This window comes from Cellulomonas algicola (assembly GCF_003851725.1).
Classification (GTDB): Bacteria; Actinomycetota; Actinomycetes; order Actinomycetales; family Cellulomonadaceae; genus Cellulomonas; species Cellulomonas algicola.
The window spans coordinates 1-57,671 of sequence record NZ_BHYL01000034.1 but is presented as its reverse complement, the minus strand read 5'-3'; the positions used below and the strand labels follow the sequence as shown (position 1 = coordinate 57,671).

The 57,671-nt window shown below is 74.0% G+C and carries 45 protein-coding genes (1 of these 45 running past the window's edge); 24 read left to right on the top strand and 21 right to left on the bottom strand.

All coding sequences use genetic code 11. The features are described from left to right. The 6 genes from CTKZ_RS02380 to CTKZ_RS02355 form a co-directional block, all read right to left on the bottom strand. Window positions 1–411, bottom strand: the 5' portion of a protein-coding gene (locus CTKZ_RS02380; RefSeq protein WP_124341434.1) for an N-acetyltransferase. 252 nt of this gene lie to the left of the window's left edge; 411 of the gene's 663 nt are visible here — the first part of the coding sequence; its start codon is at window positions 409–411; its stop codon lies off the left edge, out of view. Between the two features lie 102 nt (window positions 412–513). Further along, window positions 514–927 carry a hypothetical protein gene (locus CTKZ_RS02375; protein ID WP_124341433.1) on the bottom strand — a complete coding sequence of 138 codons (414 nt, stop codon included), beginning with the start codon at window positions 925–927 and terminating at the stop codon, window positions 514–516. Window positions 928–1,110: 183 nt separating this feature from the next. Further along, window positions 1,111–3,108, bottom strand: coding sequence for a beta-galactosidase (locus CTKZ_RS02370; RefSeq protein WP_124341432.1), 1,998 nt, complete (start codon window positions 3,106–3,108; stop codon window positions 1,111–1,113). A 68-nt stretch (window positions 3,109–3,176) separates the two neighbouring features. Beyond that, on the bottom strand, window positions 3,177–4,325 hold the full coding sequence (locus CTKZ_RS02365; RefSeq protein ID WP_124341431.1) for a glycoside hydrolase family protein: 1,149 nt from the start codon (window positions 4,323–4,325) through the stop codon (window positions 3,177–3,179). Next, complete coding sequence (locus CTKZ_RS02360; RefSeq protein WP_124341430.1) at window positions 4,322–5,464, bottom strand: Gfo/Idh/MocA family protein; 1,143 nt, start codon at window positions 5,462–5,464, stop codon at window positions 4,322–4,324. Before CTKZ_RS02360 ends, CTKZ_RS02365 begins: the two co-directional genes overlap by 4 nt. A 73-nt stretch (window positions 5,465–5,537) precedes the next feature. Next, entirely contained in the window at window positions 5,538–6,581 is a 1,044-nt protein-coding gene (locus CTKZ_RS02355) for a LacI family DNA-binding transcriptional regulator (RefSeq protein WP_124341429.1), read from the bottom strand. Between the two features lie 237 nt (window positions 6,582–6,818). Between CTKZ_RS02355 and CTKZ_RS02350 the strand changes: the two genes are divergently transcribed. From CTKZ_RS02350 to CTKZ_RS02330, 5 genes are all read left to right on the top strand, one after another. Further along, window positions 6,819–7,268, top strand: a complete 450-nt coding sequence (locus CTKZ_RS02350) for an L-rhamnose mutarotase (RefSeq protein WP_124341428.1) — start codon at window positions 6,819–6,821, stop codon at window positions 7,266–7,268. Continuing rightward, window positions 7,265–8,443: an L-rhamnose isomerase gene (rhaI, locus tag CTKZ_RS02345; protein ID WP_124341427.1), complete on the top strand. Its 1,179-nt coding sequence runs from the start codon at window positions 7,265–7,267 to the stop codon at window positions 8,441–8,443. The genes CTKZ_RS02350 and rhaI overlap by 4 nt, the downstream gene beginning before the upstream one ends. A 3-nt stretch (window positions 8,444–8,446) precedes the next feature. Continuing rightward, on the top strand, window positions 8,447–10,504 hold the full coding sequence (locus tag CTKZ_RS02340; protein ID WP_124341426.1) for a bifunctional aldolase/short-chain dehydrogenase: 2,058 nt from the start codon (window positions 8,447–8,449) through the stop codon (window positions 10,502–10,504). After that, window positions 10,501–12,060: a rhamnulokinase gene (locus CTKZ_RS02335; RefSeq protein ID WP_124341425.1), complete on the top strand. Its 1,560-nt coding sequence runs from the start codon at window positions 10,501–10,503 to the stop codon at window positions 12,058–12,060. Before CTKZ_RS02340 ends, CTKZ_RS02335 begins: the two co-directional genes overlap by 4 nt. A gap of 113 nt (window positions 12,061–12,173) precedes the next feature. Continuing rightward, window positions 12,174–12,560 carry a YciI family protein gene (locus CTKZ_RS02330; RefSeq protein WP_124341424.1) on the top strand — a complete coding sequence of 129 codons (387 nt, stop codon included), beginning with the start codon at window positions 12,174–12,176 and terminating at the stop codon, window positions 12,558–12,560. A gap of 83 nt (window positions 12,561–12,643) precedes the next feature. Here the strand turns inward: CTKZ_RS02330 and CTKZ_RS02325 are convergent, their stop codons facing one another. Next, window positions 12,644–13,687, bottom strand: a complete 1,044-nt coding sequence (locus tag CTKZ_RS02325) for an AEC family transporter (protein ID WP_124341423.1) — start codon at window positions 13,685–13,687, stop codon at window positions 12,644–12,646. 214 nt (window positions 13,688–13,901) lie between these two features. On the opposite strand from CTKZ_RS02325, the gene CTKZ_RS02320 reads away from it, so the two are divergent. The 3 genes from CTKZ_RS02320 to CTKZ_RS22320 all read left to right on the top strand — a co-directional run bounded on the left by CTKZ_RS02320 (window position 13,902) and on the right by CTKZ_RS22320 (window position 18,564). Further along, window positions 13,902–14,696: a 3-ketoacyl-ACP reductase gene (locus tag CTKZ_RS02320; RefSeq protein ID WP_124341422.1), complete on the top strand. Its 795-nt coding sequence runs from the start codon at window positions 13,902–13,904 to the stop codon at window positions 14,694–14,696. 212 nt (window positions 14,697–14,908) lie between these two features. Then, window positions 14,909–17,122, top strand: a complete 2,214-nt coding sequence (locus tag CTKZ_RS02310) for an FAD-binding protein (RefSeq protein ID WP_124341421.1) — start codon at window positions 14,909–14,911, stop codon at window positions 17,120–17,122. Beyond that, a complete protein-coding gene (locus tag CTKZ_RS22320; protein WP_235843143.1) occupies window positions 17,122–18,564 on the top strand; it encodes an SGNH/GDSL hydrolase family protein in 1,443 nt (480 codons plus the stop codon). Before CTKZ_RS02310 ends, CTKZ_RS22320 begins: the two co-directional genes overlap by 1 nt. Before the next feature lie 483 nt (window positions 18,565–19,047). On the opposite strand, the gene CTKZ_RS02295 is transcribed toward CTKZ_RS22320, so the two are convergent. The 4 genes from CTKZ_RS02295 to CTKZ_RS02280 all read right to left on the bottom strand — a co-directional run bounded on the left by CTKZ_RS02295 (window position 19,048) and on the right by CTKZ_RS02280 (window position 24,445). Continuing rightward, window positions 19,048–19,944 (bottom strand): sugar phosphate isomerase/epimerase family protein, encoded by an 897-nt coding sequence (locus CTKZ_RS02295; protein ID WP_124341442.1) that lies wholly within the window; start codon window positions 19,942–19,944, stop codon window positions 19,048–19,050. Between the two features lie 65 nt (window positions 19,945–20,009). Continuing rightward, window positions 20,010–21,173 carry a Gfo/Idh/MocA family protein gene (locus CTKZ_RS02290; protein WP_124341420.1) on the bottom strand — a complete coding sequence of 388 codons (1,164 nt, stop codon included), beginning with the start codon at window positions 21,171–21,173 and terminating at the stop codon, window positions 20,010–20,012. 552 nt (window positions 21,174–21,725) lie between these two features. Continuing rightward, window positions 21,726–23,255: a mannitol dehydrogenase family protein gene (locus CTKZ_RS02285; protein WP_124341419.1), complete on the bottom strand. Its 1,530-nt coding sequence runs from the start codon at window positions 23,253–23,255 to the stop codon at window positions 21,726–21,728. Further along, the gene (locus CTKZ_RS02280; RefSeq protein WP_124341418.1) at window positions 23,252–24,445 is read right to left on the bottom strand and encodes a LacI family DNA-binding transcriptional regulator; all 1,194 of its coding nucleotides are present in this window, start codon (window positions 24,443–24,445) and stop codon (window positions 23,252–23,254) included. The genes CTKZ_RS02285 and CTKZ_RS02280 overlap by 4 nt, the downstream gene beginning before the upstream one ends. Before the next feature lie 205 nt (window positions 24,446–24,650). Between CTKZ_RS02280 and uxaC the strand changes: the two genes are divergently transcribed. From uxaC to CTKZ_RS02265, 3 genes are all read left to right on the top strand, one after another. Further along, window positions 24,651–26,165 carry a glucuronate isomerase gene (uxaC, locus tag CTKZ_RS02275; protein WP_235843142.1) on the top strand — a complete coding sequence of 505 codons (1,515 nt, stop codon included), beginning with the start codon at window positions 24,651–24,653 and terminating at the stop codon, window positions 26,163–26,165. Beyond that, window positions 26,162–26,800: a bifunctional 4-hydroxy-2-oxoglutarate aldolase/2-dehydro-3-deoxy-phosphogluconate aldolase gene (gene eda, locus CTKZ_RS02270; protein ID WP_124341417.1), complete on the top strand. Its 639-nt coding sequence runs from the start codon at window positions 26,162–26,164 to the stop codon at window positions 26,798–26,800. Before uxaC ends, eda begins: the two co-directional genes overlap by 4 nt. A 139-nt stretch (window positions 26,801–26,939) precedes the next feature. Then, the gene (locus CTKZ_RS02265; RefSeq protein ID WP_124341416.1) at window positions 26,940–28,043 is read left to right on the top strand and encodes a sugar kinase; all 1,104 of its coding nucleotides are present in this window, start codon (window positions 26,940–26,942) and stop codon (window positions 28,041–28,043) included. A gap of 280 nt (window positions 28,044–28,323) precedes the next feature. Here the strand turns inward: CTKZ_RS02265 and CTKZ_RS02260 are convergent, their stop codons facing one another. After that, the gene (locus CTKZ_RS02260) at window positions 28,324–30,000 is read right to left on the bottom strand and encodes a UxaA family hydrolase (protein WP_235843141.1); all 1,677 of its coding nucleotides are present in this window, start codon (window positions 29,998–30,000) and stop codon (window positions 28,324–28,326) included. A gap of 139 nt (window positions 30,001–30,139) precedes the next feature. Between CTKZ_RS02260 and CTKZ_RS02255 the strand changes: the two genes are divergently transcribed. Next, window positions 30,140–31,162, top strand: coding sequence for a LacI family DNA-binding transcriptional regulator (locus tag CTKZ_RS02255; protein ID WP_124341415.1), 1,023 nt, complete (start codon window positions 30,140–30,142; stop codon window positions 31,160–31,162). A gap of 98 nt (window positions 31,163–31,260) precedes the next feature. Here the strand turns inward: CTKZ_RS02255 and CTKZ_RS02250 are convergent, their stop codons facing one another. The 3 genes from CTKZ_RS02250 to CTKZ_RS02240 form a co-directional block, all read right to left on the bottom strand. Further along, window positions 31,261–31,974: a FadR/GntR family transcriptional regulator gene (locus tag CTKZ_RS02250; protein ID WP_124341414.1), complete on the bottom strand. Its 714-nt coding sequence runs from the start codon at window positions 31,972–31,974 to the stop codon at window positions 31,261–31,263. A 43-nt stretch (window positions 31,975–32,017) separates the two neighbouring features. Continuing rightward, a complete protein-coding gene (locus tag CTKZ_RS02245) occupies window positions 32,018–32,887 on the bottom strand; it encodes an amidohydrolase family protein (protein ID WP_124341413.1) in 870 nt (289 codons plus the stop codon). A 188-nt stretch (window positions 32,888–33,075) separates the two neighbouring features. Beyond that, entirely contained in the window at window positions 33,076–34,881 is a 1,806-nt protein-coding gene (locus CTKZ_RS02240; protein ID WP_124341412.1) for a gamma-glutamyltransferase family protein, read from the bottom strand. 186 nt (window positions 34,882–35,067) lie between these two features. Between CTKZ_RS02240 and CTKZ_RS02235 the strand changes: the two genes are divergently transcribed. Beyond that, window positions 35,068–36,102, top strand: a complete 1,035-nt coding sequence (locus CTKZ_RS02235) for a diguanylate cyclase domain-containing protein (protein ID WP_124341411.1) — start codon at window positions 35,068–35,070, stop codon at window positions 36,100–36,102. 123 nt (window positions 36,103–36,225) lie between these two features. Here CTKZ_RS02235 and CTKZ_RS02230 read toward each other — a convergent pair whose 3' ends face one another. Continuing rightward, window positions 36,226–36,690: a tRNA (cytidine(34)-2'-O)-methyltransferase gene (locus CTKZ_RS02230; RefSeq protein ID WP_124341410.1), complete on the bottom strand. Its 465-nt coding sequence runs from the start codon at window positions 36,688–36,690 to the stop codon at window positions 36,226–36,228. Between the two features lie 103 nt (window positions 36,691–36,793). On the opposite strand from CTKZ_RS02230, the gene mgrA reads away from it, so the two are divergent. Together mgrA and CTKZ_RS02220 are read left to right on the top strand one after the other, a co-directional pair. Continuing rightward, complete coding sequence (gene mgrA / locus CTKZ_RS02225) at window positions 36,794–37,831, top strand: L-glyceraldehyde 3-phosphate reductase (protein ID WP_124341409.1); 1,038 nt, start codon at window positions 36,794–36,796, stop codon at window positions 37,829–37,831. Continuing rightward, window positions 37,828–38,571: an alpha/beta fold hydrolase gene (locus tag CTKZ_RS02220; RefSeq protein ID WP_124341408.1), complete on the top strand. Its 744-nt coding sequence runs from the start codon at window positions 37,828–37,830 to the stop codon at window positions 38,569–38,571. Before mgrA ends, CTKZ_RS02220 begins: the two co-directional genes overlap by 4 nt. 253 nt (window positions 38,572–38,824) lie before the next feature. Here CTKZ_RS02220 and CTKZ_RS02215 read toward each other — a convergent pair whose 3' ends face one another. Both CTKZ_RS02215 and CTKZ_RS02210 read right to left on the bottom strand, forming a co-directional pair. Next, entirely contained in the window at window positions 38,825–39,805 is a 981-nt protein-coding gene (locus CTKZ_RS02215) for an acetylxylan esterase (protein ID WP_124341407.1), read from the bottom strand. Window positions 39,806–39,936: 131 nt separating this feature from the next. Next, window positions 39,937–41,007 carry a LacI family DNA-binding transcriptional regulator gene (locus CTKZ_RS02210; protein WP_124341406.1) on the bottom strand — a complete coding sequence of 357 codons (1,071 nt, stop codon included), beginning with the start codon at window positions 41,005–41,007 and terminating at the stop codon, window positions 39,937–39,939. A gap of 236 nt (window positions 41,008–41,243) precedes the next feature. Here CTKZ_RS02210 and CTKZ_RS02205 point away from each other — a divergent pair, with 236 nt between their 5' ends. The 8 genes from CTKZ_RS02205 to CTKZ_RS22565 all read left to right on the top strand — a co-directional run bounded on the left by CTKZ_RS02205 (window position 41,244) and on the right by CTKZ_RS22565 (window position 52,177). After that, entirely contained in the window at window positions 41,244–43,583 is a 2,340-nt protein-coding gene (locus CTKZ_RS02205; protein ID WP_124341405.1) for a beta-xylosidase/alpha-l-arabinosidase, read from the top strand. Then, complete coding sequence (locus tag CTKZ_RS02200; protein WP_200829619.1) at window positions 43,580–44,662, top strand: ABC transporter permease; 1,083 nt, start codon at window positions 43,580–43,582, stop codon at window positions 44,660–44,662. The genes CTKZ_RS02205 and CTKZ_RS02200 overlap by 4 nt, the downstream gene beginning before the upstream one ends. Next, the gene (locus tag CTKZ_RS02195; RefSeq protein ID WP_124341404.1) at window positions 44,656–45,582 is read left to right on the top strand and encodes a carbohydrate ABC transporter permease; all 927 of its coding nucleotides are present in this window, start codon (window positions 44,656–44,658) and stop codon (window positions 45,580–45,582) included. The genes CTKZ_RS02200 and CTKZ_RS02195 overlap by 7 nt, the downstream gene beginning before the upstream one ends. Window positions 45,583–45,656: 74 nt before the next feature. Continuing rightward, entirely contained in the window at window positions 45,657–47,324 is a 1,668-nt protein-coding gene (locus tag CTKZ_RS02190; protein ID WP_124341403.1) for an ABC transporter substrate-binding protein, read from the top strand. 91 nt (window positions 47,325–47,415) lie between these two features. Further along, a complete protein-coding gene (locus CTKZ_RS02185) occupies window positions 47,416–49,473 on the top strand; it encodes a beta-galactosidase (RefSeq protein ID WP_124341402.1) in 2,058 nt (685 codons plus the stop codon). Further along, on the top strand, window positions 49,470–51,149 hold the full coding sequence (locus CTKZ_RS02180) for a GH39 family glycosyl hydrolase (RefSeq protein WP_124341401.1): 1,680 nt from the start codon (window positions 49,470–49,472) through the stop codon (window positions 51,147–51,149). The genes CTKZ_RS02185 and CTKZ_RS02180 overlap by 4 nt, the downstream gene beginning before the upstream one ends. Before the next feature lie 5 nt (window positions 51,150–51,154). After that, window positions 51,155–51,856, top strand: coding sequence for a DUF624 domain-containing protein (locus tag CTKZ_RS02175; RefSeq protein WP_124341400.1), 702 nt, complete (start codon window positions 51,155–51,157; stop codon window positions 51,854–51,856). 51 nt (window positions 51,857–51,907) lie between these two features. Continuing rightward, window positions 51,908–52,177 carry a type II toxin-antitoxin system Phd/YefM family antitoxin gene (locus tag CTKZ_RS22565; protein WP_124341399.1) on the top strand — a complete coding sequence of 90 codons (270 nt, stop codon included), beginning with the start codon at window positions 51,908–51,910 and terminating at the stop codon, window positions 52,175–52,177. Window positions 52,178–52,233: 56 nt separating this feature from the next. Here the strand turns inward: CTKZ_RS22565 and CTKZ_RS02165 are convergent, their stop codons facing one another. The 3 genes from CTKZ_RS02165 to manD form a co-directional block, all read right to left on the bottom strand. Beyond that, entirely contained in the window at window positions 52,234–52,815 is a 582-nt protein-coding gene (locus tag CTKZ_RS02165; protein WP_124341398.1) for a hypothetical protein, read from the bottom strand. 48 nt (window positions 52,816–52,863) lie between these two features. Further along, window positions 52,864–54,933 (bottom strand): alpha-glucuronidase, encoded by a 2,070-nt coding sequence (locus CTKZ_RS02160; RefSeq protein WP_124341438.1) that lies wholly within the window; start codon window positions 54,931–54,933, stop codon window positions 52,864–52,866. A gap of 64 nt (window positions 54,934–54,997) precedes the next feature. Further along, window positions 54,998–56,359, bottom strand: coding sequence for a D-mannonate dehydratase ManD (gene manD / locus CTKZ_RS02155; protein WP_235843139.1), 1,362 nt, complete (start codon window positions 56,357–56,359; stop codon window positions 54,998–55,000). Between the two features lie 192 nt (window positions 56,360–56,551). On the opposite strand from manD, the gene CTKZ_RS02150 reads away from it, so the two are divergent. After that, entirely contained in the window at window positions 56,552–57,577 is a 1,026-nt protein-coding gene (locus CTKZ_RS02150) for a LacI family DNA-binding transcriptional regulator (RefSeq protein WP_124341397.1), read from the top strand. Window positions 57,578–57,671: the final 94 nt, after the last annotated feature.

The following is a 57,671-nucleotide window of genomic DNA, read 5'->3' as shown; positions in this document are numbered from 1 at the left end:
CGCCGGGACACCCTCCGCCGTCAGGTCGCCGAACTTGATCAGACCGAACGAGTGCTCGCGGGTGCGCAGCGCGATCGCGGCGATGCGGAACGCCTGCCGCCACCATCGGGCCGCCGTCATGGGGTAGCCGCCGGGCGCGTACAGCGCGACCGCGCCGGTGACGACGCCGTCGAGCTTCGTCACGTAGGTGAGGCCGTAGCGCAGGGCGTCCGAGAGTGTCATCCGGTAGAGCGCGCGCAGCTCGGACTCGCGCCGCGAGTCCACGGGGAACAGGTGCCGGAATCCGGGGTCGTCGGCGAGCGCCGCGGCCAGGACGGCGGCGGCGGCGGGGAGGTCGGCGCGCGTGAGCGGCTCGACGACGTCAGGGGGAGCCGGCCGTGAGGCAGGCGGCTCGGACGGGGTCGCTGCCATGTGGCGCATCCTCACCGGGACAAGCGTCCAGTTGCAACCGGATCGTCCGGGTCGTGCGTCACACCACCGGGTGAAAAGTCAGACGTGACGCCGCGGCGCAGGTCAGCCGCCCGCGGTCGCCACCGTGACGGCGATCACCGCGCCGGGTGCTGCCTCGACCTCGACCACGTGCTCGACGCCGAGGTCGACCACCTCGCCCACCGTGACGTCACCGCCCGCGACGGTCCGTGGGTCGCCGCCGCACGGCACACCGCCCTCCCACGTGCCGTCGAGGTACACGCGGGCGACGTCGCGCCCCGTGCACGACACGGTCACCGTCACACCGGTCGCGGGCCGGTCCTGCGGGCTCACCACGACCCGGACGCGGCCGGTCCCCGCACCCCGGGCGAGCGTCGCGTCGGTCACGCCCTGCTCGGCCAGCAGCGCCCCGGGATCGGGTGTGCGGATCATGGGCAGGACCACCAGGACGACGACGGCCGCGACCGCGACCACCACGCCCGCGACGACGCCGATCACGACCCCGCGACTCCGACCGCGTGGGCGCGCCGACCTGTCGCGTGCCGCAGTCCCCGCACCGCTGCCGACCATGCGCGTCCCCTCAGCCGCCACGGGCCCCCGTCGGCCCGTGGCGGTGATGGTAGGGGCGCGAGGCCGTCCGTGGGCCGGAAATCCGCGGGAGAGCGGTCGCCCGGCGCCCGACTACACCTGTTCGCGCAGCACCGCGTACCCGCCCGCGTGCACCTGGCCGCCGGACGTGCGGCCTGTGAGGACCTCGCCCGGCGGCAGGTCCACCGGCGCGTCGGTGTGGTTGAGCACGAACAGCCACGAGCGGCCGTCGTCGGCCTGCCGGCGCGCGACCTCGACGCCCGCGGGCACCCCGGAGAGCACCGGCTCGACGCCCGCCTCGACCAGCAGCGCCTCGGTCAGCGCCCCCAGCGCCGCATCGTCCAGACGTGTCGCCAGGTACCAGGCGGACCCCTCGCCGACGGCCCGGCGCGTCACCGCGGGACCACCAGCCAGGTCGCCGTCGACGAACGTGCGCACGACCTCGGTCCCGTCCGCCGGGTGGATGCGCTCCGACCACACGTCGGCGACGGAACCGTCGTCGAGCGTCAGCGTCTCGCCCTCCTGCAGCGCCCAGAACTCCTCGGTCCGGACGCCGAGCAGGTCGCGGAACGCGCCCGGGTAGCCGCCGAGGCGCACGTGGTCGTGCTCGTCGACGATCCCCGAGAAGTACGTGACCAGCACGGTCGCGCCCGCGGCGGCCGCGGCGGCGATGTTCGCGGCGTCCGCGTCGGACGTCACGTAGAGCGTCGGGACGACGACGAGCCGGTAGCGCGACAGGTCCGCCGACGGGGCGACGACGTCGACCGAGACGTGCCGCTCCCACAGCGCCCGGTAGTGGGCGAGCACGCGGTCGGGGTAGGTGACGTCGGTCGACGGGTGCGAGTCGAGCTCGACGCCCCACCATGACGGGTAGTCCCAGACGATCGCGACGTCGGACCGCACGCGCGACCCCTTGACCTCGCCGATCGCCTTCAGCGCCGCGCCGAGCTCGACGGTCGAGCGCCACACGTCGGTGTCCGTCCCCGCGTGCGGCAGCATCGCCGAGTGGTACTTCTCGGCACCCGCCGCCGACTGCCGCCACTGGAAGTACATGACCGCGTCGGCGCCGTGCGCGACGTGCGCGAGCGAGTGCCGCAGCATCTCGCCCGGCCGCTTGGTGCGGTTGCGGGGCTGCCAGTTCACGGCCGACGTCGAGTGCTCCATGAGCACCCACGGGTCGCCGCCCGCGACGCCGCGCGTGAGGTCGGCGCTCAGCGCGAGCTCGACGTGCGCGAGCGGGTCGTGCGCACGCGTGTAGTGGTCGTTGGCGATGAGGTCGAGGTCGCCGGCCCACGAGAAGTAGTCCATCCACTTCGTGCCCGTCGAGAGCATGAGGTTCGTCGTCGTCGGTACGTGGGGCGTGACCTCGCGCAGCACGTCGCGCAGCGCGCGGTAGTGCACGAGCAGCTCGTCGGAGGAGTACCGCGCGAAGTCGAGCTGCTGCGTCGGGTTCGGGTAGGTCGGCGCGGAGCGCGGGGGCAGCACCTCGTCGAAGGAGTCGTACCGCTGCGACCAGAACGCCGTGCCCCACGCCGCGTTGAGCGCCTCGACCGTCCCGTACCGCGACTCGAGCCAGCGGCGGAACGCGGCGGCCGCGTCGTCGGAGAAGTCGTGCGGCACGTGGCAGCCGAGCTCGTTGTCGACGTGCCACAGCGCGAGCGCAGGGTGCGCGCGGTACCGCTCGGCCATCCGGCGCGTCATCGCGACCGCGTACTCGCGCCACAGCGGTGCGGCCACCCGGTACGCCTGCCGGCCGCCCGGGTGCAGCACCGTGCCGTCGGCCAGCTCGGGCAACAGCTCGGGGTGCTTGCGGGTCAGCCACGGGGGCGGGCTCGCGGTTGCCGTCGCCAGCGCGACCTTGATCCCCGCGGCCGCGAGGCGGTCGAGGATGTCGTCGAGCCAGCCGAAGTCGTACTCGCCCGGACGCGGCTCGAGCTGCGCCCACGAGAAGATGCCGACGCTCACGAGCGTCACGCCCGCCTGCTGCATGAGCTCGACGTCCTCGACGCGGGTCGCGAGCGGCCACTGCTCCGGGTTGTAGTCGCCGCCGTAGGCGATGCCGTCGACGCCGAGCGGCCAGGGGTTCGTCATGGGGTGTACCTCGCGAGGGTGGTGCGGTCGGGGTGCAGGGTCGAGCGTGGAGCGTGGACGAGTGCGGGTCAGGGGAGCGGGACGCGGCGCAGGTCCAGGTCGACGGGCTCGTCGCGGTCGCACACCAGGTGCCCGTCGACGACGCGCGCCACGGCGACCTGGACGACAGCCCGCCGGGTCGCGGGGGTCTCGCCGTCCGCGGCGCCGCCGACCGGGTCGCCGTCGGAGCGCGTCGCGTCGTGCGCCGCCTCCAGCGTGCGTCCCTCGTCGGAGAACGGCGACACGAGGTGCGTGAAGTAGAAGACCCACGCGACGGGCTCGCCGGCCGCGTCGGACCCGACGACGACGTCGGCGTGGTGCCCGACCGACCTGTCGGCCGGGCGGCGGCCCGGGCGGTCGAGCACGTGCCCGTCGTAGGTCCACGTCTCCAGGTCCGACGAGCGGTGGACGGCCTGCCCGCGCCACTCGTCGACGAGCATCCAGTGCCACCCGCCGAGCGCGAAGACGTTCGGCCCCTCGTGCGGGCGGCCCGTGATCACCGCGCGCGACGGCCCCCACGACTCGAGGTCGGGGGAGTCCGCGCACCACGTCGTCGAGTCCGCGGCCTCGTCCTTGAACCACATCCGGTACCCGCCGCCGGGGAGCGGGGCGACGCACGCGTCGATGACGCGGTCCGACGACAGCGGCACGACGCCGCGGTGCTCCCACGTGACGAGGTCGTCCGAGACGTGGTGCAGCACGTGCCGGTCGTGGCCCTCCCAGCGGTCGGGGACGCCGCGGATGTACGACACGAACATGTGGAACCGGCCCTCGGCGTGCACGACCTCGGGCGCCCAGAGCGTGTTGCGGCCGTCGTGCGGGTCGAGGCCGGCGACGACGCCGCGGTGCGTCCACGTGAGCCCGCCGTCGTCGGACGTCGCGACGGCGATGTCGGTGCCGTGCACCCAGGTGACGCCCGGACCGGGGTCGTCGGGTCGCCGTTGCGTCGCGAACAGCCACCACGTGCCGTCGGGGCCGCGGACCAGCGTCGGGTCGGTCGGCGCGCCGAGCGGGTCCGTGAACAGCGGCGCGGGCGCGACACGCGGCTTCGTGGTGCGGCTCGCTGACGCGTGCCCCTCCGTCGTCGCGCGCACGTCGGTCGAGCCGGGGCCGTCAGTCGGCCCGCGGCCGGTGGCTGGCGCGACGGAGGCGGCCGCGTCGGTGACGCCTCCGCTCACGCGTCCGTCCCCGCCACGACCGGCCGCAGGTCCTCGATCCCGTGCAGGAAGCCGCCGCGCAGCTCGCTCCCGGGGGCGAGGTCGGCCTTCGTGACGGGCCGCCCCAGCGCGGCGGACGCGTAGATCGCGGTGACGAGCTCGAGCGACCGGGCGGGGTCGGAGGCGACGGGCGGCAGCGGCGCGCCGGTGCGGAACGCGTCGTAGACGGCGCGCAGCAGCGGGGTGTGGCCGCTGGGCTCGTCGTCGACGGGCAGGGTCCAGGAGTCCGGCGCGGGCTCGGCGGGGCCGCCGGTCACGGCCGGGGCGGGCGTGAGCCGCCATGCGCGGGCGTCGTGCCCGTACAGGTGCTCGACCTCGACGGTGCCGAGCGTCGTGTCGACGCGCACGTAGCTCGTCTGGCGGGGCGCGAGCGCCGTCGTCAGGACCGACACGACCGCGCCGTTCGCGAACCGCACGACGGCCGTCGACGTGTCCTCGGTCTCGAGGTCCCGGTCCAGCCGGAACGCGCGCGCGTCGACCTCCGCCCAGTCGCCGAGCAGGAACGCGAGCAGGTCGAGCTGGTGGATGCCGAGCCCGAGCAGGGGACCGCCGCCCTCGGTCGCCCACCTCCCGCGCCAGGGCACGGCGTAGTAGTCCTCCTGCCGGCGGTACCAGAGCGTGTGGCAGACGCCGACGAGCGGCCGGCCGAGCGCTCCGTCGGCGAGCAGCCGCTGCACGTGCCCGACGGCGGTGCCGGTGCGCTGCTGGAACACGACCGCGTACTCGCGCCCGGCCGCGCGCGCGACGTCGAGGACGGCGTCGAGGTCGGCGAGCGACAGGACGGGCGGCTTCTCGCAGACGACGTGCGCACCGGCGCGCAGCGCGGTGATCGCCTGGTCGCGGTGCAGGCCGGGCGGGGTGCACAGGTGGACGACGTCGACGGCCTCGGCGGCGAGCAGCTCGTCGAGCGAGCCGTACCGGCCCGCGATCCCGTAGCGGTCCGCGAAGACGTCCCGGACCTCGGGGTTCGGGTCCGCGACGGCGACGACGGCCGCGCCCGGGTCGGCGTCGAGGACCTGCTGGTGGGCGTGCGCGATGGCGCCGGTGCCGACGATCGCGACGCGCAGGACGGCGTCGGGCGCGGAGGTCGAGTCGGTCACGTGCGCTCCTTTGCGACGGATTGAATCGTCTCACTGTACGGGGAAGCGCTTGCCTCCTGTCCAGGGGAGGTGGTCAGGCGTTCGGGTCGGACGAGCCCCGCACGACCAGCTCCGGCTGGAACTGCACGCGCTGGTGCTGGAACCGCTCGCCCTCGGTGCGCTGGCGCAGCAGCAGGTCGGCGGCGGTCCAGCCGAGCTGGTGCGTCGGCTGCCGGACCGACGTCAGCGGCACGGTGAGCATCGACGCGAACGTCACGTCGTCGTACCCGACGACGGCCATCTCGGCCGGCACGGCGACGTCGCGCGCCCGCAGGCCGCGCAGCACGCCGAGCGCCGCGAGGTCGTTGACGCAGAAGACCGCGGTCGGCCGGTCGGACTCGTCGAGCACCCGCGCGATGCCCTCCTCGCCGCCGTCCGCGTTGAGCGACCCGATGGTGACCTCGACCAGCGCCCGCTCGGGGTCCAGCCCGGCCGCGAGCAGCGCCTGCAGCACGCCCGCGCGGCGATCGGCGCACTGGCGGATGCTCAGCGGGCCGTTGACGAACGCGATGCGCCGGTGCCCGAGCGCGACGAGGTGCTCGATCGCGAGGGCCGCGCCGCGGACGTCGTCGACCGCGACCGACGAGATGTCGTCGAACGGCGACGTCGCGTCGAGCAGGACGACGTCGACGCCGCGGTCGCGCGCCGCGAGCAGCGCGTCGATCGACCCGGCCGACGGCGTCACCATGACGCCCTGCACGCCGTGCTCCTCGAACAGCCGCAGGTAGCGCGACTCGCGCTCGGGGTCCTCGTCCGACGACGACAGCATGAGCGTGTAGTCCTCGGCCGCGAGCCGGTCCTCGACTCCGCGCGCGACCTCGGTGAAGAACGGGTTGGCGATGTCGAGGACGATCGCGCCGACGGTCTGGATCGTCCCGGCCCGCAGCTGACGCGCGGACGCGTTGCGGACGAACTGCAGCTCGTCGATCGCGGCCTGCACGCGGTCGCGCGTGGCCGGGGTGACCTGGTCGGGACGGTTGAGGACGTTCGACACGGTGCCGACGCTCACGCCCGCGCGCTTGGCGACGTCGGTGATCGACGGGCGGCGTTCCGCTCGCCCCCGGGTCGTGGTGGCCATCCGTGGTCCTCCGCTCTGCGTCCTCGCGCCCCGATGGTATCGGCGGCCACGGGCCGACAGTCGGCACGACCGGTCGGCGGTCTCCCGGCGCGCCGCAGGTCGGGGCGAGCGCAGTACGCTGCGTCGGGAAAGGGCTTCCCGAACCGATGTGCCCGGAAGGGTTGACGCCCGGGACGGCCCGTTCCTAGAGTGCTACGCGATGAATCGTTTCAACGACGCGACGATCGGAGGCAGGCCGTGACGCGAGTCTGCTTCGTCTCCCGGGTCCGCCCGGACCGCCTCGACGAGTACCGCGCACGGCACGCCGCCGTGTGGCCGGAGATGCTCGAGGCGCTCCGCGACACCGGGTGGCGCGACTACTCCCTGTACCTGGCGCCCGACGGGCTCCTCGTCGGGCACCTCGAGACCGACGACTACGCCGCCGCGCAGGAGGCGATGACGCGCACCGCCGTCAACCCGCGCTGGCAGGCCGAGATGGCCGCGTTCTTCGTCGACGACGGCAACCCCGACGAGGGGTTCCAGGTGCTCGACGAGGTCTTCCACCTCGAGGACCAGCTGCGCGCCGCCGGGCTCCCGACGACGCCGTCGACCGCGCGCTCGCCGCACGCCGACCCGGACCGCGCCGCCGACGACGCCGCGCCCCGCCCCACCACGACCGACCCCGCCCGACTGGAGGACCTCGCATGAGCCCCACCCCCGAGGCCCTCGCCGCCGCGCGCGGCGCCCTCGCCCAGCAGACGATCGAGCTGCCCTCGTGGGCGTTCGGCAACTCCGGCACGCGGTTCAAGGTGTTCGCCCAGCAGGGCGTCCCGCGCGACCCGTTCGAGAAGATCGCCGACGCCGCCCAGGTGCACCGGTACACGGGCGTCGCGCCGCGCGTCAGCCTGCACATCCCGTGGGACCTCGTCGACGACTACGACGCGCTCGCGCGGCACGCCAAGGACCTCGGCGTGACGATCGGCGCGATCAACTCGAACCTGTTCCAGGACGACGACTACATGCTCGGCTCGCTCACGCACCCCGACGCCCGGGTGCGCGCCAAGGCCGTGCAGCACCACCTGCAGTGCATCGACGTCATGCGCGCGACGGGGTCGCAGGACCTCAAGCTCTGGCTGCCCGACGGCCTCAACTACCCGGGCCAGGACTCGATCCGCGCGCGGCAGGACCGTCTCGCCGAGGGCCTGCAGGAGATCTACGCGGCGCTCGACCCGCAGCACCGGCTGATCCTCGAGTACAAGTTCTTCGAGCCCGCGTTCTACTCGATGGACATCCCCGACTGGGGCACGTCGCTGCTGCACTGCCTCGCGCTCGGCGACCGGGCGATGGTCGTGCTCGACACCGGGCACCACGCGCCGGGCACCAACATCGAGTTCATCGTCGCGCAGCTGCTGCGCGCGGGTCGGCTCGGGGCGTTCGACTTCAACAGCCGGTTCTACGCCGACGACGACCTCATGGTCGGCGCCGCGGACCCGTTCCAGCTGTTCCGGATCATGCACGAGATCGTGCAGGCCGGGGCGCTCGCGCCCGACAGCGGCGTCAACTTCATGCTCGACCAGTGCCACAACATCGAGCCGAAGATCCCGGGCCAGATCCGGTCCGTCATGAACGTGCAGGAGGCGACGGCCAAGGCGCTGCTCGTCGACCGGTCCGCGCTGCTCGCCGCACAGACGGCCGGCGACGTGCTCGGGGCCAACGGCGTCCTCATGGACGCGTACAACACCGACGTGCGGCCGCTGCTCGCCGAGCTGCGCGCCGAGCAGGGACTCGACCCTGAGCCCCTGGCCGCCTACGCGCGGTCGGGGTACGCCGAGACGATCGTCGCCGAGCGTGTCGGTGGCACGCAGGCCGGATGGGGAGCCTGACCGATGACCGAGACGACGGCCGCGGCCGACCTGATCGCCCGCTCCAACCGCCTGGGCTCCGACCCGCGCGTCACCAACTACGCGGGCGGCAACACGTCCGCCAAGGGGGTCGCGACCGACCCCGTCACCGGCCAGGACGTCGAGCTGCTCTGGGTCAAGGGCTCGGGCGGTGACCTCGGCACGCTGACCGCTCAGCACCTCGCCGTGCTGCGGCTCGACCGGCTGCGCGCCCTCGTCGACGTGTACCCGGGCGTCGACCGCGAGGACGAGATGGTCGCCGCGTTCGACTACTGCCTGCACGGCAAGGGCGGCGCCGCTCCGTCGATCGACACCGCGATGCACGGGCTCGTCGACGCCGCGCACGTCGACCACCTGCACCCCGACTCCGGGATCGCGATCGCGACGGCGGCCGACGGCGAGGAGCTCACGCACGAGATCTTCGGCGACTCCGTCGTGTGGGTGCCCTGGCGTCGGCCCGGGTTCCAGCTCGGCCTCGACATCGCCGAGATCAAGGAGAAGAACCCGCAGGCCATCGGCTGCGTCCTCGGCGGGCACGGCATCACCGCGTGGGGCGACACCTCGGCCGAGGCCGAGCAGCGGTCGCTCGAGATCATCCGGTCCGCCGAGGCGTACATCGAGGAGCGCACGCGCGCGCTCGCCGCCGACGGCGGGCACCCCTTCGGCGCGGTCGTGCCGGGCTTCGAGGCGCTCGACCCCGCGGCCCGGCGGGAGCGCGCGGCGGCCCTCGCGCCCGTGATCCGCGGCCTCGCGTCCGCCGACCGCCCGCAGGTCGGGCACTTCACCGACTCCGACGTCGTGCTCGACTTCCTGTCCCGCGAGCGCCTGGCACCGCTCGCCGCGCTCGGGACGTCGTGCCCCGACCACTTCCTGCGGACCAAGGTGTCGCCGCTCGTCGTCGACCTGCCCGCGACCGCGCCCGTCGACGACGTCGTCGCGCGGCTGCACGAGCTGCACGCCGAGTACCGCGAGGCGTACCAGGCGTACTACGACCGGCACGCGACCGCCGACTCGCCGGCGATCCGCGGCGCCGACCCGGCGATCGTGCTCGTCCCCGGCGTCGGGATGTTCTCGTTCGGCAAGGACAAGCAGACCGCGCGCGTCGCGGGCGAGTTCTACGTCAACGCGATCAACGTCATGCGCGGCGCCGAGGCGATCTCGACGTACCGGCCGATCGACGAGTCGGAGAAGTTCCGCATCGAGTACTGGGCGCTCGAGGAGGCCAAGCTCCAGCGCATGCCCGCGCCCAAGCCGCTCGCGACGCGCGTCGCGCTCGTGACCGGCGCCGGGTCCGGCATCGGGCGGGCCATCGCCGAGCGGCTCGCGGCCGAGGGGGCGTGCGTCGTGATCGCCGACCTCAACCTCGCGGGGGCGCAGGAGGTGGCCGACGCGCTCGGCGGCCCGGACCGCGCCGTCGCCGTCGAGGCCGACGTGACGTCCGAGGACGCGGTCGCCGCGCTCGTCCGCGAGACCGTGCTCGCCTTCGGCGGGGTCGACCTGGTCGTCAACAACGCCGGCCTGTCCATCTCGAAGCCGCTGCTCGAGACGACCGTCCGCGACTGGGACCTGCAGCACGACGTCATGGCCCGCGGCTCGTTCCTCGTCGCCCGCGAGGCGGCGCGCGCCATGATCGCCCAGGGCCTCGGCGGCGACATCGTCTACATCGCGTCGAAGAACTCGCTGTTCGCCGGCCCCAACAACATCGCCTACTCCGCGACCAAGGCCGACCAGGCCCACCAGGTCCGGCTGCTCGCCGCCGAGCTCGGCGAGCACGGCATCCGCGTCAACGGCGTCAACCCCGACGGCGTCGTGCGCGGGTCCGGCATCTTCGCCGGCGGGTGGGGTGCGCAGCGGGCCGCCGTCTACGGCGTGCCGGAGTCCGAGCTCGGTGCCTACTACGCGCAGCGCACGCTCCTCAAGCGCGAGGTCCTCCCGGAGCACGTCGCCGCCGCGGTCTTCGCCCTCACCGGCCCCGACCTGGTGCAGACCACCGGCCTGCACGTCCCGGTCGACTCCGGCGTCGCCGCAGCCTTCCTGCGATGAGCGCGTTCGCGGCCGTCGACCTCGGGGCGTCGTCCGGGCGGGTCATCGTCGGCCGGGTCGTCGACGGGGTCGACGGGCCGCGAGCTGCGCTGCACGAGGTCAACCGGTTCCCCAACGGGCCCGTCCGCGTCCCCGCGGTGGTGGGCGGTGCATCCGGCTCGTCGACCGCGGGCGCGCAGACGGGCGGACCGGGCGCGACGACGGGGGAGGCGACGCTCTTCTGGGACGTGCTCCACCTCTACCGGGGCGTGCTCGACGGGCTGCGGGCCGCGACGCGCGAGGTCGGCACGCTGGCCGGCGTCGGCATCGACTCCTGGGCCGTCGACCACGGGCTCCTCGACGCCGACGGGCGCCTGCTCGGCAACCCCGTCCACTACCGCGACGCGCGCACCGACGGCATCCCCGACAAGGCATTCGCGACCGTCCCCGCCGCCGAGCTCTACGCACGCACGGGCCTGCAGGTGCAGCCGTTCAACACCGTCTTCCAGCTCGTCGCCGCGCAGGGCACCGCCGCGCTCGCGGCCGCCCGGCAGGCGCTGCTCGTCCCCGACCTGCTCGGCGCCTGGCTCACGGGCGTCCCCGTCGCCGAGGTCACCAACGCGTCGACGACCGGGCTGCTCGACGCGACGAACCGCACCTGGGCGCTCGACGTCGCCGACCGGCTCGGCATCGACACGCGCCTGCTGCCGCCGCTGCGGGATCCCGGCGTGCTGCTCGGGCACGTCCGCGACGACGTGCGCGCCGACGTCGGCCACCACGCGCCACTGCCCGTGTGGACCGTCGGGTCCCATGACACCGCGTCAGCCGTCGTCGCCGTGCCCGCGACCCGACCCGACTTCGCGTACGTCTCGTGCGGCACGTGGTCGCTCGTCGGGCTCGAGCTCGACGCGCCCGTGCTCACCGAGGCGTCGCGCGCCGCCAACTTCACCAACGAGGCCGGCGTCGACGGCACCGTCCGCTACCTGAAGAACGTCATGGGACTGTGGGTCCTGCAGGAGACGCTGCGGGTCTGGAACGAGGCAGGCCTGCCCGCCGACCTGCCCGACCTGCTCGCCGCCGCCTCCCAGGTGCCCGCGCTCACGACGGTCGTCGACATCGACGCGCCCGCCTTCCTGCCGCCCGGCGACATGCCCGCGCGCCTCGCGGCCGCCGCGGCCCGGACCGGCCAGACCCCGCCGCAGACGCAGGCCGAGGTCGTCCGCTGCATCCTCGACTCGCTCGCGCTCGCGTACCGGCGGGCCGTCCGGCAGGCCGTCTCGCTGTCGGGACGGGACGTGCAGGTCGTGCACGTCGTCGGCGGGGGCGTCCGCAACGAGCTGCTGTGCCGCCTCACCGCCGACGCGACCGGCCTGCCCGTCGTCGCCGGTCCCGTCGAGGGAGCCGCGCTCGGCAACGTGCTCGTCCAGGCCCGCGCCGCCGGGGTGCTGTCCGGCTCGCTCGCCGACCTCCGCACCGTCGGCGCCCGCGGTCTGGACCTGCGCCGGTACGAGCCCGGTGGCCCCGGCATGCCCGGTGCCGCCCAGTGGTCGGCGGCCGAGGCGCGCGCCTTCGTCTGACGAGCGGGGTGTGACTCGCGTCCGCTGCTCCGTGCGCTCGTGTCGAGCGGGCCGGGGGTCGCGCGTCATGGGGGTGCGTGGGCACAGTGGGTGCCCCGGTGAGGAGGACTGACATGGCCCGCTACCTCGTGATGCTCCGCGGCGACCAGGCGACGTGGGACGCGTGGACCGACGACGACGTCGAGCGCAACAGCGCCCGGCACGCCGCGCTCGCCCGCCTCGCCCCGGCGCGCGGGCACGTGATCGTCGGCGGCGAGGAGCTCACGCATCCGGGCAGCGCGCTCGTCGTGCGGCGCAGCGCCGACGGCACGGGCACCGTGAGCGACGGTCCGTACACCGAGCTCGTCGAGCAGGTCGGCGGGTACTACCTCGTCGACACCGACGACGTGCGCGACCTCGCGGCGCTGCTCGCCGAGACGCTGTCCGAGGGCGTCGAGATCCGCGGCTTCGTCGACCACTCCGCCGACGTCGCCGCAGCCGACGCGAGCCTCCCGGCCTGAGGCAGCCCCCGCCGACGCCGTCGGTCACCGGGGCGGTTCACGCCGCGCACCCCTGACCCGCGGACCGGCCTCTGAGGGGCGTCCTACAGGAGTGCGGTGACGACGAGCAGGACGGGCAGGGCGAGCAGCGTCGTCACCAGCCCCGCATCGCGCGCGAGCGCCTGGCCGCGCCCGTACTGGATCGCGTACACGAGCACGTTCTGGGCGGTGGGCAGCGCGGCCATCGCGACGACGGCGAGCCGGGCCTCGCCGTGCAGCCCGAACGCGGTCGCGACGAGCGCGGCCAGGGCGGGGTGCACGACGGACCGCAGGACGACGGCGAGCGTGAGGTCGGCGCGCGGGGCGCGCTCGCGGTCGGCGGCGGGGACCGCGAGCGACATGCCGAACGTGAGCAGCGCGAGCGGTGCGGCCGTGGCGCCGACGAGCTCGAACGGTCCGTAGACGACGTCGGGCAGCTCCCACGGGAGCGCGGCGAGGACGAGGCCCGTGAGGGTGCCGACGATGATCGGGTTGGTCAGCGTGCGCCGCAGGGTCGCGCGGAGCGCGGCGGCCACGCGGCGCGCCCCGCCGGGCGGGGGTGGGTCGGTCCCGTCGTCCGGTGCGAGGTCGCGTGCGTCGGCGTCGGGACGCGGGTCCAGGCGCGCGCGGGGCGCGGCGGGCTGCGGTGAGGTCGCGCCGGTGCCGTCGCGGTGGGCGTCGAGGACGGTGAACGCGATCGGCGCGAGCACGAGGAGCTGGAAGAGCAGCGTCGGGACGGCGGCGACGGGGTCGCCGAGCAGGAAGACGGCGAGCGCGAGGCCGAGGTTCCCGGCGTTGACGTACGACGACGCGAGCGTCCCGAGGGTGACGTCGCCGGCGTCGCGGCGCAGCGCGAACCGCAGGACGAGCGCGGCGACGACCGCGACGGCGGCCGTGCTGGTCCAGGTGGCGAGCGCGGCGCGGGACGCGAGGACGTGCAGGTCGGTGCGCCCGATGCTCACGAGCAGCAGGGCGGGGGTCGCGACGGTGAAGACGAGGCGTGCGAGCACCGCGGACGCGTGCGGGCCGAGGATGCGGAGCCGGCCGAGCACCCAGCCGGCGACGACGACGGCGGTGAGCGTGCCGAGCGCGGTGAGGACGGCGCCCATCAGGTCCGGTCGCTCGTGAGGTGCACGTCGTCCATCCTGTCACGGCCGTCCGCCAGCCGGAAAGCGCTTGCCTCGACGGGGTCCGCCGTGTCACGATCGACGTCGGCGGCACCCGACGACGGGTCCGCCCGCACGGCCCCGCGCAGGTCCGCACCGCCGCTCCGGCAGCGGTGCCCGCCCGGGGTGAGCACCGACTCGACAGGAGAAGGCAACGATGCCGGCAGTCGCACTGGTGACCGGGGGGAACAGGGGCATCGGCCTCGGGATCACGCGGCGGCTGCTCGCCGACGGGTACGCCGTGTCCATCCTCGCGACGCGCGAGGAGCCGACCGACGTCCTCGCCGAGCTCCGCGAGACCGCCGGCGCCGACGACCGCGTGCGCTACGTCCGCGGGTCCGTCGCCGACCTCGACGACCACCGGCGCTACGTCGACGACGCCGTCGACGCGTGGGGCCGGCTCGACCTGCTCGTCAACAACGCGGGCGTCGCCCCGACCGTCCGTGCCGACCTCCTCGAGGCCGGCGCCGAGTCGTTCGACCGCGTCCTCGGCATCAACCTGCGCGGCCCGTACTTCCTCACGCAGACGTTCGCGAACCGCGTCATCGAGCTCCGCGGCCCGCTCGACGCGCTCCCCGAGCCGCCCGCCGGCCCCGTCGCGACGGTCGTCAACGTGTCGTCCGTGTCCGCGACGACCGTCTCGACCAACCGCGGCGACTACTGCGTCTCCAAGGCGGGCGTCGCGATGGCCACGCAGCTCTACGCCGTGCGCCTCGCACCCGAGGGGATCGTCGTCTACGAGGTGCGGCCCGGCGTCATCGCGACCGACATGACCGCGGGCGTCTCGTCGAAGTACGACGCGCTGTTCGAGGGCGGGCTCGCACCGATCGCCCGCTGGGGGCGTCCCGCCGACGTCGCCGGGGCCGTCGCGATCCTCGCGTCCGGCCAGACGCCGTACTCGACCGGCGAGGTCTTCCACGTCGACGGCGGCATGCACATCCCGGTCCTCTGACCGGTCCCGGCGACGCCGCCGCCCGGGACGGCCCGGACACCCGGCGCGCACCGCACGGCGAGCACGACCAGCACGGCGAGCACGACCCGAACGGCGAGCACGACCCGCGCGACGAGCACGGCCCGCACGGCGAGCACGACCCGCACGGCGAGCACGACCAGCACGGCGAGCACGGCCCGCACGACGAGCACCCCGACGACGAGGACGCAGCGATGAGCGACACCACCCGCCACGAGCCCGAGACCGTGCGCATCGGCGGCCACGACGTGCCCGTCGTCACCGCGCGGACCGTCGTCGTCGGCACCGGCTCCGCCGGCTTCAGCGCCGCCGACCGGCTGTGGGAGCTCGGCCACGACGACGTCGTCATGGTCGCCGACAAGGTCAACGCGGGCGCGTCGCGCAACGCCGGCTCCGACAAGCAGACGTACTACAAGCTCACGCTGTCCGGAGGCGACGGCGACTCCGTGCGGGAGATGGCGGAGACGCTGTACGCGGGCGGCGCGATGGACGGCGACAACGCGCTCGCCGAGGCCGCGTTGTCCGCGCGCGGGTTCCTGCGGCTGTGCGACCTCGGCGTGCCGTTCCCGCAGAACCGGTTCGGGGAGTTCATCGGCTACAAGACGGACCACGACCCGCGCCGCCGGGCCACGTCCGTCGGGCCGTACACGAGCCGGTCGATGGTCGAGCAGCTCGAGAAGAAGGTGCACCGCAACGGCACACGGATCTTCGACGAGTGCCGCGTGGTGGACGTCGTGGTGCGCCCGGTGGGTGCGCCGCCGGCCGCGGCCGGTGCGCCGGGCACGGCGTCCGGCGCTGCCGGGCCCGCCGACGGAGCCCCCGTGGACGACGCCCCCACCGCCGCCGAGCGGGAGACCGAGGTCGTCGGCCTGCTCGTCCTGCGCACCGACGTCCCGCACGACGGCTCGCGCTCGCCGTTCCTGCTGTTCCGCTGCACGAACATCGTCTACGCGACGGGCGGGCCGGCGGGCATGTACGCGACGCGCGTCTTCCCGAACGGCCAGTGGGGAGCGTCGGGGGCCGCGTACCGCGCGGGCGTGCACGGCAAGAACCTCACCGAGTGGCAGTTCGGTCTCGCGTCGACGCACCCGCGGTGGAACGTCTCCGGCACCTACATGCAGGTCGTCCCGCGGTTCGTGTCGACCGACGCCGACGGCGGCGACGAGCGCGAGTTCCTCACCGAGGCCATCGGCGACTACGGCCGGCTCCTGTCGCTCGTCTTCCTCAAGGGCTACCAGTGGCCCTTCGACATCCGGAAGGCGCTCGACGGGTCGTCGCTGATCGACCTGCTCGTGTACCGGGAGACCGTCCTGCGGGGGCGGCGCGTGTTCCTCGACTTCCGCCGCAACCCCGTCCAGGACACCTTCGACCCGAGCGCGCTGTCCCCGGAGGCGTACGAGTACCTCGACCGCGCCGGCGTCCTGTTCGGCACGCCGATCGAGCGCCTGCGCCGCATGAACGAGCCCGCCTACCAGTTCTACCTGCAGAAGAACCCGTACGTGGACCTCGAGACCGACCTGCTCGAGGTCGACGTCTGCGCGCAGCACAACAACGGCGGGCTCGTCGTCGACGCGTGGTGGCAGTCCAACGTCACCGGCTTCTTCCCCGTCGGCGAGGCGGGCGGCGCGCACGGCGTCTACCGGCCCGGCGGCGCGGCGCTCAACAGCGGCCAGGTCGGCGCGACGCGCGCGGCGCAGTTCATCGCGGCCCGCCGGTCGGTCGACCCCGTGGGGGTCGCGGACTTCGCGGCGGCGGCGGGACCCGTGCTCGACGGCGCGCTCGACCTCGTCGCGCGGGCCTCGTCGCGGGCCGCGTCCGGCGTGCCCGACAACACCGGCGACCTGCTGCGCGACGTCCAGGTGCTCATGAGCGCCAAGGCCGGTCCGGTCCGGTCGGCGGCGTCGATCCACGAGGCGCTCGTCCAGGTGCACGAGTGGCTGTCGGCGTACTCCGACCTGGTCACGGCGGACGCCACGTCGCGGCGCTCGGTGAACCGCACGTTCCTGGTCCGCGACATCCTCACGAGCGCCTACGTCTACCTGTCCGCGATGGCCGACTACGTCGCGCACGGCGGCCGCTCGCGCGGCTCCGTCCTCTACAGCGACCCCGAGGGGACGCTGCCGCACGTCGGGTACGGCCCGGCGGCCGACGACGAGCTCGACCTGCCCGACGTGTTCCGGTTCCGGCTCGACGGGGGAGCGCTCGACGACGTCGTCCAGGAGACCGGCTGGGTGCCGCCCGCGTCCGAGACGCCGGGCGTCGACTGGTCGCCCGTCGTGGAGCGGAAGTCCGACGACCCCGCCGGCCTGCCCGTCTTCCGCTGGCGGCCGCGACGGCCCATCCCCGAGGACGACGACTTCTTCGAGAACGTGTGGCGCGAGTTCCGCACGCACGGGAACGTCTACTGATGTCGACGGCGACGGTCGCCCCGCTGCGCGTCGTGGTGCCGCTGCCCGACGAGCGCGTCGAGGTCCGGGGCGCCGCCTGGCTGGAGACCACCGACCGCGGGCTCCTGCCGCACCGGCTGCCCGCGTGGACGCGCGCGCAGTTCCCCGACCGGTTCGTCGCGCTGTGCGACGAGCAGCCCGCCGGCCTGCGGCTCCGCCTGCGCACCGCCGCGACGCGCCTGCGCCTCGACGTCGACGTGCTCCGCGTCGCCGTCGGCCCGCAGCCGCCCGGTGCACCCCAGCCGTTCGACGTCGTCGTCGACGGGGTGCTCGTCGAGCAGCCCGACGGGTGGGGCGTCGCCGCCGGGGCAGGTGTCGTCGAGCTCGAGCCGCACCACGGCACGACCGTCGAGCGTCCCGGCCCGACGTCCTCGGTGGACCTCGCCCTCGTCCCGACCGCCCTCCGGGCGGGTGCGCGTGCGGGTGCCGGGACGGCCGGGCTCGCGGACGCCGACCTCGACGGGCGGCCGGTCGTCGCACGGGTCGACGGGCTGCCGCGCGGCGTCGGGCTCGACCCGACGCCGGGTCGCACCGGGCTCGACGGGTCGGGGGCAGCCGGGCTCGACGGGTCGGGTGCAGCCGGACTCGACGGGTCGGGTGCAGCCGGGCTCGACGGGTCGTCGGGCGTCGTGCGCGACGTCGAGGTGTGGCTGCCGTACGGCGAGGTCGTGCGTCTCGTCGCCCTGCACGCCGACGCGCCCGTGCTCGCCCCGTCCCGTACTCGAGGCCGACGCTGGGTGCACCACGGCTCGTCCATCAGCCACGGCGCGGCGGCCGACCGGCCCACGGGCACGTGGCCCGTGGTCGCCGCGCGCGCGACCGGCCTCGACCTCGTCAACCTCGGCATGTCCGGCAACGCGGTGCTCGACCCGTTCGTCGCCCGCACGCTGCGCGACGCGCCCGCCGACGTCATCTCGGTGAAGCTCGGCATCAACGTCGTCAACCACGACGCGATGCGGCTCCGGGCCTTCGTGCCCGCCGTGCACGGGTTCCTCGACACCATCCGCGAGGGGCACCCGACGACGCCGCTCGTCGTCGTCTCACCACTGCTCTGCCCGCTCGTCGAGGACACCCCCGGCCCCACGTTCATCGACCCCGCGTCCCCTCCCGGTGCCCCCGTCTTCGCGACGCGTGGCCGGCCGGAGGACGTCGCCGACGGACGACTGACGCTGCGCGTGATCCGCGCCGCGCTCGCGGAGGTCGTCGCGCCGCGGCGGGCGGCCGGTGACGGGGCGCTCCACCTCGTCGACGGCCTCGACCTGTACGGGGACGCCGACTGGGACGCGCTTCCGATGGCCGACCTCCTGCACCCCGACGCGCCCGCGCAGCGGCTCGTGGGGGAGCGGTTCGCGGACGTCCTGCGCGGGCTGCTGGGGTACGCGGGCGGCGCGTCCCGGGCCTGACGCCGACGTCCGCGCGTCTCCGGAGGTGCGGCGTGCGGCCGCGTGGTCCTGAGTGCCGGACGTGCGGTCGCGTGGGCCTGGTCGTCGGCCGTGTGACCGCGTGGTCCCCATCGCCGGACGTGCGGTCGCGTGGTCCTGATCGCCGGACGTGCGGCCGCGCGGTCCTGATTGCCGGACGTGCGGTCGCGTCGTCCTGATCGCCGGACGTGCGGCGGCGTCAGCTCCGAGCGTGCCGGACGACTGCCGCGCCGGCTCTCCGCTCGCCGGCCGTGCCGGACGGTCTCGCGTCGCGGCGTGGGTCCGCCAGGCGACCGCCGTCTGACGAGCGCTGCCGGACGCGACGACGGCGGTGCGCCGGAGGGACCCCTCCCCGGGCGCACCGCCGTCGTCGTCACGTCACCCGGATCGGCAGGCGACGCGACCCCGCACCCTGCGACGAGGGTCCGCTCGGGCGGCCTGCTGGACGGTCCGAGCGGACCCTCGTCACAGGTGCGGCAGCACGTGCCGGACGTACCGCTCGGCCATGGTGGCGAGCGTCTGGTCGCCCGGCGCGGACCACACGGACTCGTTGAAGATCTCCACCTCGACGTCCCCGGTGTAGCCTGCGTCGCGGACCCAGCGGGTGATCGTGGCGAAGTCCACGTACCCGTCGCCGACGTGCCCGCGCGAGAGCAGCGGGTCGGACGCGAGCGGCAGGATCCAGTCGCACACCTGGTAGCCCGCGATCCTGCGCGCCGCTCCCGCCCGCGCGATCTGGCGCTGCAGGTCCGGGTCCCACCACACGTGGTAGGTGTCGACGACGACGCCCACGACCTCGGCCGGGAACGGCTCCGCGATGTCGAGCGCCTGGCCCAGGGTCGAGATGACCGCGCGGTCCGCCGCGAAGATCGGGTGCAGCGGCTCGAGCACGAGCCGCACACCGTGACCCGCGGCGAACGGAGCGAGCTCGCCGATCCGGTCGGCGACGCGCCGGCGGGCGGCGACGAGGTCGCGCGCCGGGTCGACGTCGCCTCGGGCGGGGTAGGGCAGCGCCGGTCCGCCCGGCGCGCTCGCCGCCGGCAGCCCGCCGACGACCATGACGAGCTCGCGTGTGCCGAGCGTGGCCGCCTCGACGATCGCCCGGCGGTTGTCGTCGAGCGCCGCCTGCGCGGCCACGTCGTCGTCCGTGGTGAGGAAGCCCCCGCGGCACAGCGACGACACGCGCAGACCGGCGTCCTCGATGATCCGCGCCGCCTCGACCGTGCCGACCTCCTGCACGCGGTCGCGCCACGGACCGATCGACGACAGCCCCGCGCGCGCGGCGCCGTCGACGGCCTCGCGCAGCGTCCAGTGCTTCGTCGTGGCCGTGTTCAGCGACAGGCGGGACAGGTCGCCCGGCACGGTGCCGGCGCGGACGTCCTGCCCCTCCGGGGCCACGGGCGCGCCCTCGGCCGCGAGGTCGGTCGTCACAGCGAGATCTCGGGGACCGGGAGCCGACGACCCTCCGCCGACGACTGGAGCCCGAGCTCCGCGAGCTGCACACCGCGTGCCGCCGACAGCAGGTCGAACCGGTGGGTCCGGCCCGCCGCCACGTCGCGGAGGAACTCCTCCCACTGCAGCTTGAACCCGTTGTCGAGGTCCGCGTTCGCCGGGACCTCGAGCCACTGGTCGCGGAACGGCTCGGTCACCGGCAGGTCGGGGTTCCACACCGGCTTGGGCGTGTGCGCACGCTGCTGCGCGACGCAGTTGCGCAGCCCCGCGACGGCCGAGCCGTGCGTGCCGTCGACCTGGAACTCGACGAGCTCGTCGCGGAACACGCGGACCGCCCACGACGAGTTGATCTGCGCGATCACCGGGTCGCCGCCCGGCGTCTCGATCTCGAAGATCCCGTACGCCGCGTCGTCGGCCGTCGCCGCGTACTCGTGGCCCTGCTCGTCCCAGCGCGTCGGGATGTGCGTGACGGCCTGCGCGTTCACCGTCCGGACCTGCCCGAGGATCCCCTCGAGCACGTAGTTCCAGTGGCAGAACATGTCGACGACGATGCCGCCGCCGTCCTCCTTGCGGTAGTTCCAGCTCGGCCGCTGCGCCTCCTGCACGTCACCCTCGAAGACCCAGTAGCCGAACTCGCCGCGCAGCGACAGGATCCGGCCGAAGAAGCCCTCGTCGACGAGCCGGCGCAGCTTCACGAGGCCCGGCAGGTAGAGCTTGTCGTGCACGACGCCCGCGGTGACGCCCGTCGTCTCGCGCAGGCGCGCGAGGTCGATCGCCTCCTCGAGGGTCTCGGCCGTCGGCTTCTCCGTGAAGATGTGCTTGCCGGCCTTCATCGCGGCCGTGAGCGCCGCGTAGCGGCGCGACGTGACCTGCGCGTCGAAGTAGACGTCGACCGTCGGGTCGTCGATCACGGCGTCGGCGTCGGTCGTCCAGTGCTCGACGCCGTGCAGCGCGGCGAGCTCCTTGACCTTGTCGGCGTTCCGGCCGACGAGGATCGGCTCGACCTGCAGGCGCGTCCCGTCCTCGAGCGTCACGCCGCCCTGGTCGCGGATCGGCAGGATCGAGCGGACGAGGTGCTGCCGGTAGCCCATGCGGCCGGTGATGCCGTTCATGGCGATGCGCAGGGTGCGGGACGTCATGGTCGCTCCGAGGTTCAGGACCGCGTTGTCGGTCGGAGGGGAATGCGCTTTCCAGCCTAGCGCAGGACCCGACGGAGTCAAGTGCCGACCGGACACGGAGGGCTCCCGAGCCCTCCGTCACGGACGATCGGCGACGGTGAGCGCCGGTCCTGCCCCGCGGACCCGCGAGCCCTTCGTCGCACAGGGGCCGGCGACGGTGAGCGCCGGTCCTGCCCCGCGGACCCGCGAGCCCTTCGTCGCACAGGGGCCGGCGACGGTGAGCGCCGGTCCTGCCCCGCGGACCCGCGAGCCCTCCGTCGCACAGGGACCGGCGACCGTGAGCGCGCCGGTCCTGCCCGGCGGACCCGCGAGCCGTCGTCGCGCTCGGACCGGCGACGGTGAGCGCGCCGGTCCTGCTCCGCGGACCCCCTGGTCGATCGGACGACGCCGGCATGCACTCCGGGCGCTTCGGGCGCGGAGCCGCTTCCGGGGGGGCGGGCGACGGTGAGCGTGCGGGCGTGCCTCGTCGCGCTGCGGACCCGTTCCTCGGTGACCTGTTCCCCGCGCTGCGTGTCAGACGACGGCGAGCGTGCGCAGGTGCGCCTGGACCTCCCGGCGGAGCACCTCGGACTCGGCGAGGTCGTCGCCGAAGATCTGCCGCACGGCCAGCAACCGTCCGGGCAGCCCGTCCAGGGGCCCTGCCGCGGCCGACGCGAGCACGTCCGCCAGCGGGTCGTCGAGCGTCACGCGTCGACCTGCGACCTCGAGCCCCGTCAGCGTCGTCGCGTGCACGTATGACATCCACGCAGCCAACGTCGCCGCCGCGGCCGTCGGCACCGCCCCCGCCGCGAGCCGGTCGCGCACGGTGCCCAGGAGGCGCTGCGGCAGCTTCGCGGAACCGTCCATGGCGACCTGCACCGTCGTGTGACCCGTGTTCGGGTTGGCGAACCGGGTGAGCACGTCCTCGCGGTACTGCGCCAGGTCGAGCCCGTCGGGCGCCTGGAGCGTCGGCAGGACGTCCTCGTCGACGAGTGAACGGACGACCGCCTCGAGTGACGGGTCGGCGACGGCCTGGGCGATCGTCTCGTACCCCCGGAGCGCCCCGAGGTAGGCCAGCGTGGAGTGCGACGCGTTGAGCACCCGCAGCTTGGCGCGCTCGTACGGCGCGACGTCGGCGGTGAGCGTGGCGCCGGCAAGCTCCCAGGCGGGTCGGTCGCCGGCGAACGTGTCCTCGACGACCCACTGCGAGAAGGGCTCGCCGACGACGAGCCCTTGGTCCTCGAGGCCGGTCAGGCGGACGGCCTCCGCCCGGTGCTGGTCGGTCGTCGCCGGGACGATGCGGTCGACCATCGTCGACGGGAACGCCACGGACGTGGCCACCCACGCGGCCAGGCGGTCTCCTCCCGGGACGGCCGCGAGGATCGCGTGCACGAGGCCGGCGACGACCGGCCCGTTCTCGGCGAGGTTGTCGCAGCAGACCACGGTCATCGGTCCCGCGTCGGACCGGTGGCGCTGCGCGAGTCCCCGGACGAGCAGCCCGATCGGGGACCGCGCGGGCCGCTCGGGCTCGGCGCCCGCGAGCTCGGCGGCGAGCGCGTCGACATCCGAGGCCAGATCGGGGTCGGCGAGGTCGGGCCGGCCGTCCGCGGCGCGGCGGTAGCCCTTCTCGGTGACCGTCAGCGTGACGACGTGCGTGGTGGGGGCCGCGATCGTGCGGACGACGTACGGCGTGCTCGTGCCCGGGAAGGCGACGTCGCGCAGCGAGCCGACGATGCGGAGGGACGTCTCGTCCGCGCCCTTGGTGAGGACGCCGTACAGCCCGTCCTGCGGCGCGAGCTGGTCCGCCACCCGCGCGCTGCGCTGCGTGACGCCGAGGATGCCCCAGCCCGTGGCGCCCGCGGCGGCCGCCGCGTCCTCCGTGTACACCGCCTGGTGCGCCCGGTGGAACGCGCCGAGCCCGAGGTGCACCAGGCCGACCGTCGTCGAGGCGGGGTCGACGGCGGGACCGCGGACCGGGGTGCGGCCGGCCGGCCCGGCGTGGGACAGGTCGGTGCCGGTCAGGTCGGTGCCGGACAGCGTCGTGCGGCTCAGGCGGGGCGTCATCGGTCGCTCTCCGTGGTCGGCAGATGGGGTGCGGTGCTGGTCGAGCTGCGGACCACGAGCTCGACCCGCAGGCGGACGCGGGCGGCGTCCGTGCTCGTGCCGCTCGTCGTCCCGTTCGGGCCGTCCGAGCCCGTCGCGGAGGCAGTTGCTGGCGTGGTCGCGGCGCGCGGGGACGCGGCGGCAGTGCTCGAGGCCCCAGCCGGGCGGGTGTCGCCGGGCGCGCCGGTCGCCGCAGCGACGGCCGCGGCGATCGCACGCTCGGCGGGCGTCTGCCGGCCGGCGCGCAGGCCGCTCGCGACGAGCAGGTCGACCGACTCGCGACCGAGGCGGGCGAGCGGCACGGTCACCGTCGTGAGCGCCGGGGACACGAGCGTCGCGGCGGGGATGTCGTCGTAGCCCACGACGGAGACGTCCTCCGGCACGCGCAGGCCGCGCGCCTGGAGCCGGTTGAGGATGCCGAGCGCGACGAGGTCGTTGTGCGCGAGGACCGCCGTCGCACCGCTCGCCGCGACGAGGTCGGCCGCCGCGACACCGCCCGCGAACACCGGGGCGAAGTGACCGAGGTCGACCACCTCGACGTCGTTGAGGCCGTGCGACACGTCTCGCAACCCGTGCCGGCGCCGGGTGTCCGACCATGAGTCGGTCGGTCCGCCCGCGTAGGCGAGGCGCCGGTGGCCCAGCGCGTGCAGGTGCGCGACGGCCTGTCGGACGCCGTCGGCGTTGTCGATCACGACGGAGGGCAGCGTGCCGTGCTCGCGGTTGACCAGGACGAGCGGGACGTCCTCCGCGAGGCGGTCCAGGTCGGCGTCGGCCATCCGCGGGGAGCAGAGGATCGCGCCGTCCACCTGGCCGCCCAGGTGCGCGACCAGCTCGGACTCCATGCGCGGGTCCTCCTCGGCGTCCGCGACGAAGACGGCGTGGCCGAGCGTCCGGGCGCGCGCCTGCACCCCCTTGGCGACGGCGGCGAAGAACGGGTTCTCGAGGTCGGGCACGACGAGGCAGAGGTTCCCCGTGCGTCCGGTGATGAGCTCGCGCGCCGCGCGGTTGGGTCGGTAGCCGAGCTCGCGCGCGGCGCGCTGCACCTGCTCGCGACGCTCGGGCGCGACGAGGTCGGGGGCGCTCAGCGCCCGGGACGCCGTGGCAGGGGACACCCCTGCCAGGCGTGCGACGTCGCGCAGCGTCACCACCACAGGTGCCCTCCTCCCGGTCGTGCTGCTCGATCGACGACGAGTCGGTGCCGCAGCGATGAATGCGATTGCAGCACGTCCGCGACCCGCGCGACAACCCGTTCCCACGCTTCGAACAGATGTGCGGCAGAGGCTTGCGGATCGCGCGTCCACCTGCTTGGCTCGGCGATGAAACCGATTGCACGCCGTTCATGGCATCGCCTCGCCGATGCGCGACCGGCTCGACGAGGAGGTCGCACCGATGGTGCACGCCGACTGGACCCTTCACCCCGACCGCGCGCTGCCGAGCGACCCCGTCGTCCGTCCCATCGCGCGGACGATCGTCGACCAGACGCTGCGGCTGCCGATCGTCTCGATGCACGGCCATGTCGACGCCGGCCTCCTCGCGCGCGACGAGCCGTTCCCCGACCCCGCCGCGCTGCTCGTGGTCCCCGACCACTACCTCGTCCGCATGCTCGTCTCGCAGGGGGTCCCGCACGACGCGCTCGGCGTCCCCCGGCTCGACGGGCGTCCGGTCGAGACGGATCCTCGCGCCGTCTGGCGGACCTTCGCGTCGCACTGGCACCTGTTCCGCGGCACGCCCACGCGGTACTGGATGGAGCACGTGCTCGTGGACGTGCTCGGCGTGCGGGAGCGGCTCTCGGCCGACTCCGCCGACCGCGTCTACGACCACCTGGTGGAGCGGCTCTCGGACCCGGCCTACCGGCCGCGGGCGCTGTTCGAGCGGTTCGGGATCGAGATCCTGGCGACGACCGACCCCGCGACATCGACGCTGCCCGACCACGCCGCGCTCGCTGCCGAGGGCTGGGGCGAGAAGGTCGTGCCGACCTTCCGGCCCGACGCGCTCCTGCACGTCGCGCGCCCCGGCTGGCGTGCCGACGTCGAGCGGCTGGGCGCGGTGACGGGTACGAGCATCGGGAGCTACCGAGACCTGGTGTCGGCGCTCGAGGAGTGTCGCCGGGCCTTCGTCGCGGCGGGCGCGCGAGCCACCGACCACGGGCACCTGTCCGCCGACGCCGTGCCGCTCGACGACTCGGTCGCGGAGAGGATCGTCGCCGATGCGCTGCGGGGCCGGGTCGACGACCGGGACGCGGCGGCGTTCTCGGGTCACATGCTGTTCGAGATGGCGCGCATGTCCACCGAGGACGGGCTCGTCATGCAGCTCCATCCCGGCGTGCTGCGGGACCACGACCCGGCGGTGTTCGCCGCGCGAGGACCGGACGTCGGCTACGACATCCCCGTGCCGACCGAGTATGTGCACGCCCTGCGCCCGCTGCTCGAGTCGTTCGGGCACCACCCGAACCTGCGGCTCGTGCTGTTCACGGTCGACGAGGACACCTTCAGTCGTGAGCTGGCACCGCTGGCGGGCGTGTACCCCGCGGTCCGGCTGGGCGCGCCGTGGTGGTTCCTCGACACCCCCGACGGCATGCGTCGGTACCGGGAGGCCGTCACGGACACGGCCGGGCTCTACAACACGACCGGCTTCGTCGACGACACGCGCGCGTTCTGCTCGATCCCGGCGCGGCACGACCTCGCCCGCAGGATCGACGCCGGCTTCCTCGCGCGGCTGGTGGCCGAGCACCGGCTCGACCTCGACGAGGCGATCGAGTCCGCGGTCGACCTGGCCTACCGGATCCCGCGGGAGGCGTATGCTGCTCCGAAGACGGGAAACGCTTTCCCGCTGGAGCCGGCCCTGGCCACCGCTGCGAAGGAGCACGCGTGAGCGACACCGACATCCTCGACCGTCTCGGGGCGCACCGCCTCGTGCCCGTGGTCGTCCTGGACGACGCGGCGCACGCCGACCCGCTCGCGAAGGCGCTCGTGGCCGGCGGCCTGCCGGTCGCCGAGGTGACCTTCCGGACCGCCGCGGCTCCCGACGCGATCCGCGCGATGAGCGCTCGTGGCGACGTGCTCGTCGGCGCCGGGACCGTCCTCACCGTCGCGCAGGTCGACCAGGCGGTCGCCGCGGGCGCGCAGTTCGTCGTCTCGCCCGGGACGAGCCGCGCCGTCGTCGAGCGGTGCCAGGAGCACGGTGTGCTCGCGCTCCCCGGGGCCGTCACCGCGACCGAGGTCATGGCCGCGCTCGAGCTCGGCGTGGCGACCGTCAAGTTCTTCCCCGCCGGGTCGTCGGGCGGAGCCGCGGCCGTCGCCGCGCTCGCCGCCCCGTTCGGTGGCGTCGGCTTCGTGCCCACCGGCGGCATCGGCCCCGGCAACCTCGCCGAGTACCTCGCGCTGCCGAGCGTCCGCGCCGTCGGCGGCTCCTGGATGGTGCCGAAGGACCTCGTCAACGCGGGCGACCTCGACGGCATCCGTGCCCTGACCGCGGCAGCCGTCGCCCTCACGACGACGGGGTCGTGACACCCACCTCAGAGCCTGACTCACCCTCTCTCGTCCACCACCCGTCCTGACCGTCCGGCGCCCCGGTTCCTCACGGCCCGCAGGGCGACCGACTGACCGCCGTCCTCCGGGACCGCACGACAGCACGAGGAGCTGACCCATGTCCGACCTGGTGATCCGCCCGGCCGAGGAGACGCGCTACGACGCGGTGTCGCTCGGGGAGGTCATGCTGCGGCTCGACCCGGGCGAGAGTCGCATCCGCACGACGCGGTCGTTCCGCGTGTGGGAGGGCGGCGGTGAGTACAACGTCTCGCGCGGCCTGCGACGTGCCTTCGGGCTGCGGACGGCGATCGTCACGGCGCTCGCCGACAACGAGGTCGGCCGACTCGTCGAGGACTGCATCCTCACGGGCGGGCTGGACACGCAGTTCGTCAAGTGGGTCCCGTACGACGGAGTGGGGCGGGCCGTGCGCAACGGCCTCAACTTCACCGAGCGAGGCTTCGGCGTCCGCGGCGCCGTCGGCGTGAGCGACCGCGGCCACACCGCCGCCGCACAGCTGGCGCCCGGAGACATCGACTGGGAGCACCTGTTCGGTGACCTGGGCGTCCGCTGGTTCCACACCGGCGGGATCTTCGCGGCGCTCTCGGAGAGCGCTGCTGAGACCGTCATCGAGGCCGTCACGGTCGCGCGCAAGCACGGGACGGTCGTCTCGTACGACCTCAACTACCGGCCGAGCCTCTGGAAGGCGATCGGCGGCCAGGCCCGGGCGCAGGAGGTCAACCGCGCGATCGCCCCGTTCATCGACGTCATGATCGGCAACGAGGAGGACTTCACCGCCTCGCTCGGCTTCGAGGTCGAGGGCGTCGACGAGAACCTCAGCGAGCTCGAGATCGGGTCGTTCGCCGCGATGATCGACCGTGTCGCCGAGGCGTACCCGAACTTCAAGGTCATCGCGACCACCCTGCGGACGGTCCGCAGCGCGTCCGTCAACGACTGGGGCGCGCTGGCCTGGTCCCGCGAGACCGGTGTCGTCCGAGCGACCCACCGTGAGCGGCTCGAGATCCTCGACCGCGTCGGCGGCGGCGACTCGTTCGCGTCCGGGCTGGCGTACGGCCTCATCGCCGGCGAGGGGCTCGCAACGGCGGTCGAGTACGGCGCAGCGCACGGCGCGCTCGCGATGACGACGCCCGGCGACACGACGATGGTGACGAAGGCCGAGGTGCTCAAGCTCGCGGGCGGTGGCGGCGCCCGCGTCGACCGCTGACCGCGCCGGTCGCACCAGCCGCTGGCTGACCGCCGGCAGCCCAAGCCCCGCCCGGGTCGCGCCGGGCGGGGCGTCGTCGTGCGTGCGGGGACCGAGCGTTGCCTGTGACGCAGCGGGCGGTCAGGTGACTGCGCCGGCGGTCGGGTGATGGCACGGTCGGTCAGGTGACTGCGCCGATGGTCAGGTGAGGGCGCCGGCGGTCGTTTGATGGCACGGTCGGTCAGGTGACTGCGCCGATGGTCAGGTGGAGGCACCGACGGTCGGGTGATGGCACGGACGGTCAGGTGACGGCGCCGAGCTGCCACGGGACGAACTCGTCGGCGCCGAGGTCGAGCTCCTCCGAGACCGTCTGGCGGCCGGACGCGACCTCGATGATGAGGTCGAACAGCTCCTCGCCGACGGACGCGACGGTCGCCGTGCCGTCGACGATCCGCCCGGCGTTGAGGTCCATGTCCTCGCGCATCCGCAGGTAGGTCGCGGTGTTGGTCGCGACCTTGATGGACGGTGTCGGCTTGCAGCCGAGGACGGACCCGCGCCCCGTGGTGAAGACGACGACGGTCGCGCCGCCGGCGACGATGCCGGTCACGGACACCGGGTCGTAGCCGGGCGTGTCCATGAAGGTGAACCCGCGTGCACGGACGGGCTCGGCGTACTCGTACACGGCCGCGAGCTCCGCGGTGCCGCCCTTGGCGACGGCGCCGAGCGACTTCTCGAGGATCGTCGTGAGCCCGCCGGCCTTGTTGCCGGGCGACGGGTTGTTGTCGAGGGTGCCGCCGCCGGCTGCGGTGTACTGCTTCCACCAGTCGATGCGGTCGAGCAGCTTCTGACCGACGTCGCGGGACACGGCGCGTCGCAGCAGCAGGTGCTCGGCGCCGAACACCTCGGGCGTCTCGGCGAGGATCGACGTGCCGCCGCGCGCGACGAGCAGGTCGGACGCGTACCCGAGCGCGGGGTTGGCGGTGATGCCGGAGTACCCGTCGGAGCCGCCGCAGTTGAGGCCGAGCACGAGCTCGGACACGGGGGCGGGGGAGCGGCGCAGTGCGTCGATCGCCGGGAGCATCTCCTCGATCGCGGCGACGCCGGCGCGGACGGTTGCGCGGATGCCGCCGTTCTCCTGGATGACGAGGGTGCGCACCGGCTTGTCGGCGGGCAGGTCGAGGCCGTCGAGCAGTGACTGCGCGGGCAGCATCTCGCAGCCGAGGCCGAGGACGAGCAGGGCGGCGATGTTGGGGTGGTCGGCGTACCCGCGCAGGGTGCGTCGGGTGATCTGCGCACCCTCGGAGGTCGGGACGAGCCCGCAGCCGGTGTCGTGGGTGAGGGCGACGACCCCGTCGACGTGCGGGAACGCGTCGAGCGCGCGGCCGCGGAACTGGTCCGCGATGAGTCGCGCGGTGGACGCGGAGCAGTTCACGGAGGTGACGATGCCGACGTAGTTGCGGGTGCCCCAGCGCCCGTCAGCGCGGCGGTAGCCGTCGAACGTGCGCGGCTGCCCCTCGGGTGCCGCCAGGAGCACGCGCGCGGTGCCGAACTCGTACTCGCGGTCCTCGTCGTCCATGCCGAGGTTGTGCGTGTGCACGTGGTCGCCGACGGCGATGTCACGCGTCGCGCGTCCGATCGACTGCCCGTACTTCCGCACCTGCTCGCCGGCGGCGACGGGACGCAGTGCGAGCTTGTGCCCGCGCGGGACGCTCTGCCGGACGACCAGGACCCCACCGTTCGCGGAAGCGGGTGTTGCGTCGGTGTCGTCGACGCTCGCGTCGACACGGGGGAGCGCGGCCTCACCGAGAGGGTTCGCGGACGTCGCCTTCGGCGCGGGCGTGGCGTCGACGGTCGCGGGTAGGCCCGCGGGCGCGAGCGTGAGCACGGTGCCGTCCTGCAGGTCGCGCGTGGCGACGCCGACATGGTCGTCGGGCCGCAGCACGAGCACGGCGTCGGCCAGGGCGGTGGTGGCTGTCATCGTCGAGAGCCCCTTCGAGGAGGAAGACGCTCAGGATACCGCTTTCCCACCACGCCGAGCAGCCCGCTGATCAGCGTCGGCCCATCCCGTGCCGGACTGTGCCACCGCTGTGACACGGCGAGCCCCTACCCTTGCGACCATGGCGGGATCGGTGACTCTCAGCGACGTCGCGCGCGAGGCGGGCGTGTCGTTGGCGACCGCGTCGCGCGCCATCAACGGCAGCGCGAACCGCACGGTCCGCGCCGACCTCCGCGACCGCGTGCTCGCCGCGGCGGCCAAGCTGCGCTACACCCCCGACGCCAACGCGCAGGCGATGGCGCGCGGCCGCACGACGTCGCTCGGCCTCGTCGTCCACGACATCGCCGACCCCTACTTCTCCTCGATCGCGGCGGGCGTCACGCGTGCCGCGGACCGTGCCGGCCTGCAGGTCACGCTGGCGAGCACCCAGCACGACCCTAGCCGCGAGGCCGGACTGGTCGACCTGCTCAAGCGCCAGCGGGCGCGCGCGATCGTCATCGCGGGCGGTCGCCTCGACGACCCCGAGACGACGGGCGAGCTGCGCGACGCGCTGGCCGACTACCGCGCGGTCGGCGGTTCGGCGGCGGTCATCGGCCAGCCGGTGCTCGGCGTCGACGCGGTCGTCGTCGCGAACGCGCAGGGTGCGGCGGACCTGGCCCGCGCGCTGCACGAGCGCGGCTACCGGTCGTTCGCGGTGCTGGGCGGACCCGACGGGCACCTCACCGCCCGCGAGCGGCGCGAGGCGTTCGTCGCCGCGCTCGCGGAGCTCGGCGTCGAGGTCCCGGCAGAGTCGGTCATCGCGAGCGCCTTCACGCACGAGGGTGGCGAGGACGCGATGCGCGCGCTGCTCCGCGCGGGTGACCTGCCCGAGGTCGTGTTCGCGGTCAACGACGTCATGGCGCTCGGCGCGCTCGCGGCGGCGCGGGACGCGGGCGTCGAGGTCCCGCGCGACGTGGCGCTGGCCGGTTTTGACGACATCTCGACCCTGCGTGACGTGGTCCCGCCGCTGACGACGGTCCGCATCCCGCTCGTCGACATCGGCATCGCCGCGACCGAGCTCGCGCTCGCCGAGCCGTCGGACGAGCCGCGCCTCACGCACGTCCCGACCCAGGTCGTCCTGCGCGACTCGACGCCCGCCCGCTGACCGTCGGGCTGCGACGAGGCGCTCGCTCGCGGCGGTGACCGTCGACGATCGACGTGTTCGCCGCCCGGTGATCGGCGAACGACGCGCCCGTCGACGCGTCAGCGGGCGTTGACGGGCTCGGCCACGGAGTCTGCGGTCGCGACGTCGGACCCCGTGAGCGCGTCCTCGAGGCTCAGCAGGTGCGTGGCCATGCGCAGCCGTGCGCGGTCGGGGTCGCGCGCGACGATCGCCGCGAGGATCGCCTCGTGCTCGACGAAGGTGCGGTCCTCGAGCCCGTCGTCGTGCGGGGAACGGCGACGCCGGGAGGTGCGGCCGGCGATGCCGTCGATGAGCGCGGCGAGCACGGAGTTGCCGGACGCGCTGGCGATCACGGCGTGGAAGGCGACGTCGGCGGCGGCGAGCCGGTCGTGGTCGAGGGGGTCGGCGGACAGGGCGCGCGCGGACTCGTCGAGCGCGGCGCGCGCGAGCTGCACGTCCTCGTCGTCGATGTGCAGGGCGGCAAGACCGGCGGCCTCGGTCTCGAGGAGGCGGCGGACGGCGTGGAACTCGGCGTCGTGCTGGAGGTCGGCGACGAACGAGACGGGCGCGAGCAGGCGGGCCGGGTCGAGCGTCGTGACGTAGGTGCCGTCGCCGTGCCGGGAGTCGAGGATCCCGAGGGTGCCGAGCGCGCGGACGCCCTCCCGCAGGGAGCCGCGGGAGACGCCGAGCGTGCCGGCGAGCTCCTTCTCCGCGGGCAGGCGGTCACCCGGCCCGAGCAGGCCGTCCAGGATCATCTGCTTGATGCCGTCGACGACATCCTCGGATCGGGACACGTCTGCAGTATTCCGTGTGGCGCGCCGTCGCGGGCCCGGTCGGTCAGAGGTCGTCCAGCGGGAGGCCGTAGACGCGGTTGGCCGTCCCGCCGAGGACCAGGTCGCGTGCGTCGTCGGGCAGCTGGTCGATGGTGCTGCGCAGCCCGTGCCAGACGCGCCCGTAGGAGTCGCCGTCGGCGAGGGCGTACGGCCAGTCGGAGCCGAGCATGAGCCGGTCGGGTCCGAACAGGTCGAGCGCGCGGTCGACGGCGGGCTGCAGGTGCTCGGGCGTCCAGCCGGGTCCGGCGGCGGCGCCGAGGCCGGAGAGCTTGGCGACGACGTTGGGGAGCTGGGCGACGGCGCCGAGCATCGCGGACCAGTGGGTCCATGCGTCGCGCTCGCCGTGGCGCAGCGCGGCGAGCGGCGGTGCGCCGAGGTGCTGGACGACGAACGTGAGCTTGGGGTGGTTCTCGGCGAGCGTCGCGACGTGGCCGAGCAGGGTCGGCGTGTACGCGGGCAGGTCGAGCGTGAGGCGGCGCTCGGCGAGCAGGCCGAGGGACTCGTCGACGGCCGGCTGGAGCAGCCACGCGGGGTCGGGCTCCTCGTGGACACGGTGCCCGACGCCGACGACGGGCTCCATGCGCCACGCGTCGAGCTGTGCGGCGGCGTCCTCGGGCTGGGTGAGCGGCACCCACGCGACGACCCCGGCGACGCGGGGGCACGAGAGAGCCTGGAAGAGCATGAGCTCGGAGTCCGCCCGGTTGTCCGCGGCCTGCACGAGCACGACCTTCCCGACGCCTTCGTCGGCCAGGTCGCACTCGACGTCCGGGACCCGGAAGGGGCGCTCGACGGCGGCGACATCCCCGGTCATCCAGGGGTAGTGGACGGCGTCGGGGTTCCACACCTGGAGATGAGCATCCACGACATCGTGCATGGCTCGGACGCTAGCAGTGGTCCGACCTCTTGCCTCCGTACGCATGAAGATCCTCATGCAACCCTCATCAACCAGCCGTACCGCCGGGTAGACATCGGACGACTTGCGCAACGTGCCCACAGCCGGCGCACAGCGAGGCGGCTCGACCGCGCCAGACGTCGGACCTCCTCCGCACCCGAGGACGCGCGTCAGCGCCCGACCGCGTACCCCTGCATGCCGCGCGGGTTGGCGGCCGCGACGAGGAAACCGTCCGCGCGCACGCCCGCGGCGCTGATCCGGCCGAGCGACCACGGCCCGGCGTCCTGCACGGCGTGCCCGCGGTCGGCGAGCGCGGCGAGGACCTCGGCACCGAGCCGCGACTCGGCGACGAGCCCGCGGGCGACGTGCGTGCGCGGGTAGAACGACTCGGGGACGTGCGACGAGTGCCAGGACGGGGCGTCGATCGCGGCCTGCAGGTCGAGCCCGCCGAGCAGGTGCCGCAGCAGGAACGGCACGGTCCACTGGTCCTGCTGGTCCCCGCCCGGGGTGCCGAACGCGAAGCCGGTGCCGTCGTCGTCGAGGACGAGTCCCGGGCTGAGGGTCGTGCGCGGGCGACGCCCCGGCGCGAGCGAGCCCGGCAGGCCCGGCGTGAGCCAGAACATCTGCGCGCGCGTCGGCAGCGGGAAGCCCAGGCCGGGCACGATCGGGCTCGACTGCAGCCAGCCGCCCGACGGCGTCGCGGACACGCGGTTGCCCCACCGGTCGACGACGTCGACGTGGCAGGTGTCGCCCGTGGTGACGCCGCTCGTCGAGACCGTCGGCTCGCCGACGCCCGCGACGGCGGCGGGCCGCTCGATCCGCTGCAGGACGTGTGACAGCACCGGGTCGCGGTCGTCGGGCCGCCCGGGACGCAAGCCGTCCGCAGCGTCCGGCCCGACGAGCCGTGCCCGGTCCGCCGCGTACGCCGCCGACAGGAGCGTCCCGAGCGGGACGTCGGGCGCGTCCCCGTACCAGGCCTCGCGGTCGGCGAACGCGAGCTTCGCGACCTCGACGACGGTGTGCACGAGCTCCGTCACGGCCCCCGACGGCGCCGCCTCGCCGGACGCGGCGCGGACGAGCGGCCCCACGTCGAGCGCGTCGAGCATCGCGAGCTGCTGGAGCAGGACCGGCCCCTGCCCCCACGCGGCTGTCTTGTGCACCGTCCGGCCGGCGAACCGCAGGGTCGTCGTCGGCTCCTCGGTCGGTCGCCAGGCCGCCAGGTCGGACGCGGTGAGGAATCCCGTGTGCGCGCGGCCCGACGAGTCCCGCACGGGCGTCCCGGTGACGAACGCGTCGACGGCCTCGGCGACGAACCCCTCGTAGAACGCGCGTCGCCCCGCCTCGATCTGCGCCTCGCGGTCGGGCCCCGCGGAGCGCGCCTCGGCGACGATGCGGTCGAAGGTGTCGGCGAGCGACGGGTTGCGGAACCGCGCGCCAGCCCCCGGCAGCGCGCCGCCCGGCAGGTAGACCGCGGCGGACGTCGGCCAGTGCTCGGCGAACAGGTCCCGCACCGTCTCGACGGTCCGGGCGGCCGTCGGCAGCAGCGGGAAGCCGTCGCGCGCGTACCCGGCCGCGGGGGCGAGCACGTCCTCGAGCGTCATGGTCCCGTAGCGCGCGAGCAGGTCGAGCCAGGCGCCGAACGCGCCGGGGACGACGGCCGCGAGGTGGCCCGTGCCGGGTACGAGGTCGAGGCCGAGGTCGCGGTAGGCGTCGATCGTCGCGCCCGCGGGTGCGGTGCCCTGGCCGCAGACGACGAACGTGTGCCCGTCGGACGCGCGGTGCCCGATGATCGGCGCGTCGCCGCCCGGCCCGCACAGGTGCGGCTCGACGACGCTCACGACGAACCCGGCGGCGACGGCCGCGTCGAACGCGTTCCCGCCCGCCTCGAGCACGCGCATCCCGACGCCGCTCGCGAGCCAGTGCGTCGACGCGACCATGCCGAAGGTCCCGGTGAGCTCGGGGCGCGTGGTGAACATCGACCGATCGTCTCCCACGCGCGACGTCGCCGCCGCACCGGGACGACGCCGCTGCGCCTCGCGTCGCCCCGATCGGCGCAGCGCACCGACCGGCGGGATGAACCCTCACCGAGCCCGCGGCGAACGGTCCGTGAACTTCGGACGACCTGTCCGTTCTGCCCGCTGACCTGCGAGAATGATGCCCGGGTGGACGACGACCTGACGCTTCTCGCCGACCGGCTCCAGCACGCCCTCGGTGACTACCGGACCACCGCCGCCGCGACCGTGAAGGAGCTCGCGCGTGCCGTCGACGTGGTCGACGCCGACATGCCGATCGCGCGCCTCGAGGTCCTCTTCCGCTCGCCGCACGTCACGACCGTCGCGGTCCGCGACCCCGCCGACCCCGCCCGCATCGGGCTCGTCACGCGCACCCGGTTCACCGCCGCGATGACCGGCCGCCTCGGCTTCGGGCGCGCCGTGCACGCACGCCGCGAGACCGGCGAGATCGCCGACTGGGCACCGCTCGTCGCGCCGCCGTCCGCGCCCGTCTCCGAGGTCGCGGTCCGCGCGATGGAGCGGCACGACGAGCGCCGGTACGACGACGTGATCGTCGCGGGCGACGTGTGGGCGGTCGCGAGCACGTCCGACCTCGTGCACGCCCTGTCGACGCTGCTCGCGGTCCGGTCGCTGCACGACTCGCTGACCGGGCTCGAGCACCGCGCGATGCTCCAGCACCGGCTCGCGGAACGGTGCGCCGACCTGCACGGCACCGCGGGCCGTGTCGTCCTCGTGCTGCTCGACGTGCGGGGCTTCCGGCACCTCAACGCGACCCGCGGGTTCGCCTTCGCGGACGTCGTCCTCGCCGCCCTCAGCGCCCGGCTGCGCGGGATCGCACCCGTCCGGTCCGACGCGGCCCGCGTGGGCGGCGACGAGCTCGCGCTCGCGGCGACGCTCCACGCGCGCGACGAGCAGCACGCCGCGCAGGTCGCCGAGGGGCTGCGGCAGCAGCTCGTCGAACGGCTGGCCGTGCCGGCGTCAGGCATCGAGGCGGCGGACTGGCCGTCCCTGCATGCGGTCGTCGTCTGGTCGGAGCCCGGCGGCGGGACGCCCGACGAGCTGCTGCGGCTCGCGCAGCGCCGGCTCGGCGAGGCGAAGGACCGCTGGCGGCTGCGCGCGTCAGGGCTGCCGGAGGTCCGGTCGCTGCTCGGGGGTGACGAGCTCGTCGAGGTCGTCGACCTCTGACGTCGGTGCGCCGCCCGGGAGCGGCCCGACGCGCACCGGCCGACGCCGCGCGTCCGGCGACGACGCCCGGACGTCGCCGGCGCACGGACGTCGGCGGGCCTCCGGGCCCCGCCTGCCCTCGCGTCAGGCGCCGCCCGGGAAGCCGAGCTGGCGCCACGCCTCGTAGGTGGCGACGGCAGCCGCGTTCGACAGGTTCATCGAGCGACGGCCGGGCAGCATCGGGATGCGGAGCTGGGCGTCGACGCGGTCGTGCGCGAGCACGTCGGCGGGCAGCCCGGTCGGCTCCGGGCCGAACAGCAGCGCGTCGCCGTCGCGGTAGGTCACGTCGGCGAAGGACGTCGTCGCCTGCGTCGTGAAGGCGAGCACCCGGGCGTCCGGCAGGGCGTCGAGCAGGGCGGAGAAGGTGGCGTGCACGATGACGTGCGCGAGGTCGTGGTAGTCGAGACCGGCCCGCTTGAGCCGTGCCTCGGACAGGTCGAACCCGAGCGGCTCGACCAGGTGGAGCGTCGCGCCCGTGCCCGCGGCCATGCGGATCGCGTTGCCGGTGTTCCCGGGGATGCGGGGCTCGAAGAACACGACGTGCAGCACGCGCCGATCCTAGGCGGCGGCCCGGTCGGAACGATTCGGCCGAGCGGCGCGCGGCGGGCTAGCGTGGCGACGCACGCTCCCACCGCCGAGAGGACGCCCCGCGATGCCCACCGAGCCCGTCTACCGCGCCGCGGACGAGCGCTACGACGCCATGACCTACCGTCGCACCGGGCACAGCGGCCTCGACCTGCCCGCGCTGTCCCTGGGCCTGTGGCACAACTTCGGTGACACGACCCCGCTCGAGACGCAGCGGGCCGTCCTGCGCCGCGCGTTCGACCTGGGCATCACGCACGTCGACCTCGCCAACAACTACGGGCCGCCGTACGGCTCGGCCGAGGCGAACTTCGGCCGGGTCCTGCAGCGCGACCTCAAGCCGTACCGCGACGAGCTCGTCATCTCCTCCAAGGCCGGCTACGACATGTGGCCGGGCCCGTACGGCGACGGCGGCTCGCGCAAGTACCTGCTCGCGTCGCTCGACCAGTCGCTCGCGCGGCTCGGGCTCGACTACGTCGACGTCTTCTACTCGCACCGCCCTGACCCGAGCGTCCCGATCGAGGAGACGATGGGTGCGCTGCACACCGCGGTGACCAGCGGCAAGGCGCTGTACGCGGGCATCTCCAACTACTCGCCGTCGCAGACGCGCACCGCGCAGCGCGTGCTCGCCGACCTGGGTACGCCGCTGCTCATCCACCAGCCGTCGTACTCGATGTTCAACCGGCACGTCGAGTACGTCGCCGACGGGGAGTCGGAGTCGCTGCTCGACGTCGTCGGGGACCTCGGGATCGGCACGATCGTCTTCTCGCCGCTCGCGCAGGGCCTGCTGACCGGCCGCTACCTGTCCGGCGACGTGCCGTCCGACTCGCGCGCCGCCGTCGGGCACTTCCTCAAGCCGTCCGCGCTGTCCGAGACGTACCTGGCGCGCGCCCGGGCGCTGAACGACATCGCCGCCGGGCGCGGTCAGTCGCTCGCGCAGCTCGCGCTCACCTGGGTGCTGCGGGACCCGCGCATCACGTCCGCGCTCGTCGGCGCGTCGTCCGTCGCGCAGCTCGAGGACAACGTCGCCGCGCTGTCCGCACCCCCGCTGACCGACGACGAGATCGCCGCGATCGAGCCCCACGCCGTCGACGGCACCGGCCGGTGAGTGCGCCGCTCGTCCTGCTGCACGGGCTCTCGGACTCCGGCGACTGCTGGCCGGGCGTCGTCGCCCACGTCGGCGACCGGCGCGTCCTGACGCCGACCGCGCTCGGGCACGGCGGCCGGCCGCTGCCCGACGTCGTCGCGATCAGCGCCCTGGGCGCGGACGTCGTCGCGACGCTGCGGTCCGAGCTCGGCACCGAGCGGGCCGTCGTCGTGGGGCACTCGATGGGCGGGCTGATCGCGCAGGAGGTCGCGCTCACGGCACCGGACCTCGTCGCAGCCGTCGTGCTCGTCGACCCCGCGTGGACCGCGGGCGACGTCCCGCCCGAGTGGCTCGCCGACGCGGTCGCCGCGCGGCACACGCCCGTCGAGGAGCTCGTCGCGCAGTCGCGCCGCGACGACCCGGCCTGGCCCGAGGACGAGCGCGCTCCCTGGGCGGCGGCCCGCTCGGGCCTGCACCCCCAGCTGGCCGCGGTGCCGCACCGGTGGGCCGAGCGCGACTGGCCCGCGTCCGTCGGCGAGATCACGGCGACCGGCATCCCGGTCACGCTCGTCACGGGCGACCCGGACCGCACGATCGTCGGCCCGGCGCTCGTCGCACGCGCCCTCGCGGCCGTCGCCGACGCGGGCCCCGACGCCGCGCGCCTGACGATCGTCAACCTGCCGGGGACGGGCCACAGCGTCCACCGCGACGCCCGCCCGGCGTTCCTCCGCACCCTGGACACGGTCCTCGCGTCGTCCTGACGCCGGACCACGCGCCGCCCGCGCCCGGGCCGGACGACAGTCCTGTGTCCTCGAACGCGCCATCACGTGCGTCTGAGGCACCTCACACGTCCGTGATGGCGCGTTCGAGGTGCGCCTGAAGCCGTCCCGTCGCCGTTTCACGGGGCGAGCACGACATCAGGGGCCCGCCGGGGTTCGACGGTCCTGGTGGTCGACCGCGGTTCTGGCCGTCGTCGTCCTGACGGTCCTCGCGGGTCCGGACGGCGTCGGACCGTCAGAGGTGGGTCGCGAACCAAGTCAGGATGCGGCGGTGGTGGACCGCGTCGCCGTTCTCGTGGTGGTTGAACGGGTAGACGGCGATGTCGCGCGGCACCGACGGGTCGCCGTCGGCCCACGCGTTGAACGCGGCGAAGGCGGTGGACGGCGGGCACACGGTGTCGCGCAGGCCGGTGCCGAACAGCGCGGCGGCCCGGGCGCGACGGGCGAGGTGCACGCCGTCGAGGTAGGACAGCGTGCGCAGCACCGACTCCTCGGCGCCGCGGTGCACGGCCAGGTAGCGCACGATCTCGGCGTACGGCTCGGTGTCGACCAGCCCGATCGCCCGCTGCACGTGGCACAGGAACGGGGCGCTCGCGGCGACGGCGGTCAGGTCCGGGACGAGCCCGGCGACGGCGATCGCGATGCCGCCGCCCTGGCTGTTGCCGAGCGCCGCGACGCGCGACGCGTCGACCCCGGGCAGCGTGCGCACGGCGTCGACCGCCCGCACGGCGTCGGTGTAGAGCCGCCGGTAGTAGGCGGTGTGCGGTGAGCGGATGCCGCGCGTGACGAACCCCGGTGCCGCGGGGTCGGACCCGACCGGGTCGGGTGTGGAGCCCCCGTTGCCGTACTGGCCGCCCTGGCCGCGCGAGTCCATGAGCAGGTGCGCGTACCCGGCGTTGGCCCAGGTCAGCCGCTCGATCGGCTCGCCGCGACCGCGCCCGTACCCGAGGTACTCGACGACCGCCGGGAGGTCGCCGTCGACGCCCGCGGGCCGCGTGTACCAGGCGCGCACGGGGTGGCCGCCGAAGCCGGGGAACGTGACGTCCCAGGTGTCGACGAGCGTGAGCCCCGTGTCGACGCGCGTCGCGGTGACGGGCGTGTCGTGCGTGCGGGCCTCGGCGAGGGTCGCCGACCAGAAGGCGTCGAGGTCGTCGGGCTCGGCGATGTCGGGACGGTAGGTGCGGAGCTCGGCGAGCGGGAGGTCGAACAGGGCCACGGCGGTCCTCCGGTTCGGGTCGCGTCGTCGCGACGGGTCGTCGGGCGTGGTGGTCGGTGCGGGACGGCGGCCGACGCGCGACCGCCGCGGTCGTCGGTGCGCGCGGGAAGGACGGGCGGACCCGTGGGGCGTCAGACGGCGACGGGCGGCGGGGCGGTGCTCTCGCGCACGACGAGCTCGGTGGCGAGGTCGATGCGCTGGTTGGTGGGCGTCTCGCCACGGGCCAGCGCGAGCACGAGGCGGGTCGCGGTCGCGGCCATCTCGTGCAGCGGCTGGTGGACGGTCGTCAGGGCGGGGCCGAGCCACTCGGTCACGGGCAGGTCGTCGAACCCGACGATCGAGACGTCCTCGGGGACGCGCAGGCCGAGCTCGCGCGCGGCGCGCATGACGCCGAGCGCCTGGAAGTCGGACCCGGCGAAGATCGCGGTGGGGCGGTCGGGGCGGGACAGGAGCTCGAGCCCGTGCCGGTAGCCGCCGTTGACGAAGAAGTCGCCGTAGCGGATGAGCGCGGGGTCGGTCGCGATGCCGGCCTCGTCGAGCGCGGACCGGTAGCCGTCGATGCGGGCGCGCGAGCACAGCACGTCGACGGGTCCGGAGATGACGGCGACGCGGCGGTGGCCGAGGCCGAGCAGGTGGCGCGTCGCGGCGAGGCCGCCAGCCCAGTTGGCGGAGCCGACGACGGGGACGCCGGGCGGCTGCTCGCCGGCGGTGTCGACGACGACGAACGGGATGGACCGGGTCTCGAGCTGGCGACGTTGCGCGGGGTCGAGGTCGGACAGCACGAGGATGACGCCGCGCGGGCGGCGTGCGAGCACGTCGTCGAGCCACTCCTGCCGCGGGCGGTGCGCGCCGCCGAGCTCGGAGAGCACCACGCCGACGCGTGCGGGCCCGGCGACCTCCTCGACGCCCTTGATGATCTGGGTGGCCCACGCGGAGTCGAGCTCGTGGAAGACGAGGTCGATGAGGCCGGGGCCGGTCGAGGTGCGGCCGCGGCGACGCCGGTACTGGTACCGGTCGATGACCTCCTCGACGCGGGCGCGCGTGACGGCGGCGACGTCGGTGCGGCCGTTGAGGACCTTCGACACGGTCGGGACCGACACGCCGGCCTCGGCGGCGATGAGCGCGATGGTGGCGGTGCCTCCCGCGGGGGAGGCAGGGGCGTCGACGCCCTCGGCCGGCCCTGCGGCATCCGTGCTGGTCATCCTCGCAACCTTCCCGCGAACCGCAAGTATCGCGTCCGAACGTAGCACCGCGAACGGCGCATTCCGACGGCCTCGGGGGAGCCGGACGGGTGAAGCGCGAGAGTCCTGGCAAGTTTTGGCAAACGATTGACACGCGTTGTCGGGAGTGTCTAGTTTCCGAGGCGTTGACCTTTCGCCAACGACGGCGATAGTTGCGGACGCTCACGACGACGTGGGCGCGGGAGGGAACCGACCCGATGACGGACGCACCGCAGGCCCCCTGGCGGGACGCGACCCGCACCCCCGACGAGCGCGCCGCCGCCCTCGTGGCGGCGATGACGGTCGACGAGAAGGTGTCGCAGCTCGTCGGGCTCTGGGTCGGCGCCGACGCGTCGGGCGGGGGCGTCGCCCCGCACCAGGCCGACATGACCGGGGACCTCTCCTGGGACGAGGTCATCGCCGACGGCCTCGGGCAGCTCACCCGCCCGTTCGGCTCGGCGCCCGTCGACCCGGTCGCCGGCGCGCGCAGCCTCGCCGCCTCGCAGGAGCAGGTCGTCGCCGCCAACCGGTTCGGCATCCCGGCCCTCGTCCACGAGGAGTGCCTCACGGGGTTCGCCGCCTGGCAGGCGACCGCGTACCCGGCGCCGCTGTCGTGGGGTGCGACGTTCGACCCCGCCCTCGTCGAGGCGATGGCCGCGCGGATCGGCGCGAGCATGCGGGCCGCGGGCGTGCACCAGGGACTCGCGCCCGTCCTCGACGTCACGCGCGACTACCGCTGGGGCCGCACCGAGGAGACCATCGGCGAGGACCCGTACCTCGTCGGCACGGTCGGCACCGCGTACGTGCGGGGGATCGAGTCCGCAGGCGTCGTCGCGACGCTCAAGCACTTCGCCGGGTACTCGGCCAGCCGCGCGGGCCGCAACCTCGCGCCCGTCTCGATCGGCCCGCGCGAGCTCGCCGACGTGATCCTGCCGCCGTTCGAGATGGCGGTCCGCGAGGGCGGCGCCCGGTCGGTCATGCACTCGTACGCCGAGCTCGACGGCGTCCCGTCGGCGGCCGACGCGTGGCTGCTCACGACGCTGCTGCGGGACACGTGGGGCTTCGACGGCACGCTCGTCGCCGACTACTACGGCGTCCGGTTCCTGCACACGCTGCACGGGGTCGCCGCCGACGACGGGCACGCCGCCGCCCTGGCCCTGAGCGCGGGCGTCGACGTCGAGCTGCCGAGCGTGCACTGCTACGGCCGCCCGCTGCGCGAGGCCCTGGCCTGTGGTGACGTCGACGAGGCGCTCGTCGACCGTGCGCTGCACCGCGTGCTGCGGCAGAAGGTCGAGCTCGGCCTGCTCGACGAGGGCTGGGAGCCGCTCCCGGCCCACGTCGACGCCCTGACGCTCGACGACGCCGAGAGCCAGGACGTCGCGCTGCGCCTGGCACGCGAGGCGATCGTCCTCCTCACCAACCCGGGCGCGACACTCCCGCTGCGCGGCGGCCAGCGCGTCGCCGTCGTCGGACCGCTCGCCGACGATCCCTACGCGATGCTCGGCTGCTACTCGTTCCCCGCGCACGTCGGCGTGCACCACCCGGACCACGCGATCGGCCTCGACATCCCGACGGTGCTCGACGGACTGCGCGACGCCGGCGTCACCACCACGACCGCGCGCGGGTGCGACGTGACGGACCCCGACCGCAGCGGGTTCGCCGAGGCGGTCGCGCAGGCGGAGGCCGCCGACGTCGTCGTCGCGGTCGTCGGCGACCGCGCCGGGCTCTTCGGCCGCGGCACGTCGGGGGAGGGGTGCGACGCGACCGACCTGCACCTCCCTGGGGTGCAGGCCGACCTGGTCCGCGCGCTCCTGGACACGGGCACGCCCGTCGTCCTGGTCCTGCTCACGGGCCGCCCGTACGCGCTCGGCGACCTCGCGACCCGCTCCGCGGCCGTCGTGCAGGCGTTCTTCCCGGGGCAGCGCGGCGGCCAGGCGCTCGGCGAGGTGCTGACGGGGGCGACCAACCCGTCGGGCCGTCTGCCCGTGAGCCTCCCCGCGGACGCGTCCGGGCAGCCCGGCACGTACCTGTCGCAGCCGCTGGGCCGGCGCACGAAGGTGTCGAACATCGACCCCACGCACGCCTTCGCGTTCGGTCACGGCCTGTCGTACACGACCTTCGACTGGGACGCCCGCCTGGCGACCGGCGATGCCTGGCCCGTCGACGGCGAGGCCGTCGTCGAGGTCGACGTGACGAACACGGGCGGCGCGGCCGGCGCCGACGTCGTGCAGCTCTACCTGCACGACCCCGTCGCCCAGGTGACGCGGCCCGTGGTGCGGCTCGTCGGGTACGCGCGCGTCGACCTCGCGCCCGGCGAGCAGGCCCGCGTGACGTTCACCGTCCCGGCCGACGTCACCGCGTTCACCGGCATCGACGGCCGCCGCGTCGTCGAGCCGGGCGACGTCGAGCTGCGCGTCTCGCGGTCGAGCGCCGAGCACCGCGCGACCCTCACCGCGCGCCTCGACGGCCCGCTGCGGACCGTCGACCACACCCGCCGCCTCGTCACCGAGGTGGCCGTGCTCACCGGAGCCGACGCACCGGAGGTGGTGACCGCATGAGCAGCGTCCAGGAGCCCGTCGTCGCGGGCGTCGCGACGACGCCGGGCGCGCCGCCGCCCGTCGGCGTGGCCGACAACGCCCCGCCACCGGCGGGCACCCCGCAGCAGCGCAAGCCCCGGCGGACCCGCCGCGTACAGCCGTTCACCACCCCCGGCGGCACCGTCGTCCGCCCCAGCCGCACCACCTGGCGGCAGGCGCTCAGGAAGGACTGGCGGCTCTACACGTTCCTCGTCCTGCCGCTCGTCTTCCTGCTCGTCTTCCGGTACCTGCCGATCCTCGGCAACGTCGTCGCGTTCCGTCGGTTCCGGCCCGGGTCGAGCATCTTCGGCGACGAGTGGGTCGGCCTCTACTACGTCCGGATGTTCATCAACGACCAGCAGTTCTGGCACGCGTTCACCAACACGGTCGTGCTGGGCCTGCTCACGCTGGTGATCGTCTTCCCGCTGCCGATCCTGCTCGCGCTCATGCTCAACGAGGTGCGGTCGCGGCACTTCAAGCGGTCGGTGCAGACGATCTCGTACCTGCCGCACTTCATGTCGATCGTGATCGTCGCGGGCGTGGTGTTCCAGCTCACCGCGGTGAACGGGACGATCAACCAGATCATCACGGCGCTCGGCGGGGACGCGATCACCTTCATGCAGGAGGCGTCCTGGTTCCGGACGATCTACCTGAGCTCGGAGGTCTGGCAGACCGTCGGGTGGGGCACGATCCTCTACCTCGCGGCGCTCACGACGATCGACGACCAGCTCTACGAGGCGGCCCGGATCGACGGCGCCAACCGCTGGCAGCAGACGTGGCACATCACGCTGCCGGGCATCCGCCCGACGATGATCGTGCTGCTCATCCTCAACGTCGGCACGTTCATGGCGGTCGGCTTCGAGAAGATCCTGCTGCTGCAGAACCCCCTCATCTACTCGACGGCCGACGTCATCTCGACGTACCTGTACCGCGTCGGCATCGTCTCGAACAGCGTCTCCTACGCCACCGCGATCGGCCTGTTCGAGGCGATCATCGGCGTGACGCTCGTCCTGTCCGCCAACGCGATCTCGCGCAAGACCGTGGGGGCGTCCCTGTGGTGACCACCGACCAGAAGCCCGCCGCCGTGGTCAGCACGAAGCCGCGGGTCGTCAAGGACAGCCGCGGCTACCGGTCGTTCCGGTTCCTCAACGCGGCGCTGCTGATCGTCGTCTGCGCGCTCGTGCTGTACCCATTCGTCAACATCGTCGCGCAGGCGTTCTCGTCCGAGGGCTACATCAACTCGGGCCAGGTGAACCTGTTCCCGCGCGGGTTCAACGTGACGACGTTCGGCGTCGTCATGGGCGACGACATGTTCTGGCGCAACTACCGGAACACCGTCGTCTACACGGTGGTCGCCACGACGATCGCGATGGCGCTCACGACGACGTACGCGTACGCGTTGTCGCGGCGGAACCTCAAGGGCCGCAAGTTCTTCATCGGCGTGGCCGTCGCGACCATGTTCTTCAACGGCGGGCTCATCCCGAACTACGTGCTCATCAGCGAGCTCGGGATGCGCAACACGATCTGGGCGATCGTGCTCCCGAACGCGATCAGCGTGTTCAACCTGCTGGTGATGAAGTCGTTCTTCGAGAACTTCCCCAGCGAGCTCGAGGAAGCGGCCGCGATCGACGGCATGACGACGTACGGGATCTTCTTCCGCGTCGTCCTGCCGCTGTCCAAGGCGGTCGTCGCGACGATGCTGCTGTTCTACGCGGTGTCGTTCTGGAACGCCTGGTTCGCGGCCTTCCTCTACATCGACGACCCGAAGCTCTACCCCGTGACGATGTACCTGCGGAACCTGCTCGCGGGCGTGACGTCGGGGACGTCGATCCAGGGCGGCTCGACGGACAACCTCACGCAGATCGCGGCGAACGTGCAGTCCGTGACGATGCTCCTCACCGTGCTGCCGATCATCTGCCTCTACCCCTTCATCCAGAGGTACTTCGTGTCGGGCGTGATGCTCGGCGCGGTCAAGCAGTGACGCCCTCTGGCTGGCGCACCGCATTTCCCATCCCCTCCCGTGCAGGACGACGGAGTTCCACGAAAAGGAGAATCATGAGGTCAGCACGAAAGCGCGCAGGCGTCGCGGCGTCGATCGCGGTCCTCGCCCTCGCCCTGACGGCGGCGTGCTCGTCCGGCGACGGTGCGACGGCCGAGGAGACCGGCGGCGACGCCGGCATCCCGGAGGCGAACCGCGTCGGCGCGATGGAGGACTTCGCGGCCGGCACGGAGTTCGTCGCGACCGAGCCGGTCACGTTCGGCCTGCTCTACCGCGACCACCCGAACTACCCGCTCAAGGAGGACTGGCTCTTCCTCACCGAGCTCAAGGACAAGCACAACGTCGACTTCGACATCACGAGCGCGCCGCTGTCCGACTGGGACCAGAAGAAGTCGCTCATCATCTCCTCGGGCGACGCACCCGAGTTCATCCCGGTGACCTACAAGGGCCAGGAGACGCAGTTCGTCGCGGGCGGAGCGATCCTGCCGCTGTCGGACTACGTGCAGTACATGCCGAACTTCCAGCAGAAGATCGAGGAGTGGGGGATGCAGGACTACCTCGACTCGCTCGAGCAGGCCGACGGCAAGTACTACATGCTCCCCGGCCTGTACGAGTCGCCGCAGCCGCAGTACTCGATCGCGGTCCGCAAGGACCTGTGGGACGCGGCGGGCCTCACCGAGGACCCCGAGACCTGGGACGACTTCCGTGACGCGCTCGAGAAGCTCAAGGCCGCGAACCCGGGCGTGTGGCCGATGTCGGACCGCTGGTCGACGACGAACAACAGCCCCCTGGGTGCGACGCTCAACATCGCCGCGCCGAACTTCGACACGATCGCCGGCTGGGGCTTCGGCCAGGGCCTGTGGTTCGACGAGGACGAGGAGAAGTTCGTCTACGCGCCGACGACCGACGGGTACAAGGACCTCGTCGAGTACTTCGCGGGGCTCGTCGAGGACGGACTGCTCGACCCCGAGTCGCTGACCCAGGACGACGACACCGCGATCCAGAAGTTCGGCTCGGGCCAGTCGCTCGCGATCTCCGGCAACACGCAGGAGGTCACGACGTACCGCAAGACGTTCACCGAGGCGGGCAACGCGTCGGCCGACGTCAAGCTCATCCGCGTGCCCGCCGGCCCGGCCGGTGACAACGTCGCCTCGGGCTCGCGCATCGCGTCCGGCTTCATGCTGTCGTCGGCCGCGAAGGACTCGCCGCACTTCCTCGCGCTCCTGCAGTGGATCGACTGGCTGTACTACTCCGACCAGGGCATCGAGTTCGCGCAGTGGGGCGTCGAGGGCACGACGTACACGAAGGACGGCGACACCCGCACGCTCGCCGCGGACGTCGACTGGAACGGCCTCAACCCGGCGGGCACCAAGAAGCTCAACGCCGACTTCGGGTTCAGCAACGGCGTGTTCATGTTCGCGAACGGCACGACGGACGAGCTCATCGGCTCGATGCAGTCCGACTCGACCCGCGCGTTCGTCGAGTCGATGGCGGACAAGGAGGAGCTGCCGATCGCGCCGACCGCGCCGCTCGACGAGATGCAGCAGGAGCAGGTCACGCTCTGGCAGTCCGCGCTCAACGACTCGGTGCTGCAGAACACGGCCGCGTTCATCCTCGGGTCGCGCCCGCTGTCGGAGTGGGACGCGTGGATGACCGAGCTCAAGGGTCTCAACGTCGACCAGTACGTCGACACGTACAACCAGGCGCTGGCCGCGAAGGGCTGACGCCGCCCGGACCCGGCCGCTCCCGCGTCGCTGTGCGCGGGGCGGCCGGGTCCGCCGTTCCACCCCTGTGTCCCGGGAGACGTGCCGAATCGTGAGCAACCAGGTCCGCTACGGCGGCGACTACAACCCCGAGCAGTGGCCGAAGGACGTGTGGGAGGACGACCACCGCGCGTTCGACGAGGCCGGTATCACGACCGTCACGGTCGGGGTGTTCGCGTGGGCGCACCTGCAGCCCGCGGAGGACCGGTACGACTTCTCGACGCTCGACGCGATCGTCGACCGCGCGGCGCAGGCCGGGCGGGAGGTCGTGCTCGCCACGCCGTCGGGAGCGATGCCGCCGTGGCTCGCGCGCGCCTACCCGGACGCCTGCCGCGTGGACTTCGAGGGCCGGCGGCACGTGTTCGGGCAGCGGCACAACCACTGCCCGTCGTCGCCGGACTTCCGCCGGCTGTCGGTGGAGCTCGCGTCGCGGCTCGCGCAGCGGTACGCGGGCCACCCCGCGGTCGTCGCGTGGCACGTCGGCAACGAGTACGGCGGCGCGTGCTACTGCCCGCTGTGCGCGGCGGCGTTCCGCGTCTGGCTGCGCGAGCGGTACGGCACGCTCGACCGCCTCAACGACGCGTGGAACGCGACGTTCTGGTCGCACACGTACACCGACTGGGACGAGATCCAGCCGCCGACCATGCTCTCGGAGCACTGGCGCGGCCCGCACCACACCGCGTTCCAGGGGACGACGCTCGACTACCGCCGCTTCATGTCGGACGCGCTGCTGGGCGGGTTCGTCGCGGAGAAGGCCGCGATCCGGGCGCACGACGCGACGACGCCCGTCACGACGAACTTCATGGGCCTGTACCAGCCGGTCGACTACCACCGGTGGGCGCCGCACCTCGACCTCGTGACGTGGGACAACTACCCGCCCGCGGACACCCCGCTGCGCACGGCCGCCCGGATGGCGGCCACGCACGCCGCGATGCGCGGGGTCAGCGGCGGTGCGCCGATCTGGGTCATGGAGCAGACGCCGTCGATCACGGCGTCGCGCGACGTGAACCCCGTGAAGCGGCCCGGCGTCCTCGCGCTGTGGACGTGGCAGTCGGTCGCGCACGGCGCCGACGCGACGCTGTTCTTCCAGCTCCGCCAGTCGAGGGGCGCGTGCGAGAAGTACCACGGCGCGGTGATCGACCACTCGGGGCGGACGGACACGCGCGTGTTCCGCGAGGCGTCCGCCCTGGGGTCGTCGCTGAAGACCCTGGGGGACGGCGTCCTCGGCGCGCGCACGCCCGCGCGCGTCGCGCTGCTGCTCGACTGGGACTCGTGGTGGGCGGTCGAGATGACCGACGGCTACAACCGGCACGTCTCCTACGTCCAGACGCTGCTCCAGTACCACCGGGCGCTGTGGTCGGCGAACGCCGCCGTGGACGTCGTACCCGTGACCGCGGACCTGGCGGGGTACGACGTCGTCGTCGCGCCGCTGCTCCACCTGCTCAAGGGCGACGTCGCCGAGCGGCTCACCGCGTTCGTGCACCGCGGCGGCTCGCTCGTCACCACCTTCTACGGCGGCCGGGTCGACGAGGACGACAACGCGTTCCTCGGGGAGCCGCCGCTCGACGCGCTGCTCGGCGTCCGCGTCGAGGAGACCGACTCCGCCGCGCCCGACGTCGCGAACCCCGTCACGCTGCGCCTCGGCGGTCCCGGCACCGACGGCGCGATCGACTGGAACGGTTCCACGACCCACCCGGCGACGCTCGTCTTCGAGCTCCTCGTCCCGCACGACGGCACCGAGGTCGTCGGCACGTACGGCGCCGACTTCTACGCGGGCACGCCGGCGGTCACGCGTGCCGCCCGCGGCGAGGGCGCCGCCTGGCACGTCGGCACCGGCCTCGACGACGACGGGGTCGCACGCGTCCTGCGGCACGTGCTCGACCAGCACGGGCTCATGGGTCCGCATGCCGACGAGCCCGCGCTCGAGGTCGTCGACCGCGTGCAGCCCGACGGCACCCGGTACCGCTTCGTGCTGCACCATGGGAGCACGCCGCTCACGGTGACGTCCGAGGTGGAGGGCACGGACGCCCTCACCGGACGCGTCGTCCGCCGCGGTGACACCCTGACCCTCGCGCCCGCCGACGTGCTCGTCCTCCAGGAGACCCCGTGACCCGTGTCGTCGTCCCGGCCACCCCGCTCGGACCGCTGCCCGAGGCGTGGCGGCACTGCGTCGGCACCGGCCGGCTCAACCTCGCGCTGCGCGCCGACTACCGCGAGTCCCTGGCGATGGTGCAGCGCGACATCGGGTTCCGGCACATCCGCGGGCACGGGCTGCTGTCCGACGACATGGGCGTGCTGCGCCCCTGGTCGATCGGCGACCGGTCCGGGCGCCGGCACTCCTTCACCTACGTCGACCAGGTGCACGACGCGTTCCTGTCGCTCGGCATCAGACCGTTCGTCGAGCTCGGGTTCATGCCGTCGGTGCTCGCGTCGGGGGACGACACCGTTTTCTGGTGGAAGGGCAACATCACGCCGCCGTCCTCGTGGTCGGACTGGACCGACCTCGTGACCGCGCTCGTGCGGCACCTGGTCGACCGCTACGGGATCGACGAGGTCCGGCAGTGGCCGATCGAGGTGTGGAACGAGCCGAACCTCGTGCAGTTCTGGAAGGACGCCGACCAGGACGCCTACCTGCGGCTGTACGAGGTCACCGCGCGCGCGATCAAGGACGTCGACGCGTCGCTCCAGGTCGGCGGCCCGGCCATCTCGCCCGGGGCCGACGACTGGTGGCAGCCGTTCGCCGACTTCGTGACCGGCCGCGACGTGCCGTGCGACTTCCTCAGCGTGCACGCGTACGCGTCCGGCCCCGCGCAGCACGTCCCGTTCGGCAGCTACCAGACGCTCAAGCCGCCGCAGGACCTGCTCGACCAGTTCGCGACCCCGCGCCGGCTGCTCGCCGGCCACCCGCTCGCCGACCTGCCCGTGCACGTCACGGAGTTCAACACCTCGTACTGCCCGGACAACCCGATCCACGACACCGCCTACAACGCGGCCTACCTCGCGCCCGTCATGGTCGGGGGCGGCGACCACGTCGACTCGTTCTCCTACTGGACGTTCTGCGACGTGTTCGAGGAGGCGTGGATCCCCACGTCGTTCTTCCACGGCGGGTTCGGGCTGCTCACGCACCGGCAGGTGCCCAAGCCGACCTACCACCTGTTCGCGTTCCTGGCCCGCATGGGCCGGCACGTCCTCGCGCGCGGCGACGACCACCTGGTCTGCGTCGACGACGACGGGCGCGTCACCGTGCTCGCCTGGCAGCCCGTCGGCGGAACCGACGGTGCGCCCGCCCACGAGCGGCACGAGCTGCGACTGTCGGTGCCGGTCGGTGTCGGTGCGGGTGGCGACGCGGACGGTGTCGTCGGCGGCCCGGCGACCGCGTTCGTCGTGCGCGAGCGCGTCAACGAGCACGAGGGCAACGCCTTCGCCGCCTGGCGCGAGCTCGGCCGCCCGTTCTCGCCGACCGAGCGCCAGGTCGACGTCCTGCGCGACCTCGCGCGCCCGTCGTCGGCGCACGCGGCCTACCCGGTCGTCGACGGCCGCGTCTCGCTCGACCTGTCCCTCGCCCGCCACGAGGTGACGTTCGTCGAGGTCACGCCCGTCGCCGAGACGTTCCACGAGGGCCTCGACGACCGGCGGCTGCTCGGCGTCGACGACGACCGGCTCGTCGCCGACCCGCCCGGCACGGGTCGCGCGGTGGCGCTCCTCAGCGGCGCACGGGCGCACGTCGACGTGGGCGACGCGGAGCTGCCCACACCGCGCACACCCGACGACGGCCCGGCAGGGTGAGCGCCGTGAGCGCGGACGCCGACCGGTTCTCCGAGGTCGGCCGCGGACCGTTCTCGCGCGGGTCCGCGGCGGTCTACTGGGCCGTCGTGATCGAGGGCCTGCTCGTCCTCACGTCCCTGCCCACCCTCCTGGCGTTCGTCCTGCTCGACCGCTCACCCGGCAACGCGCCGCTGTTCGCGCTCGCGGCCGTGCCCCTCGGACCGTCGCTCGCCGCCGCGGTCTTCGCGTGGCGCGACTGGCTCACGACGCCGCCCGGCGACCGCGACCTGTCACCGGCGCGGCACTACTGGCGCGGGTACCGGCTGAACTGGCGCGACGTGCTGCGGTGGTGGGTGCCGACGCTCGTCGTCCTGACCGTGCTCGCGATCAACGTCGCGGGCGCCGGTGCGCTGGGCGGGTCCGGCGGTGCGTTCGCGATCGTCTCGCTCGTGATCGCCGTCGCCGTCCTGGTGTGGGCGGGGAACGCGCTCGTCCTGTCGTCCCTGTTCGCGTTCCGCACGCGCGACGTCGCTCGCCTGTCCGCGCACTACCTCGCCGCGAAGCCGGTCAGCGGGCTCGGGGTGCTGGCGCTCGTGGTCGTGGCGGTCGGCATCGCGCTGCTCGCCACCAACTGGCTCCTCGTCCTGCTCGCGTCCCCGCTGGTCGCTCTCCTGGTCCGCAACGCCACCCCGGTGATCACCGACGCGACCACGCGCTTCACCACCTGACTGAAGACGCAGGGCTGCCGGTGAGCGGTACTCGGTGCTCCACCTGGCTCCATGACGACGATCGGCGTGGGGGAGCTCAGGCGGGACGCGTCTGGCGTGCTGCGTCGCGCCGCCCAGGGTGAGCGTGTCGTCGTCACCCTGCACGGCCGTCCCGTGGCGGACCTCGTCCCGCACACCGAGGTGCGTCCGACCTGGCGCCCGGTCGCCGACCTCGCCGCTCTGTTCCCCGCCGTGGGCGATCCTGACGTCGTCGCTGACCTCGCAATGGTCGACTCCGCGGTGGATGACCCGTTCGAGCGGGACGTCGCGCGAGATTGCTGAATCCCACAACGAACGGCCCGATCAGGTCGGCGTCTGAGACGCGAGCCGGCCCGTGCTCAGGCCGGCGGCGGGCCGCCCACGAGCGCGAGCGCGTCCTCGTACCCGCCGCCCACGTCGACCCGCGTGAGGTCGCGCAAGCGCCATCGCGTGGTCGTGTCGTCCCACGTGGCGCCCGGGGTGATCTCCCGCAGCCGCAGGTGCTTCGGACCGACGCGCTCGGGCCGGCCGACAAAGCAGACCGACGGGTCGTCCTCCTCGACGTGGATCGTCACGAGCGGAGCCGCAGCCCCGGCGGTCCGCACGAGCCCGCCGACGTCGTCGAGATCCAGCGATCCCGTCGAGGAGGGCGGGCCGGGGGGCCACTCGCCGCGGGCCGTGAGAGCGGCGCGGTAGAACGCGGCGCTCTCGTCGACCCGCTCACGCACTCGGCGGACGTCGGACAACCGGACCGCGGTCCACCCGTCGAGGCGGATGTCGTCGCCGAGCACCGCGACCAGCAGCCACGCGCGTCCGACGTCGACGACGTAGCCGTCGATCGAGGCAGCCTTCCGGATGCGCCGCGTGACCCGCACGGCGGTGCGCTCGCGGACGGCGGCGGCCAGAGTCGCGCGGAGCTCGGCATCGGTGAGGCGAGGCATCGGGCCAGTCTCCTCGCCACCTCGCCGGCGCGGCTCGTGGGTATCGGGTCAGTACACCGTTCGGCCGGTCGCGTCCGGGATGCCGCTGTGGCGGAAGACGTACGTGCGGAGCTGGTCGCGCCACTCGTGGGCGCTGCGCACCTGCTCGGCGAGCCGTTCGGCGACGCGCGCGTGCAGGTCGGCGGGGACCTGACCGGCGATCGCGTCCCACGCGGCGGCGTTCTCGACCGTGCGGGCGGCGCCCTCCCAGTGCGTGTCGTAGACGTGCTGCGCGACGGAGACACCGCTGTGCAGCACGTGCGACCACGGCACGTGGTGGAAGAACAGGAGCAGCTCGTCGGGGCAGGTCGTGACGTCCTCGTAGGCGTCCCGCCACGGTGCGGGGAACTGCCCGGTGAAGCCCGTGCCGGTCGCGCGCGTGCGGTCGACGCCGATGCCGTCCCGATCGGCGAAGTGGTACGTGCCCCACGGCGTGTACTCGTAGCCGTCGACGTCCGGGCCGTAGTGGTGGCCGGGGCGGACCATGAACCCGACGCCGAGCGGGGCCGTGTAGTCCTCGTACGTGCGCCACGAGTCGTCGAGGACCCGGTGCAGCGTCTCGCGCACGACGGGGTCGGCGTCCGGGAAGGTGAGCCCGATCCACTCGTCGAGCAGCGTCTGCGGGTCCGCCGACGGGTCCCACGCGAGGCGCGCGAACGTGTAGAGGTTGGCCTGCGCGAGCGGGTGGCCGGTCCAGAACGCGTCGTCGCCGACGTTCGACACCGCGACCAGCCCGGCGCGACGGGCGTCGGGCGGCCCGGCGGTCCCGGCGGCGACGTCCGCGACGGTCCGGCCCCCGGGACGGCCGCCGTCGGGACCGTCGCCCGACAGCGGGAAGCGCAGGATCTCCGACCACTGCGGCCCCAGCCAGACGGCGTGCTTCTGCTGGCCGGTGTACTCCTGCGTGACCTGGAGCTCTACGGCGAGGCGCGTGCGCGGCATCGCGGCGATCACGGGGGAGACGGGCTCGCGCGTCTGGAAGTCCGTCGGCCCGTACTTCACCTGGAGCACGACGTTGTCGTCGAACCGCCCGTCGAGCGGGGAGAAGTGGTCGTGCGCGGCACGCGCGCGGTCCGTCGACCGGTCGCGCCAGTCCTGCTTGTGGTCGTAGACGAACGCGCGCCAGAACACCGTCCCGCCGAACGGCTTGAGCGCCCGGGCCAGCAGGTTCGCCCCGTCGGCGTGGTCGCGCCCGTAGGCGAACGGGCCGGGCTGACCCTCCGAGTCCGCCTTGACGACGAACCCGCCGAAGTCGGGGACCGCGTCGTAGACGTCCGCGACGCGCGCCGCCCACCACGCCTGCACGTCCGGGTCGAGCGGGTCCGACGTGGGCAGGCCGCCGACGGTCATCGGCGCCGCGAACGACACCGACAGGTGGACGCGGATGCCGTGCGGGCGGAAGAGATCCGCGATGCGCGCGACGTCGGGCAGGCCGTCGGTCAGCAGGCGCGCCTCGGTGCGGTGCACGTTGACGTTGTTGATCGCGACGGCGTTGATGCCGACCGACCCGAGCAGCCGCCCGTAGGAGGCGACGCGAGACAAGTCCTCACGGACGCGACCGTCCGCGTAGAAGATCGACCCGCCCGCGTAGCCGCGCTCGACCTGCCCCATCACGGGGTGCACGTCGACGTTGTCCCAGTGGTCGAGCATCCGGACGTCGTTGGTCGGCGCGTACCAGGTGAGCGGTGTGTCGCCCTCTGCCGCAGCAGCACCCGCCCGGACGAGGTGGTGGAGCCCGTACAGCAGCCCGGGGGAGTCCAGCCCGAGGACCGTCGTCGTCGCGCCCTCACGCAGCACGCCGAACGACCCGCTCGCGGTGGGCACGTCGTCGGCGAGCGCACGGGTCGGCTCGTCGGGTGCGGTCGACGACGGCACGAGCGCGAGCACGACGTCGTGCCCGCGCACCTCGTCGCCCGTCAGCGACGCGTCGGGCGAGGCGACCGTCACCGCACCGCCCCATCGCGCGGTCGCGGCGCGGACCTCGGCCACGACGGTCGCGACGACCGGGTCGTCGATGCCGGCGGCGACGAGCACGCGGCGCTCGCCGAGCGGACGCAGCGCCTCGTCGGGGAGCCACATCGGGTGGGCGTCAGTGCGGGTCACGCGGGTCCTTCCGTGGTGCGGTTCCGGTCGGCGCGGCGCGTCACCAGTCGTGGACGGTGCCGTCCTTGAGCCGGTTGAACGGCAGGTACGCCGGCTGGTACGGGAAGCGGTCGGCGACGTCGTCGTCGTAGACGACCCCGAGACCGGGCGCGTCGCCGGGGTGCAGGAACCCGTCGGTGAACGTGAACGACTGCCGGAAGACCTCGTCGGTGCGTGCGCCGTGCTGCATGTACTCCTGGATCCCGAAGTTGTGGATCGCGAGGTCGAGGTGCAGCGCAGCGGCCATGCCGACGGGGGAGATGTCGGTCGGCCCGTGGATGCCGGACTTGATCTGGTACTGCGCGGCGAAGTCGAGGATGCGGCGCAGCGCGGTGATCCCGCCGGTGTGCGTGACGGCGGACCGCACGTAGTCGATGAGCTGCTCGCGGATCACCGTCTGGTAGTCCCAGACGGTGTTGAACACCTCGCCGATGGCCAGCGGGGTGGTCGTGTGCTGCCGGACGAGCCGCAGCGCCTCCTGGTTCTCCGCGGGCGTGCAGTCCTCGAGCCAGAACAGGTCGAACGGCTCGAGGTCCTTGCCGAGCCGCGCCGCCTGGATCGGGGTCATGCGGTGGTGGCCGTCGTGCAGCAGCGGCAGCTCGGGACCGAACTCGCCGCGCACGGCCTCGAAGACGCGCGGGATGTGCCGCAGGTACGCGCGGGTGTCCCAGTCCTCCTCGGCGGGCAGCGGCGCGCGCTGGGCGGGCTCGTAGTCGTAGCGCCCACCGCTGCTCGGCTGCGCCGCGACCCCGTAGACCGCGTCGATGCCGGGCACGGACGTCTGCACGCGGATCGACCGGAAGCCGAGCTCCTGGTGGTGGCGGATCGAGTCGAACAGCTCGGGCAGGTCGCGGCCCGACGCGTGCCCGTACGCCATGATCCCGGTCCGGCTCGCGCCGCCGAGCAGCTGGTAGAGCGGCATGCCCGCGTACCGGGCCTTGATGTCCCACAGCGCGACGTCGACCGCCGCGATCGCGGCCATCGTCACCGGGCCGCGCCGCCAGTACGCCGACCGGTAGAGGAACTGCCACGTGTCCTCGATGCGGTGCGCGTCCCGGCCGATCAGCAGCGGCACGACGTGGTCCTGCAGGTAGGAGACGACGGACAGCTCGCGCCCGTTGAGCGTGGCGTCGCCGAGCCCGACGACGCCGTCCTCGGTCGTGACGCGGAGCGTGACGAAGTTGCGGTCGGGGCTGCTGACCAGCACCTCGGCAGACCGGATCGCGCTGCCCGACGGTCGGGTCGCGGGGCGGGCTCCGTCCGCGGCGGCCGGTGCGGTCGTCGTCACGTCGCGCGGGTCGGCGGCACCGGTCGTCGGGCTCGCGGGGGTGCCGGTCGTGGGCTCGGGGTGCTGCGGCGTCATCGGTGCTCCCGTCGTGCGCGGCGCCGTCGCCGCGTGCGGTCCGTTCCGTCGTCGAGCCTAGACACCGTCGTGGCGATGCGGCAATCGCTTGCCAGATATTGCCAACCGGGCACCGCGTGGACCAGCATGGACACCGCCGCAGGAGGCCGGACGACGACGACCGGACGACCTGCGGCCGAGAGGAGACCATCGATGCCGGGCACCCGGCCCACCCTCCGCGACGTCGCCGACGCGGCGGGCGTCGCGGTCTCCACCGCGTCGCGCGCGCTCACGCGACCCGGCCGCATCACCGAGGACACCGCCGCGCGCGTGCGGGCCGCCGCCGAGGAGCTCGGCTACGTCCCCAGCGCGTCCGGCCGCGCGCTCAGCTCGGGCCGCACCGGCACCGTCGCGCTCGTGCTGCCCGACGTCACCAACCCGTTCTTCTTCGGCATCGTGCGCGGCGTCCAGTCGCGCCTGCGCGTCGACGGGTACACGCACGTCCTCGTCGACACCGAGGAGTCCGTCCCCGCGGAGGAGCGCGCGCTGCGCATGATCCGCTCGTCCGCCGACGGCGCGATCCTCGCCGCACCGCGGCTCGAGGACTCGACGCTCGCGCGCTGGGCTCGGGACATGCCCCTCGTCACGATCAACCGACCCGTCGACGGCGACGGCATCGTGCTCGACACGCCCGGCGGTGCCGTCCAGGCCCTCGAGCACCTCGCGTCGCTCGGCCACCGCCGCGTCGCGTACGCGTCCGGCCCACGCACCTCCTGGTCGGACCGTCACCGCCGTGCCGCGCTGCGACCCGCCGCCCGGCGCCTGGGCGTCGAGCTCGTCGTCCTCGGCCCCTACGCCCCGCAGCGCGAAGCCGGTGCCGCCGCCGCGGACGCCGCGTGCGGCGCGGGCGTCACCGGCGTGCTCGCCTTCAACGACCTGCTCGCGTTCGGGATCCTCGACCGCCTCACCGCGCGCGGGCTCGACGTGCCGGGCGACCTCAGCGTCGTCGGGTGCGACGACGTGTTCGGCGCCGACCTGGTCCGACCCGGCCTCACTACCGTCGCCGCGCCGCTCGAGCGCGCCGGCCAGCGCGCCGCCGACCTGCTGCTCGCGCGCATCGACCGGCCCCGGCGCCTCGACGGTCGCGCCGGCGACGACGGCATCCCGCCGACGGTCGACCTCCTGCCGACGCACCTCGTCGTGCGCGGGACGACAGGCCCGGCGCGGCCCGCGCCCTGACCAGCGGCTGTCCCGACCGACGACGGGGGTGCTGCGCGCACGCAGCACCCCCGTCGGACGGTCGTGGGTCGACTCAGACGGCGACGTCCTGCAC

Excerpts from the sequence above, each read along its gene's own strand:
- CTKZ_RS02370 (WP_124341432.1), bottom strand. The coding sequence starts at position 3,108 with ATGACGAACCCCTGGCCGCTCGGCGTCGACGGCATCGCCTACGGCGGC.
- CTKZ_RS02355 (WP_124341429.1), bottom strand. The coding sequence starts at position 6,581 with ATGGCCACCACGACCCGGGGGCGAGCGGAACGCCGCCCGTCGATCACC.
- rhaI (WP_124341427.1), top strand. The coding sequence starts at position 7,265 with ATGAGCCCCACCCCCGAGGCCCTCGCCGCCGCGCGCGGCGCCCTCGCC.
- CTKZ_RS02340 (WP_124341426.1), top strand. The coding sequence starts at position 8,447 with ATGACCGAGACGACGGCCGCGGCCGACCTGATCGCCCGCTCCAACCGC.
- CTKZ_RS02335 (WP_124341425.1), top strand. The coding sequence starts at position 10,501 with ATGAGCGCGTTCGCGGCCGTCGACCTCGGGGCGTCGTCCGGGCGGGTC.
- CTKZ_RS02330 (WP_124341424.1), top strand. The coding sequence starts at position 12,174 with ATGGCCCGCTACCTCGTGATGCTCCGCGGCGACCAGGCGACGTGGGAC.
- CTKZ_RS02325 (WP_124341423.1), bottom strand. The coding sequence starts at position 13,687 with ATGGGCGCCGTCCTCACCGCGCTCGGCACGCTCACCGCCGTCGTCGTC.
- CTKZ_RS02320 (WP_124341422.1), top strand. The coding sequence starts at position 13,902 with ATGCCGGCAGTCGCACTGGTGACCGGGGGGAACAGGGGCATCGGCCTC.
- CTKZ_RS02310 (WP_124341421.1), top strand. The coding sequence starts at position 14,909 with ATGAGCGACACCACCCGCCACGAGCCCGAGACCGTGCGCATCGGCGGC.
- CTKZ_RS22320 (WP_235843143.1), top strand. The coding sequence starts at position 17,122 with ATGTCGACGGCGACGGTCGCCCCGCTGCGCGTCGTGGTGCCGCTGCCC.
- CTKZ_RS02290 (WP_124341420.1), bottom strand. The coding sequence starts at position 21,173 with ATGACGTCCCGCACCCTGCGCATCGCCATGAACGGCATCACCGGCCGC.
- CTKZ_RS02285 (WP_124341419.1), bottom strand. The coding sequence starts at position 23,255 with ATGACGCCCCGCCTGAGCCGCACGACGCTGTCCGGCACCGACCTGACC.
- uxaC (WP_235843142.1), top strand. The coding sequence starts at position 24,651 with ATGCGCGACCGGCTCGACGAGGAGGTCGCACCGATGGTGCACGCCGAC.
- CTKZ_RS02265 (WP_124341416.1), top strand. The coding sequence starts at position 26,940 with ATGTCCGACCTGGTGATCCGCCCGGCCGAGGAGACGCGCTACGACGCG.
- CTKZ_RS02260 (WP_235843141.1), bottom strand. The coding sequence starts at position 30,000 with ATGACAGCCACCACCGCCCTGGCCGACGCCGTGCTCGTGCTGCGGCCC.
- CTKZ_RS02255 (WP_124341415.1), top strand. The coding sequence starts at position 30,140 with ATGGCGGGATCGGTGACTCTCAGCGACGTCGCGCGCGAGGCGGGCGTG.
- CTKZ_RS02245 (WP_124341413.1), bottom strand. The coding sequence starts at position 32,887 with ATGCACGATGTCGTGGATGCTCATCTCCAGGTGTGGAACCCCGACGCC.
- CTKZ_RS02240 (WP_124341412.1), bottom strand. The coding sequence starts at position 34,881 with ATGTTCACCACGCGCCCCGAGCTCACCGGGACCTTCGGCATGGTCGCG.
- mgrA (WP_124341409.1), top strand. The coding sequence starts at position 36,794 with ATGCCCACCGAGCCCGTCTACCGCGCCGCGGACGAGCGCTACGACGCC.
- CTKZ_RS02210 (WP_124341406.1), bottom strand. The coding sequence starts at position 41,007 with ATGACCAGCACGGATGCCGCAGGGCCGGCCGAGGGCGTCGACGCCCCT.
- CTKZ_RS02205 (WP_124341405.1), top strand. The coding sequence starts at position 41,244 with ATGACGGACGCACCGCAGGCCCCCTGGCGGGACGCGACCCGCACCCCC.
- CTKZ_RS02200 (WP_200829619.1), top strand. The coding sequence starts at position 43,580 with ATGAGCAGCGTCCAGGAGCCCGTCGTCGCGGGCGTCGCGACGACGCCG.
- CTKZ_RS02190 (WP_124341403.1), top strand. The coding sequence starts at position 45,657 with ATGAGGTCAGCACGAAAGCGCGCAGGCGTCGCGGCGTCGATCGCGGTC.
- CTKZ_RS22565 (WP_124341399.1), top strand. The coding sequence starts at position 51,908 with ATGACGACGATCGGCGTGGGGGAGCTCAGGCGGGACGCGTCTGGCGTG.
- CTKZ_RS02165 (WP_124341398.1), bottom strand. The coding sequence starts at position 52,815 with ATGCCTCGCCTCACCGATGCCGAGCTCCGCGCGACTCTGGCCGCCGCC.
- CTKZ_RS02160 (WP_124341438.1), bottom strand. The coding sequence starts at position 54,933 with ATGTGGCTCCCCGACGAGGCGCTGCGTCCGCTCGGCGAGCGCCGCGTG.
- manD (WP_235843139.1), bottom strand. The coding sequence starts at position 56,359 with ATGACGCCGCAGCACCCCGAGCCCACGACCGGCACCCCCGCGAGCCCG.
- CTKZ_RS02150 (WP_124341397.1), top strand. The coding sequence starts at position 56,552 with ATGCCGGGCACCCGGCCCACCCTCCGCGACGTCGCCGACGCGGCGGGC.